The 55,889-nt window shown below is 67.1% G+C and carries 53 protein-coding genes (2 of these 53 only partly in view); 37 read left to right on the top strand and 16 right to left on the bottom strand.

Going from position 1 to position 55,889, the window contains the following annotated elements; all coding sequences use genetic code 11:
• On the top strand, window positions 1–1,157 hold the 3' portion of the coding sequence (locus BOQ54_RS03610) for a Na/Pi cotransporter family protein (protein ID WP_071923288.1). The gene continues 505 nt to the left of window position 1, outside the view; 1,157 of the gene's 1,662 nt are visible here — the last part of the coding sequence; its start codon lies beyond the left edge, outside the window; it ends in the stop codon at window positions 1,155–1,157.
• A 113-nt stretch (window positions 1,158–1,270) separates the two neighbouring features.
• Here the strand turns inward: BOQ54_RS03610 and BOQ54_RS03605 are convergent, their stop codons facing one another.
• From BOQ54_RS03605 to BOQ54_RS03575, 7 genes are all read right to left on the bottom strand, one after another.
• Window positions 1,271–2,035 carry an SDR family NAD(P)-dependent oxidoreductase gene (locus BOQ54_RS03605; RefSeq protein WP_055460318.1) on the bottom strand — a complete coding sequence of 255 codons (765 nt, stop codon included), beginning with the start codon at window positions 2,033–2,035 and terminating at the stop codon, window positions 1,271–1,273.
• A gap of 119 nt (window positions 2,036–2,154) precedes the next feature.
• Window positions 2,155–3,213, bottom strand: coding sequence for a tagatose 1,6-diphosphate aldolase (locus BOQ54_RS03600; protein ID WP_055460317.1), 1,059 nt, complete (start codon window positions 3,211–3,213; stop codon window positions 2,155–2,157).
• Window positions 3,213–4,118, bottom strand: a complete 906-nt coding sequence (locus BOQ54_RS03595) for a PfkB family carbohydrate kinase (protein WP_055460316.1) — start codon at window positions 4,116–4,118, stop codon at window positions 3,213–3,215. The genes BOQ54_RS03600 and BOQ54_RS03595 overlap by 1 nt, the downstream gene beginning before the upstream one ends.
• A complete protein-coding gene (locus BOQ54_RS03590; protein ID WP_055460315.1) occupies window positions 4,115–5,638 on the bottom strand; it encodes a tripartite tricarboxylate transporter permease in 1,524 nt (507 codons plus the stop codon). Before BOQ54_RS03590 ends, BOQ54_RS03595 begins: the two co-directional genes overlap by 4 nt.
• 6 nt (window positions 5,639–5,644) lie before the next feature.
• Window positions 5,645–6,124, bottom strand: coding sequence for a tripartite tricarboxylate transporter TctB family protein (locus tag BOQ54_RS03585; protein ID WP_055460314.1), 480 nt, complete (start codon window positions 6,122–6,124; stop codon window positions 5,645–5,647).
• A 16-nt stretch (window positions 6,125–6,140) separates the two neighbouring features.
• The gene (locus BOQ54_RS03580; RefSeq protein WP_055460313.1) at window positions 6,141–7,133 is read right to left on the bottom strand and encodes a Bug family tripartite tricarboxylate transporter substrate binding protein; all 993 of its coding nucleotides are present in this window, start codon (window positions 7,131–7,133) and stop codon (window positions 6,141–6,143) included.
• 53 nt (window positions 7,134–7,186) lie between these two features.
• Window positions 7,187–8,089 (bottom strand): dihydrodipicolinate synthase family protein, encoded by a 903-nt coding sequence (locus BOQ54_RS03575; protein WP_055460312.1) that lies wholly within the window; start codon window positions 8,087–8,089, stop codon window positions 7,187–7,189.
• Window positions 8,090–8,273: 184 nt separating this feature from the next.
• Here BOQ54_RS03575 and BOQ54_RS03570 point away from each other — a divergent pair, with 184 nt between their 5' ends.
• The 8 genes from BOQ54_RS03570 (at window position 8,274) to BOQ54_RS03535 (ending at window position 15,841) form a co-directional block, all read left to right on the top strand.
• Window positions 8,274–9,095 (top strand): IclR family transcriptional regulator, encoded by an 822-nt coding sequence (locus tag BOQ54_RS03570; RefSeq protein WP_063187381.1) that lies wholly within the window; start codon window positions 8,274–8,276, stop codon window positions 9,093–9,095.
• Between the two features lie 114 nt (window positions 9,096–9,209).
• Window positions 9,210–9,842 carry a GntR family transcriptional regulator gene (locus BOQ54_RS03565; protein WP_055460310.1) on the top strand — a complete coding sequence of 211 codons (633 nt, stop codon included), beginning with the start codon at window positions 9,210–9,212 and terminating at the stop codon, window positions 9,840–9,842.
• Entirely contained in the window at window positions 9,839–10,783 is a 945-nt protein-coding gene (locus tag BOQ54_RS03560) for an alpha/beta hydrolase fold domain-containing protein (protein WP_071923287.1), read from the top strand. Before BOQ54_RS03565 ends, BOQ54_RS03560 begins: the two co-directional genes overlap by 4 nt.
• 82 nt (window positions 10,784–10,865) lie before the next feature.
• The gene (locus tag BOQ54_RS03555) at window positions 10,866–12,128 is read left to right on the top strand and encodes an ABC transporter substrate-binding protein (protein ID WP_055460308.1); all 1,263 of its coding nucleotides are present in this window, start codon (window positions 10,866–10,868) and stop codon (window positions 12,126–12,128) included.
• A 91-nt stretch (window positions 12,129–12,219) separates the two neighbouring features.
• A complete protein-coding gene (locus BOQ54_RS03550; RefSeq protein WP_055460307.1) occupies window positions 12,220–13,122 on the top strand; it encodes a carbohydrate ABC transporter permease in 903 nt (300 codons plus the stop codon).
• A complete protein-coding gene (locus BOQ54_RS03545) occupies window positions 13,119–13,955 on the top strand; it encodes a carbohydrate ABC transporter permease (protein WP_055460306.1) in 837 nt (278 codons plus the stop codon). Before BOQ54_RS03550 ends, BOQ54_RS03545 begins: the two co-directional genes overlap by 4 nt.
• A complete protein-coding gene (locus tag BOQ54_RS03540) occupies window positions 13,952–14,842 on the top strand; it encodes a sugar phosphate isomerase/epimerase family protein (protein WP_082464871.1) in 891 nt (296 codons plus the stop codon). The genes BOQ54_RS03545 and BOQ54_RS03540 overlap by 4 nt, the downstream gene beginning before the upstream one ends.
• 3 nt (window positions 14,843–14,845) lie before the next feature.
• On the top strand, window positions 14,846–15,841 hold the full coding sequence (locus BOQ54_RS03535) for a Gfo/Idh/MocA family oxidoreductase (RefSeq protein ID WP_063187369.1): 996 nt from the start codon (window positions 14,846–14,848) through the stop codon (window positions 15,839–15,841).
• Window positions 15,842–15,964: 123 nt separating this feature from the next.
• On the opposite strand, the gene ilvD is transcribed toward BOQ54_RS03535, so the two are convergent.
• Complete coding sequence (ilvD, locus tag BOQ54_RS03530; RefSeq protein ID WP_063187367.1) at window positions 15,965–17,818, bottom strand: dihydroxy-acid dehydratase; 1,854 nt, start codon at window positions 17,816–17,818, stop codon at window positions 15,965–15,967.
• A 113-nt stretch (window positions 17,819–17,931) separates the two neighbouring features.
• On the opposite strand from ilvD, the gene BOQ54_RS03525 reads away from it, so the two are divergent.
• The gene (locus tag BOQ54_RS03525; protein ID WP_083585893.1) at window positions 17,932–18,816 is read left to right on the top strand and encodes a TrmH family RNA methyltransferase; all 885 of its coding nucleotides are present in this window, start codon (window positions 17,932–17,934) and stop codon (window positions 18,814–18,816) included.
• Between the two features lie 227 nt (window positions 18,817–19,043).
• Here the strand turns inward: BOQ54_RS03525 and BOQ54_RS03520 are convergent, their stop codons facing one another.
• Entirely contained in the window at window positions 19,044–19,196 is a 153-nt protein-coding gene (locus BOQ54_RS03520) for a DUF3309 family protein (RefSeq protein WP_071923285.1), read from the bottom strand.
• 119 nt (window positions 19,197–19,315) lie between these two features.
• Between BOQ54_RS03520 and BOQ54_RS03515 the strand changes: the two genes are divergently transcribed.
• The gene (locus BOQ54_RS03515; RefSeq protein WP_055460302.1) at window positions 19,316–19,624 is read left to right on the top strand and encodes a hypothetical protein; all 309 of its coding nucleotides are present in this window, start codon (window positions 19,316–19,318) and stop codon (window positions 19,622–19,624) included.
• Here BOQ54_RS03515 and BOQ54_RS03510 read toward each other — a convergent pair.
• From BOQ54_RS03510 to BOQ54_RS03495, 4 genes are read right to left on the bottom strand one after another with little or no spacing between them, the layout of a single operon-like run.
• Entirely contained in the window at window positions 19,585–20,577 is a 993-nt protein-coding gene (locus BOQ54_RS03510; RefSeq protein ID WP_071923284.1) for a metal ABC transporter permease, read from the bottom strand. The genes BOQ54_RS03515 and BOQ54_RS03510 overlap by 40 nt on opposite strands.
• On the bottom strand, window positions 20,577–21,788 hold the full coding sequence (locus tag BOQ54_RS03505; RefSeq protein ID WP_071923283.1) for a metal ABC transporter permease: 1,212 nt from the start codon (window positions 21,786–21,788) through the stop codon (window positions 20,577–20,579). Before BOQ54_RS03505 ends, BOQ54_RS03510 begins: the two co-directional genes overlap by 1 nt.
• Window positions 21,785–22,609, bottom strand: a complete 825-nt coding sequence (locus BOQ54_RS03500; protein WP_055460299.1) for a metal ABC transporter ATP-binding protein — start codon at window positions 22,607–22,609, stop codon at window positions 21,785–21,787. The genes BOQ54_RS03505 and BOQ54_RS03500 overlap by 4 nt, the downstream gene beginning before the upstream one ends.
• Before the next feature lie 14 nt (window positions 22,610–22,623).
• A complete protein-coding gene (locus BOQ54_RS03495) occupies window positions 22,624–23,610 on the bottom strand; it encodes a metal ABC transporter solute-binding protein, Zn/Mn family (RefSeq protein WP_055460298.1) in 987 nt (328 codons plus the stop codon).
• 308 nt (window positions 23,611–23,918) lie between these two features.
• Between BOQ54_RS03495 and ccoN the strand changes: the two genes are divergently transcribed.
• From ccoN to BOQ54_RS03450, 9 genes are all read left to right on the top strand, one after another.
• Window positions 23,919–25,571 carry a cytochrome-c oxidase, cbb3-type subunit I gene (gene ccoN / locus BOQ54_RS03490; protein ID WP_055460297.1) on the top strand — a complete coding sequence of 551 codons (1,653 nt, stop codon included), beginning with the start codon at window positions 23,919–23,921 and terminating at the stop codon, window positions 25,569–25,571.
• A 5-nt stretch (window positions 25,572–25,576) separates the two neighbouring features.
• Window positions 25,577–26,317 (top strand): cytochrome-c oxidase, cbb3-type subunit II, encoded by a 741-nt coding sequence (gene ccoO, locus BOQ54_RS03485; RefSeq protein ID WP_019403445.1) that lies wholly within the window; start codon window positions 25,577–25,579, stop codon window positions 26,315–26,317.
• Window positions 26,314–26,481, top strand: coding sequence for a cbb3-type cytochrome oxidase subunit 3 (locus BOQ54_RS03480; RefSeq protein WP_055460296.1), 168 nt, complete (start codon window positions 26,314–26,316; stop codon window positions 26,479–26,481). The genes ccoO and BOQ54_RS03480 overlap by 4 nt, the downstream gene beginning before the upstream one ends.
• Window positions 26,472–27,347 (top strand): cytochrome-c oxidase, cbb3-type subunit III, encoded by an 876-nt coding sequence (gene ccoP / locus BOQ54_RS03475; protein ID WP_063187357.1) that lies wholly within the window; start codon window positions 26,472–26,474, stop codon window positions 27,345–27,347. Before BOQ54_RS03480 ends, ccoP begins: the two co-directional genes overlap by 10 nt.
• Before the next feature lie 3 nt (window positions 27,348–27,350).
• A complete protein-coding gene (locus BOQ54_RS03470) occupies window positions 27,351–27,569 on the top strand; it encodes a hypothetical protein (protein WP_055460294.1) in 219 nt (72 codons plus the stop codon).
• Window positions 27,570–27,593: 24 nt separating this feature from the next.
• The gene (locus BOQ54_RS03465) at window positions 27,594–28,388 is read left to right on the top strand and encodes a DUF2189 domain-containing protein (protein ID WP_055460293.1); all 795 of its coding nucleotides are present in this window, start codon (window positions 27,594–27,596) and stop codon (window positions 28,386–28,388) included.
• A 4-nt stretch (window positions 28,389–28,392) separates the two neighbouring features.
• A complete protein-coding gene (locus BOQ54_RS03460; RefSeq protein ID WP_055460292.1) occupies window positions 28,393–30,654 on the top strand; it encodes a heavy metal translocating P-type ATPase in 2,262 nt (753 codons plus the stop codon).
• The gene (gene ccoS, locus BOQ54_RS03455; protein WP_055460291.1) at window positions 30,651–30,833 is read left to right on the top strand and encodes a cbb3-type cytochrome oxidase assembly protein CcoS; all 183 of its coding nucleotides are present in this window, start codon (window positions 30,651–30,653) and stop codon (window positions 30,831–30,833) included. The genes BOQ54_RS03460 and ccoS overlap by 4 nt, the downstream gene beginning before the upstream one ends.
• Window positions 30,834–31,513: 680 nt before the next feature.
• Window positions 31,514–31,870 carry an SPW repeat protein gene (locus BOQ54_RS03450; protein WP_055460289.1) on the top strand — a complete coding sequence of 119 codons (357 nt, stop codon included), beginning with the start codon at window positions 31,514–31,516 and terminating at the stop codon, window positions 31,868–31,870.
• 440 nt (window positions 31,871–32,310) lie between these two features.
• Here the strand turns inward: BOQ54_RS03450 and BOQ54_RS03445 are convergent, their stop codons facing one another.
• Complete coding sequence (locus tag BOQ54_RS03445; protein ID WP_083585892.1) at window positions 32,311–33,876, bottom strand: MFS transporter; 1,566 nt, start codon at window positions 33,874–33,876, stop codon at window positions 32,311–32,313.
• On the opposite strand from BOQ54_RS03445, the gene BOQ54_RS03440 reads away from it, so the two are divergent.
• Together BOQ54_RS03440 and BOQ54_RS03435 are read left to right on the top strand one after the other, a co-directional pair.
• Window positions 33,875–34,777, top strand: a complete 903-nt coding sequence (locus BOQ54_RS03440; RefSeq protein ID WP_245316281.1) for a helix-turn-helix transcriptional regulator — start codon at window positions 33,875–33,877, stop codon at window positions 34,775–34,777. The genes BOQ54_RS03445 and BOQ54_RS03440 overlap by 2 nt on opposite strands.
• Before the next feature lie 162 nt (window positions 34,778–34,939).
• Window positions 34,940–36,409: an NAD-dependent succinate-semialdehyde dehydrogenase gene (locus BOQ54_RS03435; RefSeq protein ID WP_071923282.1), complete on the top strand. Its 1,470-nt coding sequence runs from the start codon at window positions 34,940–34,942 to the stop codon at window positions 36,407–36,409.
• Window positions 36,410–36,585: 176 nt separating this feature from the next.
• Here the strand turns inward: BOQ54_RS03435 and BOQ54_RS03430 are convergent, their stop codons facing one another.
• Window positions 36,586–37,770 carry a hypothetical protein gene (locus BOQ54_RS03430; protein WP_145979720.1) on the bottom strand — a complete coding sequence of 395 codons (1,185 nt, stop codon included), beginning with the start codon at window positions 37,768–37,770 and terminating at the stop codon, window positions 36,586–36,588.
• Between the two features lie 799 nt (window positions 37,771–38,569).
• Between BOQ54_RS03430 and BOQ54_RS03425 the strand changes: the two genes are divergently transcribed.
• The 3 genes from BOQ54_RS03425 (at window position 38,570) to BOQ54_RS03415 (ending at window position 42,453) form a co-directional block, all read left to right on the top strand.
• A complete protein-coding gene (locus BOQ54_RS03425) occupies window positions 38,570–40,057 on the top strand; it encodes a SulP family inorganic anion transporter (RefSeq protein WP_063187339.1) in 1,488 nt (495 codons plus the stop codon).
• An 11-nt stretch (window positions 40,058–40,068) separates the two neighbouring features.
• The gene (locus BOQ54_RS03420) at window positions 40,069–40,920 is read left to right on the top strand and encodes a universal stress protein (protein WP_063187337.1); all 852 of its coding nucleotides are present in this window, start codon (window positions 40,069–40,071) and stop codon (window positions 40,918–40,920) included.
• 246 nt (window positions 40,921–41,166) lie between these two features.
• On the top strand, window positions 41,167–42,453 hold the full coding sequence (locus BOQ54_RS03415) for an MFS transporter (protein WP_083585891.1): 1,287 nt from the start codon (window positions 41,167–41,169) through the stop codon (window positions 42,451–42,453).
• Window positions 42,454–42,476: 23 nt separating this feature from the next.
• On the opposite strand, the gene BOQ54_RS03410 is transcribed toward BOQ54_RS03415, so the two are convergent.
• Window positions 42,477–43,316, bottom strand: coding sequence for a class I SAM-dependent methyltransferase (locus tag BOQ54_RS03410; RefSeq protein WP_063187335.1), 840 nt, complete (start codon window positions 43,314–43,316; stop codon window positions 42,477–42,479).
• A gap of 478 nt (window positions 43,317–43,794) precedes the next feature.
• On the opposite strand from BOQ54_RS03410, the gene BOQ54_RS03405 reads away from it, so the two are divergent.
• The 12 genes from BOQ54_RS03405 to BOQ54_RS19645 all read left to right on the top strand — a co-directional run.
• Window positions 43,795–44,115, top strand: coding sequence for a TraR/DksA family transcriptional regulator (locus tag BOQ54_RS03405; RefSeq protein WP_055460281.1), 321 nt, complete (start codon window positions 43,795–43,797; stop codon window positions 44,113–44,115).
• A gap of 300 nt (window positions 44,116–44,415) precedes the next feature.
• Window positions 44,416–45,297 (top strand): PhnD/SsuA/transferrin family substrate-binding protein, encoded by an 882-nt coding sequence (locus BOQ54_RS03400; RefSeq protein WP_072249525.1) that lies wholly within the window; start codon window positions 44,416–44,418, stop codon window positions 45,295–45,297.
• 3 nt (window positions 45,298–45,300) lie between these two features.
• Entirely contained in the window at window positions 45,301–46,758 is a 1,458-nt protein-coding gene (locus BOQ54_RS03395; RefSeq protein ID WP_071923280.1) for an ATP-binding protein, read from the top strand.
• Window positions 46,748–48,067, top strand: coding sequence for a sigma-54-dependent transcriptional regulator (locus BOQ54_RS03390; protein WP_055460279.1), 1,320 nt, complete (start codon window positions 46,748–46,750; stop codon window positions 48,065–48,067). The genes BOQ54_RS03395 and BOQ54_RS03390 overlap by 11 nt, the downstream gene beginning before the upstream one ends.
• Window positions 48,068–48,249: 182 nt before the next feature.
• Entirely contained in the window at window positions 48,250–48,771 is a 522-nt protein-coding gene (locus tag BOQ54_RS03385; protein ID WP_071923279.1) for an arsenate reductase (azurin) small subunit, read from the top strand.
• 11 nt (window positions 48,772–48,782) lie between these two features.
• Window positions 48,783–51,254 carry an arsenate reductase (azurin) large subunit gene (locus BOQ54_RS03380; protein ID WP_055460277.1) on the top strand — a complete coding sequence of 824 codons (2,472 nt, stop codon included), beginning with the start codon at window positions 48,783–48,785 and terminating at the stop codon, window positions 51,252–51,254.
• A 108-nt stretch (window positions 51,255–51,362) separates the two neighbouring features.
• The gene (locus BOQ54_RS03375) at window positions 51,363–51,752 is read left to right on the top strand and encodes a c-type cytochrome (RefSeq protein WP_055460276.1); all 390 of its coding nucleotides are present in this window, start codon (window positions 51,363–51,365) and stop codon (window positions 51,750–51,752) included.
• A gap of 117 nt (window positions 51,753–51,869) precedes the next feature.
• Complete coding sequence (locus BOQ54_RS03370; RefSeq protein WP_055460275.1) at window positions 51,870–52,187, top strand: ArsR/SmtB family transcription factor; 318 nt, start codon at window positions 51,870–51,872, stop codon at window positions 52,185–52,187.
• Window positions 52,188–52,235: 48 nt separating this feature from the next.
• Window positions 52,236–53,651: an NAD(P)-binding protein gene (locus BOQ54_RS03365; RefSeq protein WP_071923278.1), complete on the top strand. Its 1,416-nt coding sequence runs from the start codon at window positions 52,236–52,238 to the stop codon at window positions 53,649–53,651.
• Window positions 53,644–54,969, top strand: a complete 1,326-nt coding sequence (gene arsK, locus BOQ54_RS03360) for an arsenite efflux MFS transporter ArsK (protein WP_071923277.1) — start codon at window positions 53,644–53,646, stop codon at window positions 54,967–54,969. Before BOQ54_RS03365 ends, arsK begins: the two co-directional genes overlap by 8 nt.
• Window positions 54,966–55,733: an arsenical resistance protein ArsH gene (gene arsH / locus BOQ54_RS03355; RefSeq protein ID WP_071923276.1), complete on the top strand. Its 768-nt coding sequence runs from the start codon at window positions 54,966–54,968 to the stop codon at window positions 55,731–55,733. The genes arsK and arsH overlap by 4 nt, the downstream gene beginning before the upstream one ends.
• A protein-coding gene (locus BOQ54_RS19645) for a hypothetical protein (RefSeq protein WP_145979719.1) crosses the window boundary here: on the top strand, window positions 55,730–55,889 show its beginning. The gene runs 221 nt beyond the window's last position; the window shows 160 of its 381 coding nt (coding positions 1–160); it begins with the start codon at window positions 55,730–55,732; its stop codon lies off the right edge, out of view. Before arsH ends, BOQ54_RS19645 begins: the two co-directional genes overlap by 4 nt.

Below are 55,889 nucleotides of genomic sequence, written 5' to 3'. Positions count from 1 at the left end.
CTCTTGGCGCCGCGCCCGTCATCGGCCTTCTCGTGGCGGCGGTGCTCGCCTTCGTCGCCTCGTCGAGCCTCGCCATCGTGCTGCTCGTCGCCTCGCTGGCCGCCTCGAGCAACATGGATGCGGGGCTCGTCGTCGCGCTCGTCCTCGGCGCCAATCTCGGCGGGGCGGTGCCGCCCGCGCTGGCCACGGCGGGCTATGGCCCGCTCGCGCGGCGCGTCACCCTCGGCAATCTCGCGGTGCGCGGCGCCGGCTGCCTGCTCGCCCTGCCGCTCATCGGCCCCATCGACGGCTATCTCGCCCGGGCCGCGGCGCTGACCGGCAATTTCTCCGTCGACGTGCATCTTGCCTTCAACATTCTGCTCGCTCTCCTCTTCCTGCCGCTCGTCGGTCTCATCGCGCGCCTCGCAGAGCGGCTGATGCCACCCCAGCCGATCGACCGGCTGGGGCCGCGCTATCTCGACGATTCCTCCCTCGATACGCCGGTCGTGGCGCTGAGCTGCGCTGCCCGCGAGACGCTGCGCATCGGCGACGTGGTGGAGGTGATGCTGGTCAAGAGTCTTGAGGCGCTGCGCAACAACGATGCCAAGCTCAAGAACGAAATCGCCAAGATGGACGACGAGGTCGATGCGCTGCAGCAGGCCGTCAAGCTCTATCTCTCGCGCCTCGGGCACGAGGGCCTCGACGACGAGGATGCACGCAAGGCGACCGAGATCATCTCCTACGCCATCAACCTCGAGCACATCGGCGACATCATCGACAAGAGCCTGCTCGACATGATCGCCAAGAAGATCAAGTACGGCCTGCGCTTCTCGCGCGAGTGCATGGGAGAGATCGAGGAACTGCACGCGCGCACGCTGGAGAACCTGCGCATCGCGCAGAGCATCTTCATCAGCCGCGACATCGACCTCGCCCGCAAGCTGGTGGAGGTGAAGGTGGACGTGCGCCACATGGAACGCCTGTCGGCCGAGCGGCACCTGGAGCGCCTGCGCGAAGGACGCATCGAGAGCATCCAGTCGAGCACCCTGCACCTCGACGTCCTGCGCGACCTCAAGCAGATCAACGCCCATATCACGTCGGTCGCCTACCCCATCCTCGACGAGGCCGGTGCGCTGCGTGAAAGCCGCCTGCGCGGCGACGGCAAGGCGGTTGTCGCGTGAGCTTTTGAGCGACCGTCCCCTGCCCGAAGAAAAGCGGCCCGATCCTGCAGGACCGGACCGCTTCGTGGCTACCTTATGCTCGCCGGGAAAGCCTGCCCTGTTCCCCTGGCACATCAGGGCATCAGCTGGCCGCCGTTGACCTCGATGACCTGGCCGGTGATGTAGCCGCTCATGGCGGGCGAGGCGAGGAAGACATAGGCGCCGACGCAGTCCTGCGGCTCGCCGATACGCCCCATGACGATGGTCTTGCGCATGGCCTCAAGCATCTCGGCCGTCGAGAAGCGCTGGTGGAACGGGGTCATGATGACGCCTGGGGCGACCGCGTTCACGCGGATGTTGTCGCTGGCATATTCCTTGGCCATGTTGCGCGTCAGGTTCGACACGAAGGCCTTGGAACTTGCGTAGAGTGCCGCGCCCGGCCCGCCGCCGTTGCGCGCGGCGATGGAGCTGGTGTTGATGACGGTGCCGCCACCCGCCTTCTTGAGGTGCGGCACGGCCGCCTTCGAGGCCATCACCACCGAGCGCACGTTGAGGTCGAGCACCCGGTCGTAGAAATCGTCCGTGATCTCGGTCAGGGACATGCGCTGCACGAGGGCCCCGGCATTGTTGATGAGCACGTCGAGCCCGCCGAGGACACCGGCCGCCTCGTCGACGACGCGGATCGCCTCAGCCGAGGTGCTCACGTCGCCCTTGAGCATATCGGCCTTGCCGCCCGCCTTGCGGATGGCCTCGACGACGGCCTTGGCGTCGTCCTCGCTCGAATTGTAGTGAACGACGACATGGCTGCCGAGCCGGCCGAACGCCACGGCCGTCGCCGCGCCGATGCCAGTGCTCGCGCCCGTGATGAGGACGCGCTTGCCCTTGAGATCATTCAACATATCGGTCTCATCTCCCTAGCCTGGACCGCCGGCGCGGCTCACCCACAGCTCTCCGGCGATCGTTTTCCATCGGTTCGGCGCGAACCGCCACGCAGGCGGCGCGCCTCCGGCCCCGCACCTCAGGCAGCCTGCGAACCGAAGCCCGCGTAGCGCCCGGGGAAATCATGTCCCGCGTCGGCCAGCCCCGGCGCGCCTCCAAACGCAGCGGCCGTTTGCCACGGCCGGGCGGAATCGTCTGTTAATCGATTTATATCTTTCATATAGCCGATGCCGTCCGACGCCAACTCTCGTTCCATTGCCTGAAGGTCGGGGTAATGGCGGAAGGCCGGCCACCAGATAGCGCGGCCGGCAAGATAGCCATTGGCGCCGGCCCGGTAGGCATAGCTGAGGACGCGGCGGAACTCCTCCATCCCGGCGCCGGCGCTCAGCATCACCCACGGCTTGTCGATGAGCCCGGCCATGCGCGCAAAGAGCTGCTCCGTCTCAGCCACCGCGGCATCGCTGCCTGCGGGATCCGGCAGAGCGCCGGCCGGCACCGGGCTTTCGAGCTTGTAGATGTCGACGCCATAGGCCGGGTCCGCAAAGTCCGTGAGGCTCTGCAGCACGAGATCGGGGCGCTTCTCACGATCCTCGATGTAATCCGTCGTGTGATTGCTGGCGCCCTTAAAGGGATAGACGAGGAGCTCCAGCAGGAAGGCGATGTCGTAGCGCGCACAGGCCTCGCCCACCTGCCGCACCAGCGCCTGCTGGTGGGCGACGACCTCGCGCGCCGCGTCGGGGCGATACCAGAGCAGCAGCTTGACGCCGTCTGCACCCATGCGCTTGATCTTGCCGACGTCCCAGCCGGGATAGAGCCGCGTTCGGCGGCCGCGCTCGTCTTCCTCGAAGCGGAAATCCTCGAGCGTGATCAGCAGGCCGCGCCGGGCAGGGATGTGGTCGACGGCGCGGCTGTAGCCGTAGTCGGGATCGATCAGCACGGCCGAGCCCAGCGGCGTCAGCACGCGGGCGAGCAGCGCCTTGACGGCGCTGACCTCGTCGTAGCCCGGCTGGCGCGGCGCCAGCTTCTCACCGAGCACCTTCAGGATGGGCGGGCGCTGGTCGACGGCGACCATCTTGAAGCGCCCGCTGTCGTCGGCGAGCCTCTTCAACCCGCGCAACTTGCCTGCGGAAACAGTCATCATACCTCCTCGGACAAAGACATGAGGGCCTCAACTTCGGCCCGATCCGGAATGCCGGCACGGCCACCACGCCGGGTGCATTTGAGAGCGGAGGCGGCATTGGCGAAGCGCGCCGCGGCGCGCATGTCGCGCCCCTCCGCGATGGCGAGGGCGAAGGCGCCGTGGAAGACGTCGCCCGCGCCGAGGGTGTCGACCGTCTCGACGGTGAAGCCCGGCTCGCGGGCCAGGCTCTCCCCCTCCAGCCAGGCGAAGCCCTCGCCGCCAAGAGTGACGCCGACACGGCCGGGGCAGACCTGCGCCGCCGCCCGGAGCCCCTCGGCGATATCGTCCGTCCCGGCAAAGCGCGTGAGCGCCGGGCGCGAGAAGACGGCATAGTCCGAGCGCGCGACGAGCCGGTGGGCGACGTCGTCCGACGCAAGATCCGCGTCGAGCACCGCCGGCACGCCGGCCGCCCGGGCCGCATCGAGCACGATCTCGCTCGCGCGCGGCCAGCGCATGTCGGCGAGGACGGCATTCGCCGCCGCGACCTCGGCAAGGGGCAGCCACGCGGGATCAGTGTCGAGCCCGGGATCGGCGAAGGCGATGATCAGGCGCTCGCCCTCCTTGTCGACGAGCACGCCCGAGACGCCGGAGCGGGCGCCGGGGAGGAGGCGGATTGCGGGCCTGACGCCCCATTCGCCCAGTTCCTCGATGATGCGCCGGCCCACGGGATCATCGCCGACGCGCGCCCACAGCACGGCCTCGCCGCCGAGGCGCGCCACCGTCACCGCGCCGGTGGCGGCCGGTCCGCCGCCGATCTCGCTGTAGCCGGTGGCGAAGACCTTGATGGGCTCGTCCGGAATGGCGGACACGGAGAAGATCTTGTCCATCACCGCGATGCCCACCGCGATCACGCGTTTCGTCATGAGTTGTTCTCCGCGGGCTTTGCGGCGCGCGTGCCGCCGCGCAGGAGGCGCAGGCCGGCGAGGCCGAGCGGCACCGCCCAGATGAGGATGGCGGCCACGCCGAGCGCGGCGGCGACCGGGCGCTCGAAGAAGCCGGTGATGTCGCCGCCCGCAATCACCATCGAGGTCAGGAAGTTCTGCTCGAGCAGCGGCCCGAGCACGATGCCGAGGATGATGGGCGCCACGGGGAAGCCGGCGAGGTTGAGCAGGAAGGCGAGGATGCCGAAGCCGAGCATCAGGCCGATGTCGAAGACGGTGTTGTTGATGGCGAAGGAGCCGACGACGCAGAAGAGCAGGATGATCGCCATCAGCTGCGGGCGCGGCACGGTCAGGATGCGGCTCGCGAGCCGGATCGCCGCCCAGCCGAAGGGCAGGAGCAACAGGTTGGCGATGAGGAAGATGATGAAGACGGCATAGAGCATCTCCGCCTGCGCCTCGAACAGCCGCGGACCGGGGTTGAGCCCCTTCATGAAGAGCACGCCGACGGCGATCGCCGTCACAGCATCGCCCGGGATGCCGAAGACGAGCGCCGGCACCCACGCGCCTGAGAGACCGCCGTTGTTGGCCGCACCTGCCTCGATGACGCCTTCGGGATGGCCGGTGCCGAACTTCTCGGGCGTCTTCGAAAAGCGCTTGGCGGTGGCGTAGGAGATCCAGGCGGCAATGTCGCCGCCGGCGCCCGGCAGGACCCCGATCAGCGTGCCCGTGACCGAGCCGCGCGCCACGTTGCGCCAGTAGTGACGGATGAGGCCGAGGATGCCGCGGAAGATGCCGGTAACCTTCTGCGTCGCGGCAAAGCGCTCACGCGCCGTGCCGCGGACGAGGCTGTTCAGGATCTCGGAGACGGCGAACATGCCGATCATGGCGGGAATGAAGCTGATGCCGCCCAGGAGCTCCGTGACGCCGAGCGTGAAGCGCGGCGTGCCGCTGACGCCGTCCATGCCGACGCTGGCGATGAAGAGGCCGATGAGCAGGGAGACGAAGCCGCGCAAGGCGTCGTCCGAGCTCACGAAGGCGGCGCAGGACAGGCCGATGAGCGCGAGCCAGAAATATTCGAAGCTCGAGAACTGCAGGGCGATGCGCGCCAGCGCCGGCGCGGCGAGGATGAGGACGACGGTGCCGACGATGCCACCGATGACCGAGGAAACGAGGCTCGCGCCGAGCGCCTGCGCGCCGAGGCCGCGTTTCGTCATGGCAAAAGTCTCGTCCGTGTAGGCGGCCGAGGCTGGCGTGCCGGGAATGCGCAGCAGACAGCCCGGAATGTCACCGGCGGTGATAGCCATCGCCGTGCAGGCCACAATGGCGGCAACGGCCGACAGGGGATCCATGAAGAACGTGATCGGCACGAGCAGCGCCGTCGCCATGGTCGCCGTCAGGCCGGGGACGGCGCCGACGAACAGGCCGAACAGCGAGGCGAGCACCACCGTGAGAAGCACCTGCGGATCGAGCACCAGCCCAAGCGCCTGAATGACCGAATGCATGAGCGCTTACCCGAGAAGGGGTTGCAGCAGCCCGGCCGGCAGCGGCACCAGCAGCAGGCGGACGAACAGGAAATAGACGCCGAGGGTCAGGAGAAACCCGAGAACGACCGCCTGCACTGGCCGCACACCGAGCAGCAGCATGAAGCCGGCGAGATAGATGCCAAGGAGCGGCACGAAGCCGATGGCTTCGAAAGCCCGGATGATGACGACAAGCCCAGCGACCAGCCAGGCGAGCGCTCCCCAGTAGGGCCGCGTCGCAGTCGGTGCGGGCCGCCCCGCCCCCTCCACCACCGCTTCCGGCGCGGTGAAGAGGCCGCGCAGGGCGATGATGAGCCCGGCGACGACGAGCCCGCCGCCGACGAGCGAGGGGAAGAAGCCAGGCCCGTAGGCCTGCCCGATCATCGGAGGAATGGACGCCGCCTCAACGACGACGCCCGCTCCGAAGGCCGCGAAGAGCAAGCCCGCGGCGACATCCACCTTGCGCATGGAAGGAGTCCCGGCCCTATTGCTTGGCGAGGCCGGCGGCCTTCATGGCCTCGCCGAAGCGTTCATCCATCCGCTTGAGGTAATTCGCGAAATCCGGTCCGCCAGCATATTCGATGCCGAACTTGCGGGCATCCATGAACTTAACGAACTCTGGGTCCTTCACGACCTTGGCCATGGCCTTCGAGAGCGTCTCGACGACCTCCTCCGGCATGCCCTTGGGGCCGGCGACGCCGCGCCAGGCGCCGAGGCTCCAGTCGACGCCGAGCGTTTCCTTGACGGTCGGCACGTCGGGGAAGGCGGGATCGCGCTCGGGACGCATCAGGGCGAGCGTCTTCACCTCGCCGGCATCGACCATGGTCTGCGCCTCGGGCATCGTCGTCGTGACGATATCGATGGCTTTCGAGGTGAGGAGTTGCAGCGAAGGCGCCGAACCGTCCGTCGGCACCCACGGCGCGTCCTGGGCCTTGAGGCCGATGGCGTTGAGCAGGCCAACGAAGGACAGATGCGCCGCGCCGCCCTGGTTGGCGCCAGAGGCCTTGTGCTTGCCGGGGGCCGCCTTGATCGCCTCGACGAGGTCCTTGATCGTGGCCGGCCCGTCCTTGCGCACGTGCACGCCCTGCGGATCGGTGTTGTAGAGGGCGATGAGGCTGTAGCTGTCGTAGTTCAGCGCCGAGGTGCCGAGCCAGTGATACATCGACAGCTCGGTCGTCACGACGCCGATGGTGTAGCCGTCCGCCTTGGCATTGGCGATCTCGGTGTGGCCGACGATGCCGCCGCCGCCGGTGCGGTTGACGACCGACACGGGCTTGCCGAGTTCCTTCTCGAGCAGGCTCGCGACGATGCGCGCCGTCGCGTCGGTGCCGCCGCCGGCGCTCCACGGCACGATCATGGTGACGGGCCGCTCCGGCCAGGCGGCGAGCGCCGGCCCGGCGACGGCGAGCGAGACCGCCGCGGCCATGGCGACCCGGCGCGTCAGGGATATGCGCGAGAACGATTTGCGCGAGAACATGGACGTTTCCTCCAACCCGATATGCTTTTGCTTTTTTGAACAGGAGACGGCCTTCAGGCCGCCTTTGCCTTGACGGCAACGCCGAGGCCCGCCAGCGCCGCGCGGATCGCCTCGCGCTGGGCGGGCGAGGCCGGCGGCATCGGCGCGCGCGGTTCCATCGCGTTCACGCCCTGCAGGCTCTGGGCATATTTCGTGCAGGCCGGCAGGTTGTCCGAGACCATGGCGTTCCACAGCGCCAGCAGCTTGACGTGGAGATCGAGCGCGCGCGGGTGATCGCCGGCCTTCACCGCGTCCCACAGATCGACCGACGCCTTGGGCGCCGCGGCGAGGATCGCGGCGATCGAGCCGTGGGCGCCGAGCGTGTAGGAGGGATACATCAGCGCATCGACGGCGCTGAAGATCAGCTTGTCGGCAAGGTTCTCGGCCATCAGGTCGGCGAAGAGCTTGAGATCGCCGGCGCTCTGCTTGACGCCGACCACCATCGGCACCTCGCGCATGATGCGGGCGAGCAACTTCGGCGACAGATAGGTCCAGGGCACCACGTTGTAGATGATGATCGGCAGGCCGGTCTCGTCGGCGAGCGCCCGGAAGTGGCGCACCATCGCCTCGTCGTCCGGCTTGAAGAGATAGTGCACCGGCGTGACCTGCAGGGCGGCGACGCCCATGTCGCGCACCAGCTTGCCGCGGCGGATCGCGTCGCGCGTGCTGTCGACGATGATGCCGGCGATCACCGGCACCCGCCCGGCGGTGGCGGCGACCGCCGCGCTGATGAGATCGCGGAACTCCTCCGGGTCGAGCGTATGGCCCTCGCCGGTCGAGCCGCCGGCTGCCAGGCCGTGCGCTCCGGCCGCGACAAGAAAGTCCACCTGCCCGGCAACGGCCTCCAGCGCCATCGTCCCATCGGTCCGAAACGGCGTCGTCATTGGCGGAATGACACCTGCGAGTTTCCTGTGCATTTCAGCTCCCTGGTCCGAATATCGGATTTTTATTCCGTATATCAGACTTTATCGAGCCTCCAAGTCGATCGTCAACACAGAATCGGACTCCGCGCTCGCCCATCTGGACGCACGGCTCAAAAGCGCTTGACGCTCGAAGAACTTCCTCGATATGTTCCGCATGACGGAATGAACGAGGCAAAGCGTGACGCGGACCCAGCGCAAGGATCTGGTCAACTCGCTTGGCAAGATGGCGAGCATCCTGCAGTGCTTCACCAAGCACGACCGGACATTGACGCTCGGCATGATCCAGGCGCGGACGGGCTATCCCAAGGCCACCGCCCACCGGCTGCTCGCGACGATGAAGGAGATCGGCTTCATCGAGCAGGACCGAGACCGGGAGCGCTACCGCCTCGGGCTCAAGCTGTTCGAACTCGGCAGCCTCTATCTCGCCAACCTCGACCTGCACCGCGAGGCGCAGCCGCATGTCGACCGCCTCGCCAAGCTGAGCGGCGAGGTGGTCCACCTCTGCATCTTCGACGGCCTGCACGCCGTCTTCGTCGACCGCAAGGAGATGGACAGCGGCCCAAGCTCGCTCGTCATGACCATTGAGGGCGCACCGGTCTATTGTACGGGTGTCGGCAAGGCCATCCTCGCCTTCCAGGACGAGGCGACGCTGGAGCGCGTCATCGCCGCCGGGCTCAAGGCCTTTACGGAAAACACCATCGTCGACCCGCAGCGGCTGCGCGAGGAGATGGCGGCGACGCGCAAGCGAGGCCACTCCATCGACTGGTCCGAACACCAGCGCAACCTCAACTGCGTCGCCGCCCCGATCCGTAACGCCTCGGGCAGCGTCTTCGCCTCGATCAGCGTCTCCGGCCCGGCCGAGCGCATCTCGCCGGCGCGTATCCCCGTGCTCGGCGAACTCGTCATCGAGACGGCCGATACGATCTCGCGGGCACTCGGCTGGACAGCGCCCGCGAAGCAGGCGGAAAGCCGGTCCCCCCCACGCGCCGCCGCGTCCTGAGGCCATCGCCACCTCGATCATTGCGGCCGCCCTGGCGGGCGCCGTCTTGTCAGGTTAAGCCGTTTGAATTATCAATATCAATATCGATAATAAGAAAGCAGGGAGGATTAGGACTTGCGCCCGCGCGAGGCAGCCTATTCGGCGGTCAAACGCCGCATCATCCTCAACGACCTGCAGCCTGGCATCGCCCTGACGGAACTCGGCCTCGCGCGCGAGCTTGGCTGCAGCCAGGGCACGGTGCGGGAGGCGCTGCTACGCCTGCAGGAGGACGGGCTCGTCATCCGCAGCGGCCATCGCGGCACCACCGTCACGCCTCTCGACCCGGAAGAGGCCGACGAGATCATCGCGCTCCGGCGCCGCATCGAGATGCGTGGAGCCGTGCGGGCTGCGGCGGCGGTAACGGATGGCGCGCTGCATGATTTGCAGGCCCTCCAGGACGAGATGGAGCGAGTGGCGAGCGCGGGCAACCAGTACCGGCTCATCGAGCTCGACACCGATTTCCACCTCGCCATCTTCCGCCTCGCGGGCCTGCAGGCGCTGGAGCAGATCCTCGTGCGCTGCATCCTGCATTCGCACCGGCAGAAGTTGTGGGAGCCGCGCCATCGCCGGCCGCTGCTCGAGACGGCGCGCCGGCACCAACCCATCTACGAGCGCCTCGCCGCGCGCGACGGCGCCGGCCTTGCCGAGGCGCTCGGCCATCACATCGACACCATCGTCGACGTTTCCTCGGAGCGTCAGTCAGCATGACTCTGCCCCTCGACCCAGATTTCCGGCCCATCTACGAGCGCATGCGCGCTGCGCCCGCCGTCGACTACCGCACCATGGCGATGGGTGAGGCCCGACAGACCTTCGAAGAGCTGGCGAAGCCCTGGAACGCTGGCGCGCCGGAGCTGGCGGCGGTGCGTGAGCTCACCGTCCCCACGGCTGCCGGCGGCCTGCGGGCCCGTCTCTACGAACCGCAGGCGGACGCGCTGACGAACGGCCTCGTCGTCTTCGTGCACGGCGGAGGCTGGACCTTCGGCTCCATCGACACGCACGACGGCACCGTGCGCAACCTGGCCAAGGCCTCGGGCTGCGCCGTCCTCAGCATGGATTATCGCCTCGCTCCGGAACATCCCTTCCCGGCACCGCTCAACGATGTCCTCGCCACCCTCGCCTTCGCGGCCGATGGCGGCCTCGGCCAGCCCGTCGACATGGCGCGCATCGCGCTCGCCGGCGATTCGGCCGGGGCGAACCTCGCGCTCGCCGCGCTTCTCGCCCGGCGCGACAAGGGACAGGCGCTGCCCGCAACGGCCGCCCTGTTCTACGGCTGCTACGCGCCGATCTTCGACACGGCAAGCCACGAGCGCCTTGGCGACGGCAGCCTCTTTCTCGGAACCGCGATCATGCAGTGGTACTGGGGCAACTTCCTCGGCACCCTGCCGGCGGACACCACCGAGCTCGCCGTCCCGCTGCGCGCCGAACTCGACGGCCTGCCGCCGCTCTATCTCAATGCCGCGGGGCTCGATCCGTTGCTCGACGACACGCTGCTGCTGGCCGACAAACTCGCCCACACCGGCATTGCCTTCCGCCTCGACGTGACGCCCGGCGTCGTCCACGGCTTTCTGCGCATGACGCGCGAGCTGCCGGCGGCAAGGGCGGCCATCGCGGCCGGCGCGGCGCATATCAGGGAGGTTCTCGGCCGATAGGAGACGGCAATTTCCCCCTTGCAGCGAAAGGGGACCAGGGCGGTACCCCAGAAACAACACGCAAAGAACCGGAGGAGAGGACATGACCAAGGACAACATGACCCGCAAAAAGGGCATCGGGAGGCGCAGATTCCTGCAACTCGCCGGCGCGGGCGCGCTTGCCGCGCCCTTCGCGGGCAGCTTTCCCGCCCCGGCCGTCGCGCAGGGCGTGACGGTGCGCTGGTGGTACCATTTCGACAATCCGCAGCACTCGCCAGCCGAGCTCGTCGCGAAGTTCGAGAAGGAAAATCCCGGCATCAAGGTCGTCGCCGAAAGCATTCCGTGGGGCGGCGGCAACGACTACTACACGCGCCTTTTCGCCGCGCTCGTCGCGGGCAATGCGCCCGACTGCGCCATGGTGAAGCTCAACAACCAGGCCCGCCTCGTGGAGATGGGAGCGCTCGAGCCGCTCGACGACATGCTCAAGGGCTGGAACGCGCGTACCGACATCACCGAGGACATCTGGCAGCTCAACAGGGCCAGCGATGGCAAGCAATATTACCTGCCGCTACAATACGTAGTGCTCTATCTCTACTACCGACCGGATCTGTTCGAAAAGGCCGGCGTCGCAGCCCCGCACACCTTCGACGACTTCCTCAAGGCGGCGAAGGCACTGACCAGGGATGGCGTCTTCGGGTTCGGCATGCGCGGCGGAGCGGGTGGCCACGACCATTGGGGGCCATTCGTTCTCGGCGGCGGCGCCAATTTCCGCAAGGGCGGCATGGTCAGCGACAAGGCGCTCGCCGCCAACCGCTGGTTCGTCGATCTCGGTACCAAGGAGAAGGTCTTCCCGCCGTCAGCACCGACCGACGGCTTCCGCCAGATCATCGACGGCTTCAAGGCGGGCCGCACGGCCATGACCATCCACCACGTCGGCTCGTCCAACGAGATGGTTGAGGCGCTCGGCGACAAGGTCTCCGCTGTGCCGGTGCCGCGCGCGCCCGACGGCAACGGCTGGACCTCCTTTGGCGACGAATCGAACGCGGTCTTCGCGGCAAGCGCCAACAAGGAGGCCGCCTTCAAGTGGATCACCTTCCTGTCCACCGCCGAGAACAACGTCACCTTCAACGGCTTCACCGGCCAGCTCACCGTGACCACCTCGGGCATGGCGAACTGGAAGCTGCATCCCAAGCGCTTCGTCGAGGCCAGCGAGCAGTCGCTCGCCATGGCCGGTGTGCTGCCAGATAGCCCCAAGACAGCGGATTTCGTGCGCACCGTTTGGCCGACCAACATGCAGCGCGCGCTGCTCGGACAGATCAGCCCCGACGACATGATGCAGGCCATCGAGAAGCACTTCCACGGTTGATGGGTGGCGGGGGGCCCCCCCTGGCCCCTGCCGACCCGGGTGGAGCGCGGCGCAATACCGCCTCCACCCACCTTTTCCGGAGTTTCGGCCCGTGACGAGCCTCGTGACGGCGGGAGCGCGCTCGCGCGCGCTTATGACGCCTTATGCCTTTCTGCTGCCCGCCCTCGTGGTCACGGCGGCGGTCATCCTCGTTCCCGTCCTGCAGACGGCGTGGATGAGCCTGCACGATTTCGTGCTCTTCCGCCCCAAGGACGTGCCCTTCATCGGCTTCGGCAATTTCCAACGCATGTGGAACGACGAGGTCTTCTGGATCTCGCTCGGCCACTCCTTCCTATGGATCGCGCTCGTCGTCGGCTTCCAGTTCCTGCTGGGGCTCGGCGCCGCGCTCCTCCTCAACGAGAGCTTCTGGTGGCGGGGCATCGCCCGCTCGCTGATCATCGTGCCCTGGGCCCTGCCGAGCGTCATCATCGGCCTGATGTGGACCTGGATGTACGACTTCAATGTCGGCGTCATCAACGACGGGCTCCTGCGGCTCGGCCTCATCTCCGAACCGGTCGCCTGGCTCGCCCATCCCGATACGGCCTTCTACGCCGTCATCCTCGCCCTCATCTGGCAGGGATTTCCCTTCTTCGCGGTCGTCGTGCTCGCCGGCCTGCAGACGATCCCCGCCGAGCTCTACGAGGCGGCCGAGATCGACGGGGCGAGCCGCTTCCAGAAGCTCGTCTACGTCACGCTGCCGTCGATCTCCGAGGTGATCGCGACCGCGCTCCTGCTGCGCACCATCTGGGTGGCGAACTCGCTCGACGTGATCCTCGTCATGACCGGCGGCGGGCCGGGCTACGCCACCCACACCTTGCCGCTCTACGCCTTCCTCAAAGCCTACAGCGGCATGGAATTCGGCTATGGCGCGGCGCTCGCGCTGGTGCTCACAGCGCTTCTGCTCGTCGTCGTCTTCATCTATGTGCGCCGCGTGGCGCGGGAGCTCAGCCGATGATCGAACGCCGCTCCCGTCTCGCCCGCGTCGTCCAGGTGGAGATCCCGGTCCTCGCCATCGTGCTCTTCGCGCTCGCGCCCTATGCCTGGATGGTGATCACCTCCTTCAAGCCCAACGAGGAGATCGCCCAATGGCCGGTTGCGTACTGGCCGAGCGAGGGCACGCTGCAGCATTATCGGGACCTCCTCGCCCGCACGACCTTCGCCGGCAACCTCCTCAACAGCTTCATCGTCGCCGTCGGCGCGGTCACGGTCGGGCTCCTCGTCAGCGTGCCGGCGGCCTATGCCTTCTCGCGCTTCCGCTTCCGCGGGCGGCGCTTCCTGATGGTGCAGTTCCTCGTCGTGAACATGTTCCCGATCGTGCTCATCATCATCCCGCTCTTCGTGCTGATGCGCGCCCTCGGGCTGCTCGACACCTTCCTCGGCGTCATCGCCGGGCATTCCACCTTCGCGATCCCATTCTCGATCTGGATGATGACGAGCTACATGAATGCGATCCCGCCCGAACTCGACGAGGCAGCGATCATGGACGGGGCCAGCCGTCTGCAAACCATCCGCCTCGTCATCCTGCCGATCGTCATGCCCGGCATCGTGACGACGGGCATCTACATCTTCGTCACTTCCTGGAACGAATACCTCTTCGCCATGATGCTGTCGGGCCAGAACGTGCGCACCGTCACGGTTGCCCTGCAGCTCTTCATCGGCGAGTTCACGGTGCAATGGGGCCTGCTCACGGCGGGCGGAACGCTCGTCGCCATCCCCGTCACCATCCTCTTCCTCCTCGTGCAACGGCGGCTCGTGGGCGGTCTCACGGCCGGTGCGGTGAAGTCATGACCAAGCAAATGAACCCGATCGGCGTCATCTCGATGTTCTATGCCCGGCCGTTCGGCCGCGAACATTTCGCAACCTTCACCCGAGCGAAGAAGGCCGGCTGCGACTTCGTCGAACTGCTGGTGCCCGAGCCCGGCGAGCTCAATCTCGCCGAGACCAGGACCGCACTCGCCGACAGCGGCCTCGGCGTGGTGCTGGCCGCCCGCGTCAGCCTTGCCCGCGACATTTCGAGTGCTGACGAGGGCGCCCGACAGGCGGGCATCCGTTATCTCGGCACCTGCGTCGAGACCGCGACGGCGCTCGGCGCAACCATCGTCGGCGGGCCGCTTTACGGGGCGCCGATGGTCTTCGCCGGGCGCCCGCCGGCACCGGTCGCTGAGGAGGAGCGCAAGCGGCGCATCGATCGCGTCGTCAGCGGCTTGAGGGAGGCGAGCCTGCGCGCCGAGAATGCCGGCGTGACCTTCGGGCTCGAGCCGCTCAACCGCTTCGAGACCGACATCGCCAACACCACGCGCCACGGCCTCGCCATCGCGGAGGCGGTCTCCTCGCCGGCGCTCGGCGTGATGCTCGACACCTTCCACATGAACATGGAGGATCCCTCCATCCCCGACGCCATCCGACTGGCGGGCAAGCGGCTCGTACATTTCCAGGCCAACGAGAACAACCGCGGCTTCGTCGGTTCCGGCCATATCGACTGGCCGGCGGTGGCGCGTGCCCTCGTCGACGTCGGCTACGCTGGGCCGATCACCCTCGAGCCCTTCCGCCGCGACGACGAGCGGCCGGGGGTGCCGCTCGCCCAATGGCGTGCACCGCAGCGCAACGAAGACGGAGAACTCGCCCACAGTGTGGCCTATCTCAAGGCCGCGCTCGCCTTCGCCGGGAGGGCATGAGCCATGACCATTCGCATCGGCTGGATCGGCTGCGGCACGCATGCCAACGAGATGCTGCTGCCGCAGCTCATCCGCCACGATGTCACCATCGCCGCGCTCTGCGACACCGACGAAGCGCGGCTCGCTCAGACCGCGAGACGCTACGGCATCCCGGTGCAGAACACGATGCGCGATTGGCAGGCGCTGCTGGCGCGCCAGGACATCGATGCCATCGGCATTGCTGCAGGCCCTGCCGTACATTTCGCTGTCGGCATGGCGGCGATGGCACGCAAGCTGCCCGTCTTCGTCGAGAAGCCGCCGGCAGCGACGGCGCGCGAGGCCGAGGAACTTGCCAAGGCTTCGCAGGCCGCGGGCGTACCCGTCGTGCTCGGCTTCATGAAACGCTATTCAACGGCAAACCGGATCGCCGCCAATGTCGTCGCCAAGCCGGAATTCGGCACGCCGGCAAGTTTCCTCGGCGAGTACATGACGGCGCCGACATACTTCGAAAAGGACCCGGACTACACCGGCTTCTACCTGCATCATTGCGTGCACTATCTCGACCTCGTTCCGTGGCTGATGGGCGAGGTCGCCCAAGTCGGCGCGCGCCGGCACGAACTCGCCCCCGGAAAGCTGCTGCTGCACGTCGATTTCCGCTTCGCGAGCGGCGGCCTCGGCACGCTCGTCATGGGCACGCACCAGTCGCGCGGCACGCCGATGGAATGGTGGCAGGTGATGGCCGACCACCAGCGCGTGGAGGTGCGCAACGTGCACGAGGTCCGCTACTACCGCGCCCCGCCCTTCAAGGTGAGCCGCACGGACGCGAGCCTCGTCGACGGCGAGGATACGCTCGTCTGGGAGCCGAACCTGACGGTCGCCGCCAACGAGGACCACAAGGGCTACTACGCCCTGATCGGTGACTTCCTCGCGGTGGTACGAGGTGAGCAGCGCGACGTGCCCGACGCCGCCGCCGGGGCGCGGGCGATGCGGCTTCTGGAGGCCGTCGTCACGCAGGCGTAGCGACGCAACGGCCCGAGCGCCCGGCGCTGGCGATGCCATGGCGGGCGGCGTCTTGGCGCCCCCTCCCTCATGTAATGGGGAGGGGGCAGCGGCGCTCCAGCCCTGCGACCCGCCGAAACGTTTTCAGCGCTTGAGGCCGCTCACGTCGCGCACGGCGCCGCGGGCGGCGCTGGTCGTCAGGGCCGCGTAGGCCTTCAGGGCGGCCGAGACGGCGCGCTTGCGCGGGGCGGCCGGCTGCCAAGCGGCGTCGCCCTTCGCCTCCATGGCGGCGCGGCGGCGGGCGATCTCCTCCTCCCCCACGGCGAGATGGATGCGCCGGTTCGGGATGTCGATCTCAATGATGTCCCCCTCCTCGACGAGGCCGATGGTGCCGCCCTCGGCCGCTTCCGGCGAGACGTGGCCGATGGACAGGCCCGAGGAGCCGCCGGAGAAGCGCCCGTCGGTGACGAGAGCGCAGAGCTTGCCGAGCCCTTTCGACTTCAGGTAGCTCGTCGGATAGAGCATTTCCTGCATACCCGGGCCGCCGCGCGGCCCCTCGTAACGGATGAGGACGATCTCGCCGGCCTTGACCTTGTTGCCGAGGATGCCCTCGACCGCCGCATCCTGGCTCTCGAAGATGCGGGCGGGGCCGGAGAATTTCAGGATCGATTCATCGACGCCGGCCGTCTTCACGATGCAGCCGTCCTCGGCGAGGTTGCCGTAGAGCACGGCGAGGCCGCCGTCCTTCGAATAGGCATGCTCCGCGGCGCGGATGACACCCTTTTCACGGTCGAGGTCGAGGTCGTCCCAGCGCCGGTCCTGGCTGAAAGCGACCTGCGTCGGCACGCCGCCGGGCGCGGCCCTGTAGAACGTGCGCACGCTCTCGCTGTCGGTGCGTGCGATGTCCCAGCGCTCCAGCGCCTCAGCCATCGTCGTGCTGTGCACGGTCGGCAAGCTGGTGTCGATGAGGCCGACGCGATCGAGCTCGCCCAGGATCGCCATGATGCCACCGGCGCGGTGCACATCCTCCATGTGCACGTGGCCGACCGCCGGCGCCACCTTGCACAGGACGGGCACGCGGCGCGACAGGCGGTCGATGTCGCTCATCGTGAACGGCACCTCGCCCTCATTCGCCGCGGCGAGGAGATGGAGAACCGTGTTTGTTGAGCCGCCCATGGCGATGTCGAGCGTCATCGCATTCTCGAAGGCCTTGAAGCTCGCGATGGCACGCGGCAGCACCGAGGCGTCGTCCTGCTCGTAATAACGGCGGGCGAGATCGACGATGAGGTGGCCGGCCTCGACGAAGAGGCGCTTGCGGTCGGCGTGGGTGGCGAGAGTGGAGCCATTGCCGGGCAAAGCGAGGCCCAACGCTTCGGTGAGGCAGTTCATCGAATTGGCCGTGAACATGCCCGAGCACGAGCCGCAGGTCGGGCAGGCGGAACGCTCGATGACCTTCACATCTTCGTCCGAGACGGTGTCGTCGGCGGCCGCGACCATGGCGTCGACGAGATCGAGCGCCTTTTCCTTGCCGTTCAGGACGACCTTGCCAGCCTCCATCGGTCCGCCGGAGACAAAGACGGCCGGGATGTTGAGGCGCATGGCCGCCATCAGCATACCGGGCGTGATCTTATCGCAGTTGGAGATGCAGACCATGGCGTCGGCGCAATGCGCATTGACCATGTATTCGACGCTGTCGGCGATGATCTCGCGCGAGGGCAGGCTGTAGAGCATGCCGTCGTGGCCCATGGCGATGCCGTCGTCGACCGCGATGGTGTTGAATTCCTTGGCGACGCCGCCCGCCGCCTCGATCTCGCGCGCCACGAGCTGGCCGAGGTCCTTCAGGTGCACATGGCCAGGCACGAACTGGGTGAAGGAATTGACGACGGCGATGATCGGCTTGCCGAAGTCGCCATCCTTCATGCCGGTGGCGCGCCAGAGGCCGCGGGCACCGGCCATGTTGCGGCCGTGGGTGGAGGTTCGCGAGCGATAGCTGGGCATCGGGTCTTCCATATCCTGGCGCCCTGCGGCGCCGTCCTTGAGCGTGAGCGAGCTTTTTCTTATGGCTGTTCCAATGAGGCAAGGGACAATGCCAGCGAACGACAGGAAAAGCCATGCGTGCGAGCGCATGGCTGGCGACTGCGGCGCACAAGGCCGTGCGGGAGCCGCCCTTGGCTGAAATCATCGACATCGATGATCCGGGTGACGCCCGCATCGCCGCCTATCGCGACGTGCGCGAGCGCGATCTCGTCGGCCGGCAGGGCCACTTCGTCGCCGAGGGCGAGGTGGTGCTGCGCGTGCTCTTGACGCGCGCCGTCCACCGGACGTGCTCGTTGCTGGTGACAGCCAAGCGCTTCGACAATCTCGGCCACCTGTTGGCGCTGGTGCCGGCGGCGGTGCCCGTCTACCGCGCCTCATCGGCGGTGATGGATGCCATCGTCGGCTTCCATATTCATCGCGGCATCCTGGCGCTCGGCGAGCGGGCGCCGATGCCGGGAGCGGCCGAGCTCCTCGACCAACTGCCTGAGGAGGCGCTCGTCGTCGTCGGGCTTGGCATCGCCAACCATGACAATGTCGGCGGCATCTTCCGCAATGCAGCCGCCTTCGGCGCTGCGGGCGTGCTGCTCGACGGGGCGAGCTGCGATCCGCTCTACCGCAAGGCGATCCGCGTCTCCGTCGGCGCGAGCCTTATCGTGCCCTCGGCTCGCATCGGCGCGAGCGAGGACGTCGTGGCCCTCTTGGAGCGGCACGGCTTCCTTCCCTTCGCGCTGAGCCCGTCGGGCGCAACGCCACTTGCGCAGCTCGCGCGTCCGGCCCGGGCCGCCATCCTGCTCGGCACGGAAGGTCCGGGCCTGCCGGCCGGCGTCATGGCGCGCGCCCGCACGGTGACCATCCCCATGGCACAGGGCTTCGATTCCCTCAACGTGGCGACGACGAGCGGAATCGCGCTTTACCATCTCTCACAGGCGGCAACACGCATTCGCCGCGCGGGCGATTGACCCCCCTGCCCTCGGCAGTGCCGTAAAAATCGATCGGGAGCGGGCTCGTTCAGCTTGCCCCTTCGAGAGCGCAGATCGTCACGAAGACGATCATGGAACCGAGCACACCAAGAAGCTGGATCGTCAACTCCATGTTCTCTCTCCCTGTGACCCTGAATGTCACGCCGCCGCCGGCGCGGAGAACGTGCGCCGGCGGCCGACCCGAAAACGCCTGATCCTGTCGGGCGCTACAAGCGCCCCATCAGTGCGAGAATGAGGATGACGATGAGGATGAGGCCCAGGAGGCCGCTCGGGTAATAGCCCCAGCCTGCACTGTAGGGCCAGCTCGGCAGAGCGCCGATGAGCAACAATATCAGTATGACGATGAGTATCGTGGACATGGCGTTCCACCCCTTGACTTAAGCGAGTGCCATGGAAACGCGCGAAGGGGCCATTCTGTTTCAGGCGAGCTATAATTTGTTGTTCGTCCGGCGCCCGGCGCCCATGTGGAGGCGAGACGATGAAAGCCAGCACCCTCACCCTTGCCCTGTTGATGGCCGCGTCCGTCGCTGCTCCGGCCACCCAGGCCTTCGCACAGTCGCGCCCCTATGCGCCCGCGCTCACGTGCCGCGCCCTTGCCGGCATCGTCGCCTCGCGCGGCGCCGTCGTCGTCTCGACCAGCCGGACGACCTACGACCGCTATGTCGCCAACGGCAGCTTCTGCTTCCCGACACAGGTCACCCGCCCCGCCTGGGTGCGCGCCGCGGACACGCCAAGCTGCTTCATTGGCTATACCTGCAAGGAATTCGAGATCGACGACTGGTGGTGAGATGCCCGCCCTGGGGGCGGTCGCCGCCGACGGGCGGCCGTGCGCGTGCCGAAGCGCCGCGGCCCGGCCAGGCAGGCGAGCGCGAGGATCAGCCCTGCGACAGTCGCGATCATCCCTGCGGCACTGACACTGTAGGCGGCACCCAGCCAGAGCGGGCCGTAGCCGGCCAGAACATAGCCGGCGATGGCCGAGACCACGGCGAGTACGACGCTCCAGGCCAGCTGCGGCACGAGCCGGTCGGTCATTAGCCGCGCGCTGGCCGGCGGGCAGATGAACATGGCGATGACGATGATCGAGCCTACGGCATCGAAGGCCGCCACCGCCGCCACAGCCACCATGACGATGAGGGCGAAGCTCACGGGCCCGGGCCGTGCGCCGACGCTTTCCGCGAATGTCGCATCGAAGGTGCCGACGACGAGTTCTTTCCAGAAAACGAGCAGGAACAAGACGACGGCGAACGTGACGAGTGCCAGGCGCGGCAGTTGCGGCGGCAGCGCCGCGAGCGCGGCAGGATCGAGGAGCGCCGCCCAGCCTGCGCTGCCCGCGAGCCAGATGAGGCTCTCGAGATTACCGTAGAGCGCGTGCTCCACGTCGAGATGCACGGAGCTCGTGTCCGATTGCTCGAGCAGCAGCACGCCCGCGGCGAAGAACGTGGTGAAGACGACGCCCATGGCCGCGCCGGGCTCGACACGACCGACCCGGCGCACGATCTCGATGAGGAGGACCGCGAGGACGGCGGCGATGCCGGCGCCCAGCAGCATGGCGCCGGCCGCGACGGTGCCGGTGACGATGAAGGCGCCGACGATCCCCGGCAGCACTACGTGGCTCACCGCATCGCCGATGAGGCTCTGGCGACGCAACACGAGGAAATTGCCGAGCAGCGCACAGGAAACGCAGACGAGGATGCCGATTGCGAGCGGCACCAGGCTGAGGACAACGAAATCGGTACCCATCAGCGTACTCCGGTATCGGCCGGCTCGAGGCGCACGGCAAGATCGGCCACAACGTCGGGCGGCAAGGCCGTCGCGATGGGCGCAAGCCCCTGGTGATCAAGGGCCCCCGCCTCATCGGGATGAAGCCGGCGGTAGAGACCCCACAAGGCCTCCTCGCGCACGGCGGCCGCAGCGGCGGCGCGGCCTTCGAGCGTCGCGACGCCATCGGCGCGGATATGTCCGGCCCGGCGCAGAACCTTGATGGTCAGGGGATCGTAGATGGCCTCGCCACGGGCGAGCGCGAGCAGGCCCTGACGCTCGTGCACGCGCCGCTGGAAACGCAGGCGCGTGGCAAGGCCGGACATCAGCCCGCGGACGGGCGACAGGACGAGCGAGACGGCGAAGAAAGCGGCGGCGGTGAGCACGATGACCGCCCCGGTCGGCAGGCCCCGGTCCGAGGCGGAGATGGCGGCGCCGACATAGCCTGCGGCGGCGCCGAAGGCGGCGGCGATGAGCACCATGCGTTCCGGCCGGTCGGTCCAGAACCGCGCCGTCACCGGCGGGATGATGGTGAGCGCGACGATGAGCACGAGGCCGGCCACCTTGAGGCCGATGACCGTGACGGCGAGCAGCACGCCCATCATGGCAAGGTCGGTGAGGCGCACGTCGATGCCGCGCGTCGCGGCATAGCCCTCGTCGAAGCACACCAGCGTGAAGGGCCGACGCAGGACGAAGATGGCAGCCCCCGTGGCAAGCGCGGCGACGGCGATGGTCTCCGCCTCCGAGCGCAGCATGCCGGCGGTCGAGCCCAAGAGATAGCCGGCGATGCCGGCCTGCCCGCCGGTCTGCAGCGACTGGATGACGGTGAGCAGCACGATGCCGAAGCCGAAGAAGACGGACAGGACCGCACCGATGGCCGCATCCTCGGTGAGACGCGTGCGGCGGGTGATCCACTCGACGCAGAAGAGGCCGAGGGCGGCGCTGAACGCTGCGCCCACCATGAGCGCGACGATGTTGCGTCCGTCGCCGGTCAGGAGCGCCATCAGGATGAAGGCGAGCGCGAGGCCCGGCAGCGTGCCGTGGCTGACGGCATCGCTGACGAGCGAGCGCTTGCGCAGGAGCACGAAGGTGCCGATGGCCCCGGCGCCGCCGCCGAGGATGGCAGCACCGATGGTGACGAGGGCGGTGTTGTAGCCCGCGCCGAGGGCGAGCGCCGTGAGGAAGGCCATCATCGCCCCTCCCCCGCCGCTTCCCGCCCGACCGCGACCTCCTCCACATGGGCGGCCGCGAGACGACCGCCGTAGGTCGCCTGCAGGTTGTGCGAGGTGAAGGTGGTGGCGACCGGCCCATCAGCAATCTTACGCACATTGACGAGCAGGACATGGTCGAAATAGTCGGGCACGGTAGCGAGGTCGTGGTGCACACAGACGATGGTCTTGCCGGCGCCGTTGAGCTCCTTGAGCACGGCGATGATGGCGCGCTCGGTGGCCGCATCGACGCCGGCGAAGGGCTCGTCCATCACATAGAGGTCCGCCTCCTGGGCGAGCGCGCGGGCGAGGAAGACGCGCTGCTGCTGGCCGCCGGAGAGCTGTCCGATCTGCCGGTCGGCGAAGGCCGCCATGCCGACGCGCTCGAGGCAGGCGAGGGCCCTTTCGCGATGGCGGCGGCCGGCGAAGCGCAGGAAACCGATCTCGCGGTAGAGCCCCATCAGCACGACGTCGCGCACGGTCGCCGGGAAGTCCCAGTCGACGCTGGCACGCTGCGGCACGTAGGCGATGCGGTGGCGCGCCTTTTCATAAGGAGCGCCGAAAACCGTGACCTCGCCGGCGATGCGCGGCACGATGCCGAGCGCCGCCTTGATGAGCGTCGACTTGCCGGCGCCGTTGGGGCCGACGATGGCAACCATCGCCCCCTTCGGTACGACGAAGTCAATCGAGAACAGCACGGGCTTCTCGCCGTAGCTGACCGTCAGCCCGTTGACGGCGAGCGGACTGTCAGGATGGCTCTCGCCGAGCGTGCGGCCGTTGTCGGCGATCAGGGTCGGGGTACTCATGGCGTCATGCCTCTTCAATCGACCGGGTCGAGCTTGCCCTGAAAGCCCCTGGCCGGCGCGTCGCCGCCGAGCGCCCGGGCGATCGTCGTGAGATTGTGGTCGATCATACCGACGTAGGTGCCTTCGTAGGTGCCCGGCCGACCCATGGCATCGGAATAGAGCTCGCCGCCGATGACCACCTTGTGGCCGCGCGCCGCCGCCCCTTCGATGAGGGCCCTGACGTTGCGGTCCGGCACCGAGGTCTCGACGAAGATGGCGCCGATCCTGCGCTCGACCAACGTGCCGACAAGATCCTCGATGTGCTTGAGCCCCGCCTCGCTCTCGGTCGAGATGCCCTGGATGCCGAGCACCTCAAAGCCATAGGCGCGGCCGAAGTAGCGGAAGGCATCGTGCGCGGTCACGAGGACGCGAGCCTCCGCCGGTACGCTGGCCATGGCCTTCTCGCCATAGGCGGCGAGCGCATCGATCTCGCCTAGATGTACATCGGCATTGCGGCGAAAGGTCGCCTCGCCGGCCGGGTCGAGCGCAATCAGCGCATCGCGCGCGGCAAGAACGACCCCCTTCCAGATGCGCGGCGCCATCCAGACGTGCGGATCGTAGCGGCCCTCGTAGTCCTCGTGCGCCAGCAATTCAGCCTTCGGCAGAGTTTCGCCAAGAGCGAAAACCCTTTTGTGCTTCGCAAGGTCGACGAAAAAGGCCTCGAGCTGGGCCTCGAGGTAGAGCCCGTGCCACATCACGGCGTCAGCCTGCGTCATGGCGACAATATCGGAACGGGTCTGGCGATAGGTGTGCGGATCGACACCCGGACCCATCAGGGCCTTTATCTCGGCCCGGTCCCCTGCCACCTGGCGCACGGCGTCGGCGATCATGCCGGTCGTGGCAACGATGACGAGCTTGCGAGCCGGCGGCGTTTGCGCCGCGGCCGGGCCGGCTGCGACCATGAAACCAAGCAGGGCAGCAGCCACCATAGCCATGAGGCCGCGTCGCGTCGCATCGGGCATGAAACGCCTCTCCTTATTGCGAATGAATTGCAATTGCAGATATAGGCGACGCGCAGCCGCGGCGCAAGTGCAAACGAGTTGCATTACGAATCGGTGCCCCGCCCCGCGACCATGTATCTAGCGGCGTTGCGGGCCGGGCCTCTGGCCGCGTGGGGGAACCGGGCCAAGACAGGCGCCCGGCACAGCCGAATCCGGCGTTCTTTGATCCGCATCAAACAATCGGCCGCCGGCTCGTCCTATGGCCTGTGAGACGGGCGGATTTCCGCACCCGTCGCAGGGACCAGGAGCGGAGCGGGAGCAACGCCACCATGATATCGGAACTGACGAGGGGCGAGAGGCGGCTGGCTCTTGCCGTGCTGACGGCCGTGGCGACATTCGGCCTTGCCCTGGCCATCGCCGGCCGGGGGGACATTCTTGCCGTGCACGGCGGGCTCATCATGGCCTCGGCCGTCATCCTGATGTTCTTCGTCATCGCCGGCTTCTATGCGCCAGAGCCGGGCGAGGAGCGCCTCGCCCAGTATTACGACACGCCGACGAAGGCCGGCGTCGTGCTCGCCATGATCTGGGGCGTCATCGGCATGGGCGTCGGCGACTGGGTCGCCTGGCTGCTCGTCTATCCGGACATGACCTTCGACGCCGCCTGGGCGAGCTTCGGCCGCCTCAGGCCGGTGCACACCTCCGGCGTCATCTTCGGCTTCGGCGGCAACGCGCTCATCGCCACCTCCTTCCACGTCCTGCAGCGCACGTCCCGCGCCCGCCTGCCCGACCAGTTCAGCCCGTGGTTCGTGCTCGTCGGCTACAACCTCTTCTGCCTCATCGCGGCGAGCGGCTATCTCCTCGGCATCACCCAGTCGAAGGAATATGCCGAGCCCGAGTGGTACGCCGACCTGTGGCTCGTCGTCGTGTGGGTCGTCTATTTCTCGATCTACCTGCGCACGCTGATGCGCCGGCAGGAGCCGCATATCTACGTGGCCAACTGGTACTACATGGCCTTCATCCTGGTCGTGGCCATCCTGCACATCGTCAACAACCTCGCCGTGCCGATCTCCTTCGGCAGCGCCAAGAGCTACTCGGCCTTCTCGGGCGTGCAGGATGCGATGACGCAGTGGTGGTACGGCCACAACGCGGTCGCCTTCTTCCTCACCGCCGGCTTCCTCGGGATGATGTACTACTACCTGCCCAAGCGCGCGGGCCGGCCGGTGTTCTCCTACCGCATGTCGATCCTCGGCTTCTGGGGCATCACCTTCATGTACATGTGGGCGGGCTCGCACCACCTGCACTACACGGCCCTGCCGCAATGGGTGCAGACGCTCGGCATGACCTTCTCGATCATGCTGATCGTGCCCTCGTGGATGGCGGCGGCGAACGCTCTGCTCACCCTCAACGGCGCCTGGCACAAGGTGCGTGATGACGCCACGCTGCGCTTCATGATGCTGGCGGCAGTGTTCTACGGCCTCTCGACCTTCGAGGGCTCGTTCATGTCGATCCGCGCCGTCAACTCGCTCTCGCACTACACGGACTGGACGGTCGGCCACGTGCATGCCGGCGCGCTCGGCTGGGTAGCGCTCATCACCTTCGGCTCGATCTATGCCGTCGTGCCGTGGGTCTGGAAGCGGCCGGCCATGTATTCCAACAAGCTCGTCGAGGTGCACTTCTGGCTCTCGCTGGCCGGCACGCTCGTCTACGTCTTCGCAATGTGGAACTCGGGCATCATCCAGGGCCTGATGTGGCGTACCTACAACGAAGGCGGCACGCTCGCCTATTCCTTCATCGACTCGCTCGTGGCGATGCGGCCCTACTACATCGCCCGTGCCATCGGCGGCCTCCTCTTCGTCATCGGCGCAGTCGTCGGCCTCTACAACGTGTGGATGACCATCCGCGAGGCGTCGGCCGAACGGGCCGACGCGCCCGACGCGCCCGTCGTTCCCGCCCTCGCCCGGTCGCTCCAAGCGGGAGAATGATTGAGATGTTCGGCATCCATCAAAAGCTCGAACGCAACGCCATCGGCTTCGTCGTCGCCATCATCGTGGTGTCGAGCATCGGCGGCTTCATGGAGATCGCCCCGCTCTTCACCATCGACGAGACGGTCGAGGAGGCGCCCGATATGCGCGTCTACACGCCGCTCGAACTCGCGGGGCGCAACATCTACATCCGTGAGGGCTGCTATGCCTGCCACTCGCAGATGATCCGCACCCTGCGCGACGAGGTGGAGCGCTACGGACCCTATTCGCTGGCGGTCGAGTCGAAATACGACCACCCGATGCTCTGGGGCTCCAAGCGCACGGGGCCGGACCTCGCCCGCATCGGCGGCAAGTATTCCGATGCCTGGCACGTTGCGCATCTCATCAACCCGCGCGACGTGGTGCCGGAATCGATCATGCCGGCCTACCGCTGGCTCGCCGAGACGCCGCTCAAGGTGAACGACCTCTCCGACCATCTCGCCGCCCAGCGCGTGGTCGGCGTGCCCTATACGGACGAGATGATCGCCAACGCCACCGCCGACGCCTATGGCCAGGCGATGCCGGACGGCCCCTTCGCGGCCGGCGTCACCGCCCGCTACGGCGAGGCTACCAACGTGCGCGCCTTCGATGGCAAGCCCGAGCGGGTGAGCGAGATGGATGCGCTCGTCGCCTACCTGCAGGTGCTCGGCCGCCTCACGGACGCCGCCCACCAGCAGACCGCATCGACCGAAGGGGCGAAGCCATGATCGACCACGACACGCTCGTCGCGTTCTCCAAATCCTACGGCCTCTTCTACCTCATGGCGATGGCCATCACCGTCGTCGCCTACACCTTCTGGCCCTCCAACAAGGAGCGGTTCGAGGAAGCTGCCAAGAGCATCATCGACGACGAGGACACGCCATGTCGGTAGGCGAGCACGATCCCTACACCGGTCAGCGGATGACCGGGCACGAGTGGAACGGCATCAAGGAACTGAACACCCCCGTGCCGAAAGCGGTGTGGTTCTTCCTCTCCGTCACAGCCCTCTTCGCCTTCGTTTACTGGGTGCTGATGCCGGCCTGGCCGCTCGGCGTGACCTATACGAAGGGCCTGCTCGGTATCGACCAGCGCGAGATCGTGCGCGAGAGCGTCGCCGAGGCCGCGCGCCAGCGCAGCTGGGCGCAGCGCATCGCGCAGGACGATTATGCCACCATCCAGGCGGATGCAGGCCTGATGCAGAAGGTGCGCGAGAGCGGCCGCGCCCTCTTCGGCGACAATTGCGCGGTCTGCCACGGCACCGCCGGCAAGGGCGGGCCCGGCTATCCTAACCTCACGGCAGGTGCATGGCTGTGGGGCGGCACGCCCGAGGCGATCGCCGAGACGATCCGTGTCGGCATCAACAGCGGCCATCCCGAGGGCCGCATCGCACAGATGCTCGCCTTCGGCCGCGACCAGATGCTCGACAGGGCGGCCGTGCTCAACGTCGTCACCTATGTGCAGTCGCTGAGCGATCCGACCCTCGCGAGCGGGCCGGAAAAAGAAGTGATTGTCGCGGGCAAGGAGGTCTATGACGCCAACTGCGCCTCGTGCCACGGGCCGGAGGGCAAGGGCAGCACCGACGTGGGGGCTCCTGACCTGACGGACGGCTTCTGGATCTACGGCGGGGACCGCCAGTCGATCTTCAATACCGTCTACGGTGGTCGCCAGGGCCACATGCCGGCGTGGGAGACGCGGCTCTCGGAGCTCGACCGCAAGATCCTCACGCTCTACGTGCTCGACCTCGGCGGAGGCAAGTGACCCATGACGGCGAGGACACGACATCGGGATCCGGCCCGCAAGCCTTTGTCGCGGGGGCGCCTCACGGCCTTCCTCATCGTCGCGGTGGCGGCCGCGGTGATCATCGGAGCGAACGCGCATCTCGTCGCGGTGGCGCTGTCCTCGCAGCCGGACTGCGTCGCCCATCTGAAGGCGCCGGGCGGGGGCGAAGGCGCCTTCCGCGCGGCCAAGTCATCGTGCTGAGCGGACGGAGCGAGGGAAAAGGACATGAGCACAGTCGCGCACGAAGCGCCGGTCAAGCCCGCCCGCGTCGATCTCGATCGCGGACTGCCTGCGTCGGAGGCCCTCACTTGGCTCCGGAAGGGCTGGCGGGACTTCACGGTGCAGCCAGGGGCGAGCCTCGCCTACGGCGTTCTCGTCTTCGCCGTCTCAGTCATCACGATCTGGGGGTTGTTCGCCTTCGGATTCGACTACATCCTCTTCCCAGCCTTGGCTGGGTTCATGGTGGTCGGACCGGTGCTCGCCATCGGCCTCTACGAAAAGAGCCGGCGCCTTGCCGAGGGGCGAAGGGCGAGCCTTGCCGGTATGATCTTCGTCAAGGCGGCCTCGACGGGGCAGATCCTCTTCACCGGCGCGCTCCTGATGATGCTGATGCTGGTATGGATGCGTGCAGCCGTCATCATCTACGCGCTGTTTTTCGGCTGGCAGCCCTTCGTACCCGGCCTCGGGCCGATCACGGCGATGCTGTTCGGCACACCGCTCGGCCTTGCCATGCTCGTCGTCGGCAGCCTCGTCGGGGCACTGTTCGCTGCCTTCTCCTTTGCCATCAGCGCCTTCTCAATCCCGATGCTGCTCGACCGGCGCGTGGATGCCTTCACGGCCATGGGCAAGAGCATGGCGCTGGTGTGGAACAATCTGCCCGTGATGCTCGCCTGGGGCGCCATCGTGCTCGCGCTCTTCCTAGCGAGCCTCGTCACGGGCCTCCTCGGGCTCATCATCACCTTCCCGGTGCTCGGCCACGGCACCTGGCACGCCTACAAGGCCATCGCGCAGGAGGAATGACCCCATGAGCTGCTGCGGGCCGGCCACGCTCGCCCTCGCCGCCGCGCCCGCGGCCGCTGAAGGAGGGCCCTCGCGGGAGGAGATCGTCCTCGCCAGCCATCGCATCGGCGAGGGCCTGTGGCAGACGGACCTGTCCGTTCCGGCCGTGCATTGCGGTGCCTGCATGCGCACGGTCGAGAACGCGCTCGGGCGCATCGACGGCGTCGAGGGCGCGCGCGTCAACCTCTCCACGCGCCGCGTCTCGGTGCGCTGGCGCGAGGCGGCGGACCCGAGCGCCTTCGTCCCGACGCTTGCGGCCATCGGCTATCCCGCCCATCTCGACGACCCGGCAGCCGACGAGCGCGACGAGACGCTCTCCAGCCTCGTGCGTGCGCTCGCGGTGGCGGGCTTCGGCGCGATGAACATCATGCTGATGTCAGTAGCGGTGTGGTCCGGCGCCGAGGCCGGCGCACGCGACCTCTTCCACCTCATCTCCGCCGCCATCGCCCTGCCGACCATCGCCTATTCCGGCCGCGTCTTCTTCAGCTCCGCCTGGAACGCACTCAGCCACGGGCGCACCAACATGGACGTGCCGATTTCCATCGGCATCCTCATCGCCTTCGGCATGAGCCTTTACGACACGGTGAACAGCGGTGCTCATGCCTATTTCGACGCAGCCGTATCGCTCATCTTCTTCCTGCTCATCGGCCGCACGCTCGATCATGTCATGCGCGAGCGGGCACGCACCGCCGTCAAGGGCCTCGCGCGTTTCGCCGCGCGCGGCGCCCATGTGGTCCGTGGCGACGGACGGCAGGAATACCTGCCGCTCTCCGAAATCGCTCCCGGCATGACGCTGATGGTGGCCGCGGGCGAACGCATCCCGGTTGACGGCGAGATCATCGCCGGGCAATCGGACATCGACTGCTCGCTCGTCAACGGCGAGAGCCTGCCGCGCGAGGCCGGCCCCGGCACCGCCGTGGAGGCCGGCACGCTCAACCTCACCGGGCCGGTGACGATGCGGGCACGGGCGGCGGCAAAGGATTCCTTCCTCGCCGAGATGTTGCGCCTCATGGAGGCGGCGGAAGGTGGACGCTCGCGCTACCGGCGGCTCGCCGACCGCGCGGCCTCTCTCTATGCGCCTTTCGTCCATGCGGCTGCGCTCGTCACCTTCCTCGGCTGGATGCTTGTCGGCGGCGGCTGGCACCAGTCGCTCACCGTCGCTGTCGCCGTGCTCATTATCACCTGCCCCTGCGCGCTGGCGCTCGCCGTGCCGATGGTGCAGGTGGTCGCCGCCCGCCGCCTTTTCGAGGCCGGCATTATGGTCAAGGACGGAGGCGCGCTGGAGCGCATCACCGAGATCGACACCGTCGTCTTCGACAAGACGGGGACGCTGACGCAGGGCATCCTCGCGCTTACGAATGCCGGCGACATTGCACCGGCCGAACTTGCGGTCGCCGCGGCCATCGCCGCCCATTCGCGCCACCCCCACGCGCGCGCCATCGCCGCCGCCGCGCAGGACCGGGTGCGGCTGGCGCCCGTCTTCGACAGCGTCGGCGAACATCCCGGCCTCGGGCTCGAGGCGACCGCGGGCGGCCATGTCTACCGCCTCGGCCGCGCGGCCTGGGCGCTCCGCGACGCCAGCGGCATCACCGGCACCGTCCTCTCGCGTAACGGCCGCCTCGTCGCCGGCTTTTCATTCGCCGACCGACTGCGGCCGGGCGCGCAGCAGGCGGTGCGGGCGCTCAAGGCCGAGGGGCTCAGGATCGTCCTCCTCTCCGGCGACCGCAGTGATGAGGTCCTGCGCCTTGCCGCCGAGCTCGGCATTACCGAATGCGCCGGTGACCTCGTGCCGGGCGACAAGGTGGCGATCCTCGCCGCGCTCGCCGCCGACGGCCGCAAGGTGCTGATGGTCGGCGACGGGCTCAACGACGCGCCGGCGCTCGCCGCCGCGCATGCGTCGATGGCACCGGCCACGGCCGCCGACATCGGCCGCAACGCAGCCGACTTCGTCTTCCTGCGCGACGGGCTCGAGGCCGTGCCGGCGGCCCTCGGCCTCTCCCGCGCGGCGCAAGCGCTGACCCGCCAGAACTTGGCCCTCGCGCTGATCTACAACGCCATCGCCCTGCCCTTCGCGGTGTTCGGCTTCGTGACACCGCTCTTCGCCGCCGTGGCCATGTCATCCTCTTCGGTGATCGTGGTTGCGAATGCGCTGCGCCTCGGCCGTGCCGACGGCGGCGCCCGAGAGGCGGGCCGGCGCGTCGGCCGGATGTCGGAGGCACGTGCATGAGCGACTTTTTCTACCTCATCCCGCTGTCGCTGGGCCTCGGTTTCGTCGGGCTCGCCGTCTTCCTCTGGTCGCTGCGCGGCGGCCAGTACGAGGATCTCGACGGCGCGGCCGAACGTGTACTCGATGACGAGGACGCGCCCATCCTGCCGCACGGAAAGTCCGCCTCCAGCCAATGCTGAACCATGCCATCGCGAGGACGCCGAGCCAGTGGAGGCATGCTCCAACCGCTTCAATAGCGCTGTTTCCAGATCGTTTTCGCCCTATCTGCGAATGCTCGGCGGCTATTCGGCTGCGACCGTAGGGCTCCTGATGGCGCCGCACGGGGTCGGCACCATGATCGCCATGCTCGTCGCCGGCCGGCTGTCTTCGCCCCGACCCGCGTCTCATTGATGCTCACGGGTATCATGATGCTCGCCCATTCGTTCTGGAACGAGAGCTACTGGACACAGGAGCCTCGGTCGCGACGCTGACCATGACGACCGTGCTGCTCCTGTCCGTGCTACGGCTCCTGATGATGCGCCGGCCGGACCTGCCGACCGCAAGGGCGAACCGGGCCATGCCGTGATGGACTGATCCCCATAACCCTTGAAAAGTAAGGCTTTCCCGGCTAAATGAAGAGCAAGCGGTCACCGTGACACGGGCCGCAGCCGGACCGGGGTCCGGAGATGTCGCCCATGCACGGTCCTCCACCGGAGGATGTGGCCATGAGGACGACGCAGTACGTGTCCCTCTCCTTCACCTTACATGTTCGCTGGCCGCGCCGGCGGCGCGGCTTTGCGGCCCTGCCACGGCGAAGGCCGGCTGCGCGCGTCACGGGCGACCGGTGTGTCAAGGAAGGAGCAGTGTCATGCCAGCGAGAATGATGAGGAAGACGGAGCATACGGCGCTCGACGTCGGCAATGCCCTCGTCGGCGTCTGCCTCGCACTCAGCCCTTGGGTGCTGGGCTTCACCATGGAGGCAGCGGCCTCCTGGAACGCTTGGCTCGTTGGGGCGGCGATCGCGCTCATCGCCATCGGCGCGCTCGTCTCCTTCGCGGAATGGGAGGAATGGGCGAACCTGGCGCTCGGCATCTGGGCGCTGATCTCGCCGTGGGTGCTCGGCTTCACCGGGATCGCTGCGGCGTTCTATCCGCACGTGATCGCGGGCGTGATCGTCGCCGTCCTCGCCGCGATCGAGCTGTGGTTCATCCACCGTCAGCCGGTAGGCGCCGCCTGACGGCAAGCTCATCCGGGCGGGCCCAGCCGTCCGTGGCAGGGCTCGCCCCTCATCATTGTCCCATGCTCCGGTCGCCGCGCCGGCCGCTGCTGCGTCAGCCCCTGTCCGGCAAACCAACGTGCAGCTTTTCGCGCAACGCCGCCAGCGCTCGACGACTCTCAGCGACTTCGCCCGGCGACATGCCGGTCATCTCCAAGATCCTCGCCGGCACGCAGGCCGCCTCGTGGGCGAGGTTGCAGCCCGCCGACGTCAGGCTGACTTCCGCGATGCGTATCCTTGTTTGCGGCCATGCAAGGCGTCCCTAGTCCTCCCGCTCGATATAATCGCGCGATTTGATCGCAATGCCCGCTTACCCCTGCCTGCCATTCGGGATGCCCCCGATACGGGTGCCTGAAACCCAATCGCTTGCAATCGGCCTGAGGCGCACCCCGTTCGGTCGCTCAATCGCCCGGGCGGCCGACATGCCTCAGCGCCACGGCGGCAAGCACCGCGAGAATGGCGACCGATACGGCGCTGACGACAGCGGCAGCGGTGAAGCCCGCCATGAAGGCGGCCCGCGCCTCGTCGATCAGCCCGGCCGGCAGCCTGCCGGCGATGGCGGAGGCCGCCCAGAGGCTGTCCGCAACCGCTTCACGCGCATCGCCGGCGAGCGTCTCCGTCCCCCGCCCCGCCATTGCGCCGCGATAGACGGCGGTGGCGAGGCTGCCGAGCGCGGCGACGCCGAGGGAGGCGCCGAGGTCCTGCACTGTCTCCGACAATGCAGATGCCGACCCCGCCTTCTCGGGGGGCGCCGAACCGACGACGAGATCCGTACCGAGCGCCGCGATCGCCCCGAGCCCAAGATAGGCCAACGAGAAGCCGGCGCCCAGCAGCCCCAGGTCCGAACCGCCGCCCTCGAGCTGCGTCAGCATGAGATAGCCGGCAACAGACACAGCAAGCGCGCCGGAGACCACATACCCCGGCCTGACGCGCCGCGCGACAAGCGGCGCGCCGATGCCGGCAACGACCATGGCCACGGCCGGCGGTCCCATCCAGAGACCGGCGACGAGCGGCGAAAGGCCGGCCACCAGCTGCAGGTACTGCGTGACGAGCAGCATGGTGCCCCCGACGGCGACAAGGCCGAAGAGCAGCACCACCAGCGCAATGCCGAACGCCTTTTCGGCGAACAGGCTCATGTCGACGAGCGGGTCCGCGAGACGCCGCTGCCGCCGCACGAAGATGAGCGCGACGAGCACCCCGAGCCCCACGGCGACGGCTGCCTCGGGCGTGGGCCCGTCCTTCGCGAACCGCTTGACGCCGTAAATGACCGGCAGCATGGCGGCGAGTGACAGGACGACGCTCGGAAGGTCGAGGCGGCCAGCGCGCGGGGCGCGGTATTCCGGCAACAGGACCGGGGCGAGGACGAGCAGCAGCGCAACGACGGGGACGGCCAAGAGAAATGCGGCGCCCCACCAGAAATGCGCCAACAGGGCGCCGCCCACGATCGGTCCCAGAGCCATGCCGGCCGCGAACATGGTGGCCCAGACACCGATCGCTAACGCCCGCTCGCGGGGGGCGACGAACATGTTGCTGATGAGCGCCAGGGTGGACGGCATCAGCGTCGCGCCTGCGATCCCGAGCGCCGCACGCGCCCCGATCAGCATCGGCGCGGAGGGCGAGAAGGCTGCGGCGACCGAAGCGACGGCAAAGGCGGCAGCGCCGATCATCAGGAGCCGGCGACGCCCGATGCGGTCACCCAGGGTGCCCATGGTGACGAGAAAGCCCGCGATCAGGAAACCGTAGGCATCCATGACCCAGAGCGCCTGCGTGCTCGTTGCCTGCAGGTCGGCGGCGAGCGCTGGCAGCGCCAGATGCAGCAGCGTCAGATCAAGCCCGAGCAAGATCGTCGGCAGGGAAAGAAGGGCAAGGCCCAGCCATTCCCGCAGCCGCGCCGAGGACGGGACCGTCGCGGCGTCGCCCAGGACCGCGTCTGGAAGAGAAATGTCGATGTCGCAGCGAGATGTCATGTTGCCTCCTTGTCGGAGGACTGTCGGCACGACATCATCCTGTTACAATATTGGAAGTTATCCTGTTACTTGGAGCAATCCCCTGACGAACCGAACCCTCGCCCGCACACGAAGCGACCTGTCGGACTTCCTGATACGCCACCGCCGCAGGCTGACGCCTGCCGACGTCGGCCTCGCCTCGACGGGTCGGCGACGCACGCCAGGTCTCCGGCGCGAGGAGGTTGCCGCCCTCGCTGGCGTCGGACTGACCTGGTACACGTGGTTCGAGCAGGGGCGCGACATTCAGGTCTCCGAGGATTTCCTTCTCAAGGTGTCGAAGGCCCTCAGGCTGGACGACGCGGAATGCTGCCACCTCTTCCTGCTGGCGCATCGGCGCCCACCGCCGCTCGAAGACTATCAGTGGCTCTCGGTCAGCCCGCTCATACAGCAGATGCTGGACGATCTCGCCGCGCGGCCGGCCTGTGTCGTCAACCTGCGCTGGGACGTGATCGCCTGGAATGCGGCTATCGACCGGCTGCTCGACCTCTCCGGCCGCGAGCAGGCGGACCGCAACATCATGCGCATGCTCTTCGCCGACCCCGACCTGCGCCGGCGGCTGCCGGCATGGCATCGGGATGCGCCAAGGTTGCTCGCCCAGTTCCGTTACGATGTCGCCGCCGCGCCGGAGAGCCCGATGCTCGCATCGCTGATCGGCGAGCTCAAGAGCCTGTCGGCGGATTTCCGGCGCTGGTTCGAGCAGCCGACCATGGACAGCTACAGCCGCGGCATCAGGGCCGTCATCGATCCGCACGGCAGGCATCGCACCTTTCGTCACGAGGTGCTGATGGTCGATGAACATCGCCATCTCAGGATGGTAGTCTATTTCGAGGATCCGTCGCCGGCTGAAAAACGGGGCCCGTAGCTCCCCGCCCACGCCGAGGGCGCAGGTCCCGATTGTCTTCATGGCCCTTGCCAGCGCCACATTGCCCTTCGAGGATGCTGGAAGCGCGCTGCCCTCACCTCCGCCCGCCAGTGCCGTCGAGATGCGCGCGCCGGCAAGCGAGCGCAGTTGGAGAGAACAACCATGCAGACAGAGCCCCGATTGAAGCGCCCCGAGCTTTTCCGCTCCACCAATCTCATCGGCGGCGAATGGGTCAAGGACAGCTCGGCCGGCGAGCCCATCGCGGTCACCGATCCGGCGACCGGCCGGCTCCTCGGCACAGTGCCCAACGCCGGAGCGGCCGAAACCACCCGAGCCATCGCGGCCGCCGATGCCGCCTTTCCGTCCTGGCGGGCAAAGACCGCGGCCGAGCGGGCCGATCACCTGCGCCGCCTCGCCCAACTCATCGCCGACAACAAGGAGGATCTCGCCCGCATCCTCACAGCCGAGCAGGGCAAGCCGCTCGCTGAGGCGCGCGGCGAGGTCGGCATGTCGGCTGCGTATGTGCTGTGGTTCGCCGAGGAGGGCCGGCGCATCTACGGCGACGTCATCCCCTCGCCGTGGCAGAACCGGCGCATCCTCGTCACGAAGGAGCCGGTGGGCGTCGTCGGCGCCATCACGCCGTGGAACTTCCCCTCCTCCATGATCGCGCGCAAGCTCGGGGCCGCGCTTGCCGCCGGCTGCACCATCGTCGTCAAACCGGCTTCACAGACGCCCTATTCAGCCCTCGCCTGGGGCGTGCTCAGCGAGGAGGCAGGCATTCCCCCCGGCGTCGTGAACATCCTCACCGGGGCGGCGCGGCAGATCGGCGGAGAGCTGACGTCGAACCCCCTCGTCAAGAAGATCACCTTCACCGGCTCGACCGAGGTGGGCAAGCAGCTCGCCGAACAGGCGGCACGCACCATGAAGAAGGTGTCGATGGAACTCGGCGGCAACGCGCCCTTCATCGTCTTCGACGACGCCGACCTCGACCGAGCCGTCGAGGGCGCCATGATTGCCAAGTACCGCAACGCCGGCCAGACCTGCGTCTGCACGAACCGCTTCCTCGTCCAGGACGGCATCTACGACGCCTTCGCCGAACGCCTCGCCAAAGCCTCGGCCGCCATGAAGATCGGCAACGGCTTCGAGGACGGCGTCGTGCAGGGCCCGCTCATCGACGAGAAGGCGGTCGCCAAGGTGGAGGAACATATCGCCGACGCCCTCGCCAAGGGCGGCCGCATGCTCACGGGCGGCCGGCGCCACCAGAGCCTCGGCGGCAATTTCTTCGAGCCGACGGTGATCGCGGATGCGACGCCGGCCATGGCCGTCGCCCGCGAGGAAACTTTCGGGCCGCTGGCCCCTCTCTTCCGCTTCGAGGATGAGGCACAGGCCGTGCAGCTTGCCAACGACACGCAATACGGCCTCGCCTGCTACTTTTACACGCGCGACCTCGGCCGTGCCTTCCGCGTTTCGGAGGCGCTCGAATACGGCCTCGTCGGCATCAACGAGGGGCTGATCACCACCGAGGTCGCGCCCTTCGGCGGGGTCAAGGAATCCGGCGTCGGGCGCGAGGGCTCCAGATATGGGATCGACGATTACCTGAACATCAAATACGTCTGCGTCGGCGGCCTGTGAGGCAACCGCAGCCCTCCCCAGCGGGTTTCCGCCACACCCCCGCGCCGGCTCCGGCGACCGGCTCGGGCATCGAGCAGCGGCTCCGTTCCCAACCTTGTCATCGCATGGACGATAGGGGGCTCGGCCTCGCCGCCTTTTTCCTATCGCCGGCGTCGCTGGCGCCTCCCTCGCGGCGATCAGCTGTTCGGCGGCGCGTTTCCCGTTTCCGGATCATAGCCCAATGCCCTCGATAGCGGGCCGACCATGTCAGCCTTGTTCTGATCGGTATAGTTCGTGTTCTGATGCTTCCGGACGAAGGGATACATGACCCCATCGTCATCGTCGTGCATCAGTTCATACTTATGGCCGAACTCATGCTTGAGGACACCATCATCGAGATGATTGAAGGCGATCATCATGTACGCCTTGCCAGGAGCGGCCTGACCGATGACGCCATGAGGGACATCAGAAACAAGTATGTACGTCGTTGCGGAGTCGATAACCATGGGGCGATTGTGGGGATTACTATTGTTCTCATAGATGTAGAGAGCCAGGTCATCCCTGAAGCGGCGCCCATCCCGGCGCGCCAGATCCTGCGCACCCGTCGGCGCGTGGCCGTTGAAGTCGAACCTGAAATCCCAACTCAGCGGAACGTTGGGCGCAAAGGTCTCAAAGTCGGTGGCAACCGGCTCGATCCCCTTCTTCTGAATGGCATCTATGATTCTGCTCTGGATCGAGGGATCGCCGATCTCGCCGCCGAGGGCCCTGGCAACATTCGGGTGGACGAGGAAGATGCTATCCTTTGAACCGACGGACTGCCGTGGCGGCGGATGGTCCAGTTCCCACTTGATCGTCTCGTAGAGCCTCCCGCCGCCCCGGCGAGGCTGACCGGTCTGGTTGCCGGCACCTTTCGGCTCGCCCGTCTCGAGACCCAGCTTCTTCAAAGTGCCGTCGGCGGTGCGCCAGCCGACCTGACGTGGTTGTCCATCCGCACCGATGCGAAAGACGGGATCGCCGTGCGTCGTGTCCCACGACGGCAGCCTGTCGGGAGTGTCGTCATTCTTGCGCGACACCTGATAGATCTTGCGATGGCGCGGGCGATGCTTGCGCGCCCCATCCACGGCCCTCTCCCGGCGCAGCTCCCCATCGCCAGCGACATCCGAACAGGCGCGGGTCACAGGAAACATCTGATTGATGAAGGTTGCGGCCTCTCGAATTTGTTCCTCGAGCCTGGCCCCCACCTCCGGAGCCGGAGGATGGAAGGCCGGCGAACCTACGTTGCCCGGCCCCACACCCGGCCTCTGCGGCAAGCACGGCGCCCGATGATCGGCTGTCATGGAAATACCGAAGGACAGGTTGTTGAAAACGGATGCTGGAATCATTCTCTCACTCGCAATTCGACATGCCGCTACAGACCAGGCGACAAACAGCGATGGGGAATGTTGTGTCCCATCCGGAACGCCGCTCCCGAATCGACCCGCCCGGACGTTCACAACCAAACGCAGAGAACTCAAGTTCGAAATATATAAAACTGTCGGGTCATCTCACGCGTGAAGAATAATGTATTCATGGCGCCCGTCAGCATATCAGAGACCCGAACGACTTTTATGGCAAGTGATATACGTTTGAACGACAACGCGGCGCAACAACACAACTTACAGGCAGCCGCCATGCTTGCTGCTGCCGCCGGCCTTCGTGTCGACCCTAGTCGGAGCGCGATCGTCGTCAGGCGGTAAGCCGCAGGATCGGCCCGCGGCATCAATGCCGATCGCCGGGCATGGGTGTGGGCGTCGTGAAGGGAAACCTTGAAACGTTCATCTGCAGCCGTGTCGGGAAGCCTGCGCCTGGCAATCCGCCGCTCCGGCGCAGCCACCGGGACTGGTCTGCCCTGGTCTTGCTGCCGACCGCCCGATCAACGGGCTTGCAATGACACGCCGCCCTGTCTATGCACGCACCATCGATGCTGCGCTGCAGCAGCCTTTGTTCCCAGAGACGAACGAGCCGATGTAAGCTACGCGCTCTCCTGCCTGTATCTGCGTTCCCCGCTCGGCCGCGCCGTGTCGGCGATCGCGTGCTCTCAGGCGGCCGCTGCGACATCCCGTTCTCTCCTGTTCCTTCACGACAAACTGACCTCTCTTGCCGCGCCGGACCAACGGCGCGCCTGCACGGAGCCCTGTTTCTATGTCCTCCTCCCTTTCGCGGCTCAGAACCGAATGGTTCGGCAACATCCGCGCCGACATTCTCGCCGGCCTCGTGGTCGCCCTGGCTCTCATCCCGGAGGCCATCGCCTTCTCCATCATCGCCGGCGTCGACCCTAAGGTCGGGCTCTATGCCTCCTTCTCGATTGCCGTCATCATCGCCTTCACGGGCGGGCGCCCCGGCATGATCTCGGCGGCAACGGCGGCAACGGCCGTACTGATGATCACGCTCGTCAAGGAACACGGGCTGCAATACCTGCTCGCCGCGACGGTGCTCGCCGGCGTCTTGCAGGTCGGCGCTGGCCTGCTGCGGCTCGGTTACGTCATGCGCTTCGTCTCGAAATCGGTCATGACCGGCTTCGTCAACGCCCTCGCGATTCTCATCTTCATGGCGCAGCTGCCGGAGCTCACCAATGTGCCGTGGCTCACCTATGTGATGGTGGCGGCGGGGCTTGCCATCATCTACCTACTGCCCCTCATCACGAAGACGATCCCCTCGCCGCTCGTCTGCATCGTCGTGCTCACCGCCGTCTCGATCGGCCTCGGACTCGATCTGAGAACCGTCGGCGACATGGGCGAACTGCCGTCCACACTGCCCGTCTTCCTCCTGCCGGACGTGCCGCTGAATCTCGACACGCTTCTTGTCATCCTGCCCTATTCGGCAGCGGTGGCCGCCGTCGGCCTGCTCGAATCCCTGATGACGGCCACCATCGTCGACGAACTGACCGACACGAGGAGCGACAAGAACCGCGAGTGCATCGGCCAGGGCATCGCCAATTTCGCCACCGGATTCATCGGCGGCATGGCGGGCTGTGCCATGATCGGCCAGTCCGTCATCAACGTGAAGTCGGGCGGCCGCGGGCGGCTGTCCACCTTCTGTGCTGGCGTCTTCCTGCTCGTCCTGTGCGTGGGCCTCGGCGACTGGGTGAAGCAGATTCCCATGGCCGCCCTCGTCGCCGTGATGATCATGGTCTCGATCGGCACTTTCAGTTGGGTGTCGCTGAAGAACCTCGCCACCCATCCGCGCTCGTCCTCCATCGTCATGGTGGCGACCGTCCTCGGCGTCATCGCCACGCACAACCTCGCCATCGGCGTTCTCATCGGCGTGCTGCTGTCCGGCATCTTCTTCGCCTGGAAGATCGCCCAGATCTTCCGCGTCACATCATATCTGTCGCCCGACGGAACCCACCGTACCTATGTCGTCGAGGGCCAGGTCTTCTTCGCCTCTGCGGATGCCTTCACCGATGCCTTCGATTTCAAGGAGGCGCTGGAGAAGGTCACAATCGATGTCTCGCGCGCCCACATCTGGGACATTTCCAGCGTTGCAGCGCTCGACATGGTAGTGCTCAAATTCCGGCGGGAGGGTGCCGAGGTCGAGATCCTCGGGCTCAACGAAGCGAGCGAGACCATCGTCGACCGGCTCGCCATCCATGACAAGCCCGGCGCCCTTGAGCGCCTCATGGGCCATTGAGGGGAAACGCCATGACGAAGCTTCTCGCCCTGATCGATGCCTCCGTCTATGCGCAAAGCGTCTGCGACCATGCCGCTTGGGCGGCCGCCCGCCTGGACGCCTCAGTCGAGGTGCTGCATGTCCTGGGCCGACGCGACACCTCCAGCATTCCCGCGGACTATACCGGCAGCCTCTCGGCGGATGCCCGCGACACCCTGCTCGCCGAACTCGCCGCCCTGGACGAGGAGAAGGCACGCCTTGCCCAGAAGCGCGGTCGTCTCGTCCTCGACGAAGCGAAGGCGCGCCTTGCCGCTGCCGGCATCGATGCCGTGACCAGCCTGCGCCTTGGCGATCTCACTGAAACGGTCGCCGAGCGCGAGGTGGACGCCGAACTCGTGGTCATCGGCAAGCGCGGCGAGGCAGCGGATTTCGCCAAGCTGCACCTCGGCTCCAACCTGGAACGTGTGGTGCGCGCCAGCCGCCGCCCGGTACTTGTCGCGGCGCGCGCCTTCAGGCCAATCGAACGCGTCCTCGTCGCCTTCGACGGCGGCGCCAGTGCTCTGAAGGCGGTGGACCACATTGCGCGCAGCCCGATGTTCGCCGGGCTTTCCTGCCGGCTGCTCATGGTGGGCGCTGAGACGTCCGACGCGCGGAAGAAGCTCGACGGCGCCGTGGCCCAGCTCGCCGCCGCGGGCTACGTGCCGAAAGCCGACCTCGTGCCCGGCCAGCCGGAACAGGTGATTGCCCAGAGCGTCGAACGCGAGGGCATCGACCTCCTTGTCATGGGCGCCTACGGCCACTCCCGCATCCGCAACCTCATTGTCGGTTCGACCACCGTCGAGATGGTCCGTTCCTGCAAGATCCCGATCATGATGTTCCGGTAGGGCATCAGGAAAGCGGAGGATGCGCTCCGGGTTGCAGGGGAGGCAGGGCAGACGTGCCTTGCCCGTACTGTCCTACCGGCGCGCCCCTGTCTAGGCTCACGGCCATGCCACCATTCGACAACGGCTGCCCAACTTGCAGCGTGCGCGCGGCACCGCTTCCTGTCCGGTGCGCTCCTGCGGGAGCCGGCGCCGGTCGTCATTGCGTCCCTTCCGGCACCGTGGCCCGTCAGGCGGTGGGCCTCGCCCATGGCTGATGTACCAGGCACCGCCGGGCCGCAGGCGGGCGCGGCCCGTCCCGCACCGGGTCTTCGGTCGGCTGGTCTTCAGCGCGCTCCGGCGCCGACCGAATTCGTCGTCGCCGCCATCGTGATGACCATGTCATCCGCCTTCGGGCAGACCTATTTCATCGCGGTCTTCGCGCCGTGGCTGAAAGCCGACCTCGCTCTCTCCGACGGCGGCTTCGGCACCCTGTACAGCCTGGGCACGATCGCCAGCGCCTGCGTTCTGATGTGGGGCGGGAAGATCGCCGACCGCTTCAGGATCCGCGGACTGGCGGTGCTCGCGCTTCTTGCCCTGGCCGCGATGTGCATGGGAATGTCACAAGTCCGTTCGCCATGGCTGCTGCTTCCGATCCTGTTCGGGCTGCGCCTGTTCGGCCAGGGCGCAATGGGACATCTGGCGCTCACCGGCGTCGGCCGGTGGTATATCAAGCGGCGCGGCCGCATGATGTCGCTCGCGGTGCTGGGATTTCCGGTGAGCGAAGCGTTCATGCCGGCGACCGCCGTCGCCCTCATGGCGGCGATAGGCTGGCGCCAGACGTGGCTCGTCGGCGCCTTCGTCCTCTGTGCCGTGTCCGTTCCGCTCACGCTCGCCCTGCTGCGTCGGGAGCCGCGGCACGATCACACCGAGACCGGCGGCGAGGCGGAAGGCACCGGCCAGAAACAGTGGACCCGCGGGGAGGTCCTGCGCCGTCCCGAATTCTTTGCCGCCCTGGTCGCGGTCGTGGCGCCCTCCTTCGTCATGACGGGGATATTCTTTCATCAGGCCTATCTCGTTGACGACAAGGGCTGGACGCTTTCCTGGTTCGCCGGCTGGTTCCCGGTCTATGCGAGCGTGAGCGTGGTCACGGCACTGTCCACCGGCTGGCTCATCGACCGTTTCGGCTCGATCCGGCTGTTGCCGTTCTTCCTTTTGCCGATGGCGGGCGCCGTCACCGTCCTCGCCCTGTCGGCTTCGCCATGGAGTGTGCCGGTCTTCATGGCCCTCGGTGCACTCACCAACGGGGGCGCCTCGACGCTGCTCGGCGCGCTATGGGCGGAGCTGTTCGGCACGCGCCATCTCGGCGCGATCCGATCCGTCGCCTTTGCGGCCCAGGTCATTGCCTCGGCACTCGCGCCGGGGCTCATGGGCGTTCTACTCGATCTGGGCGCGCCGCTTGCTCTGCAATATCTCGCCATGGTGGCCTATGCTCTTGCCGCCGCGGCATGCCTGGGAGTGCTCATGCCGCGACTGCGTCGGCTGGCGCGATTCTAGGACACAGCGAGAAGGGCCGACCGCTACGCGATGGGAGGCTTCACCAATGTCGCCCACATGTTGTCCGAGGTCGGCACAAGCGTCAGCAGATCGAACCGCACGTTGAAGCCGGCCGCACCGGCCATACGCCTGAGCGTTCCCGGCGTGAAGTAATTGACATGATCCGGAAGACGGATGCCACACCAGCGCTGCCCCATGATCAATCGGTTGATGCTCGCGAAATTGGGCACCTTGACCAGCGCGACACCGCCCGGCACGAGCACGCGGTTGAGCTCCTCCAGAATTGGCAACGGTCGGATGTCGTGCTCGAGGAACGAACGCAACAGAGCTCCCGAGAAGAAGCCATCATCGAACTCCCGCAATCCGTCGAGTGCCGAGGCCTGCACCGTGCGGCCACCGCGCGCGCGAAAGAGCCGGTCCGATATCTCCGCGAGCTCGCGCGAGATCTCCACGCCATAGGGTGTGTAGCCCTCCGGCAGGTCTTCCAGATGGCGTCCCGTGCCGCAGCCCAGATCGAGCACGGCGCCGCGCGCGGCGGAGCGCGCGATCCTTCCAGCAGGCGACGCTGCCCGGCCGAGTCTCAGCCTCCATCGTGTCGCATGATCCAGCGCCTGCCACAGCGGATTGCGCTTCCTGCGCCTGTCGCGCTCAACATGAAAGCTCTTCTCCCAGGCAAGCTCGCTTTCCAGTGCCTTGAGCGGCGGCGCGTGCGACAGATGCACGAAGTCGCAGATCGGGCACGCGACGACCGACCATCGCTCATCCGAATAGCGCTGCAGCTTCTTTCGTTTCCTCTCGTTTCCGCACAAAGGGCAGGCGCGTGCAATGCGTGCCGTTTGCGGCTGCGGGGCCGCATTCATCATCGTGATCTCCGGGCATAGGTGAGGACGCAGGCGGCGTTCAGCGCGCTACGGCGGAGTACTTGCCGGATTGGACGACGGTCGCATCTGGCAGGGGACGTCGGCCATGCGGACGAGATGCGAAACGAGCCGAAACAGCAGGCGCCACTGAGGCCCAACCGCAATCGAGGCATCGAACATGTCAACGCACGGATACAACAACAAGCAATCCATCCCAGTCCATCACGCGTCGAGCCGCATGAGGCTCACCGGTGAACACGCCCTTTCACACCCGGTCACTGTGTTATTCTGAACCACAAACCAATTTCTTGCTCAAACTTAGGCTAAAACAAACCGGACGACATGCCCTGCAGAATGCACAATTATGAGCAATAATCGATCTATTTTGGAAAGCGCGAGAAGTTCGGCATTACCCGCAGACGCGGACGGGACGGATGGCAAGGCAAGGGAGGATCCATTGAGAGAGGAATACGACAGGACAATGCGCGCACTGTTCGGTCCCCGGCTCGAACGGGCGCTGGAGGAAACGAATGCGGAGATCGAGGCCCAGGCCGCCAATGTGGCACCTGTCGAGCTCGACCAGCAGAGTGTCGGGCGGCTCAGCCGCATGGACGCCATGCAGGCGCAGGCCATGGCCCAGGCCTACGAGCGCCGGTTGAAGGCCCAGAAGGTCCGCATCGAGCACGCGCTGACGCGCCTCGCAGCCGGGGAATACGGCTATTGCACCGAATGCGGCGAGGAAATCGGCATGCGGCGGCTGGACATCGACCCCGCCGCACATCGGTGTGTCAGATGCGCCTGATCGGCCGCTGAGATGCCGGAGCCAGCTTCGCCCCGACGCGGCGCCAGCCGAGCCGATCCGCCAGGGCAAGGCAGCTTTGCCAGTCCTCAACGCTGTCGGTCGTGCCGAGACTCCGCAACGAGGCTGCGGACCACTTTGCATGACCTCGCCCGAGCCACTGGACGCGCTCGCCAGTCAGTCCCCGACGGCGGCCTCGAACCTGCGACGCAAGTGTTCTCGGTCGCGCACTGTCCGGGGTTCCCGTCTGGGATGGTCGGGGCTATCATTTTGTACAATTAACAAAGAACGAGGGGAGGCGACATGCGCGCGGAAGGTTCGGCCCCGCCGGATCGTCGCCGGGTTATTGCCGTTCTGGCCGCTGCCCTCGTGGCTTGCCGGGCCGGCGCGAGCGAGGCCGCGCCCATCGGGGAGATCCGCTTCGGCCTGACGCCGGTCTTCCTCAACAACGATCTCGAGCTGCTCGCCCGGCTTCAGAGCTATCTCGAACGTGCCACCGGCCATCCGGTCAGGCTCATCACGCGGCGGACTTATCAGGAAATCACGGCGCTCCTGACCACGCGCCAGATCGACGCGGCGTGGATCTGCGGCTACCCGTTCGTCACGCACCGCAGCGAACTGCAGCTGGTCGCCGTGCCGCTGTGGCGCTCGCGCCCTTTGTATCAATCCTATGTCATCGTCGGCAATGACAGCGAGGCACGTAGCGTCGCCGATCTCGCCGGCGGCATCCACGCCTTCTCCGATCCCGATTCCAATTCCGGCTTCCTGGTCACGCGCGCCCTGCTGGCGGAGATGGGCGTGCGGCCCGAAGGCTTCTTCGCCCGAGCATTCTTCACCTACGGCCATCGCAACGTCATCCGCGCTGTGGCGAGCGGCCTCGCGGGATCGGGCTCGGTCGACGGCTATGTCTATGAGGTCATGGTCCAGATCGAGCCCGAGCTGACGGGGCGCACGCGCGTTCTGCGGCGATCGGAATGGCTTGCCTTTCCGCCCGTTGCGGCGCCGCGCACACCACTCGACGAGACCCGGCTCGCGAAGCTCGCCGGGGCGCTCCTTGCGATGCCGGCGGATCCGGACGGCCACGCGGTCCTCGCCATGCTGCGTCTTGATGGCTTCGCCCGCGAACCAGCGAGCCTGTTCGATGCGATTGCCGCCAAGGTCGACCTTCTGGCGCGGGCGGGCTGAACGATGCTCGGCCGCCTCGATCCGCGCTCCTGGCCCATTACAGCGAAGGTGCCGCTGGCCGTCGCCGGCCTGATGGTGCTCGTCGGCCTCATCCTCTCCGAACGCGTCCTCGCCCGGCTTGCCGACACGCAGGAGCGGCACCTGCGCGATCTCGCCCAGAGCTATCTCGACGGCCTGTCTTCGGCTGTCGCGCCCTCCATGCTGCGCGACGATACCTGGGAGGTGTTCGATGCGATCGAACGCGCACGGGACCTGCACAGGAGCCTGCGCCCGCTCGAGACGGTCGTCAGCCATGCCGACGGCCGGGTGATCGCCGCCTCCGATCCGCGTCGGTATCCTGTGGGATCATTGAACGAGGAGCGCCAGCGCGTGCAGGTGGCCGGTGCCGACAGCTTCAGCTTCGAAGCAGGGGCTGACACGGCGACGGCCGTGCGCAAGCTGTCCTATCCGGGGCAGACGGTCGGCTTCATCGAGGCGGTCTTCGACACGCGGCATCTCGCCGCCGAGCGGCGCAGCGTCATGTTCGCACTTGTTGCGACAAACGGGCTGCTCACGCTCGTCCTGGCAACCGCTGGTTGGTTCCTCATGGCGCGCATGATGCGACCGGTCACCATCCTCACCAACCATCTGGGGCTTGCTCGCAGCGTTTCCGCAGTGCCCATCGCCGAGGATGTCGTCATGCGCCAGCGTGGCGAATTCGGCCGTCTCTTCCGCGCCTACAACGCTTTGGCGGCATCCATGGATGAGCGCGAGACGCTCGTGAAGAAGCTCGCCGAAGAGGAGCGCCTTGGCAGCCTCGGGCGCCTCGCCTCGGCCCTTGCGCACGAGATCAACAACCCGCTCGGCGGTCTTTTGAACGCCCTTGCGACGCTCAGAACCCACGGCCATCTCGCACATGTCCGCGCCAATGCCATCGGCTTGCTCGACCGTGGTCTTCTCGGCATCCGAGACGTGGTGCGCACCACGCTGGCCGCCTACCGCGAGGAGAAGCGTGCGCGCGACCTCGCCGCGTCGGATCTCGCCGATCTTCAACTTCTGATTGCACCGGAGGCGCGGCGCAAGGCTGTCGGCGTGTTGCTCGACAACGGCCTCGACGGCACGGTGCCGCTGCCGAGTACGCCCGTGCGGCAAGCCATCCTCAACCTGTTGCTGAACGCCGTGGCGGCCTCACCCGAAGGGGCAAGCGTCGTCCTGTCAGCGGAGGTGAGCGGCCACCTTTTCGTTGCCTCGGTGCGTGATCGAGGTCCCGGCCTGCCGGAGGCGGCCGCGCAGGTTCTTACGGGGCCGGCAGCAGCGACGCCGCTGCGCGACGGCGGGCTCGGGCTCGGCCTCTGGACGACCCGGCGCCTCGTGAGCGAGCTTGGCGGCCGTATCGAGGTTGACCGCCCTGGGGAAGGCGGCACGGTGCTGCGGCTCATTATCCCGCTGCGATCCGGCGAGGAACTGTCCGATGTCGCTTGAGCCCGTCACCATCGCGCTCGTCGAGGACGACCCCATCATGGGCGAGAGCCTCGTGCAGCGCCTCTCGCTCGAAGGTCTCACCGTCCGCTGGTGGCAGCGCGGGCGCGAGGCCGTCTCGGCCCTGAGGGAAGCCCGTGTTCGGGCTGTCGTCTGCGACATACGGCTGCCGGATATCGACGGCGAGACCCTCTTTCGCGAGATCGCCCGACGGCCGGATGCTCCGCCGTTCCTGTTTATCACCGGTTTCGGCGATATCGACCAGGCCGTGCGGCTGATGCGTGCCGGTGCCGCCAACTACGTGACGAAACCCTTCGACCTCGAGGATTTCCTCGTGCGGCTGGCGGAACTCGTCCGCCCCACCCCAGGCGACGATACGCCTGTCCTCGGCGTATCGCAGGCCATGGGCGAGGTCGAGCGGCTGCTGTCCCGCCTCGCCCGCGTGGCGGCGCCCGTCCTCATCTGCGGCGAAACCGGAACGGGCAAGGATGTCGCCGCCCGCTTCCTGCATGCCCGCTCGGAGGCTGCCGCGAAGCCCTTCGTCGCCGTCAACTGCGCCGCCATCCCGGCCGACCTGATGGAGAGCGAGCTCTTCGGCCATGAGAAGGGCGCCTTCACGGGCGCCATTCAGCGCCACGTCGGCTATGCGGAGCGAACAGCCGGCGGTGTCCTCTTCCTCGACGAGATCGGCGAATTACGTCCGGAGCTGCAGGCCAAGCTGCTGCGTCTCATCGAGGAGCGCAGCTTCCACCGGGTGGGCGGCGAGCGGCCGGTCGCCTTCGACGGCCGTATCCTCGCGGCGACCAATGCGGACCTGCCGGCTCTCGTCGAAGCCGGGCGCTTCCGGCAGGATCTCTACTATCGCATCAATGTGGTCACCGTCCGCATGCCCGCGCTCCGGGACCGGCCCGACGACATTCCGTGGCTGATGAACCGCTTCTTCACGGAATTCGCCGAACGTCACGAGACATCGGTGAAGGGGATCAGCGCCCTGACGGAGGAAGCGGCACGGGCCCATGCCTGGCCCGGCAACATCCGCGAGCTGCGCAACCGGATGGAGCGGGCGATGGCCCTGGCGCTCGGTGCCTGGCTCATGCCGGGCGATCTCTTTCCCGACCTGGCGGAATACGGCGGGCCGGGGCTGTCCGGCTTCGGCTCCCTCGAGGATGCGAGGCTCGAGGCGGAACGTCGCCATATCGTGCGGGCCCTTGCCGCGACCGGGGGCGAGATCGCTGCGGCTGCCCGGCTCCTCGGCATCGGCCGCACGACGCTGTGGGAAAAGATGCGCCGCCTCAGCATCGCGGTGCAGTAGCAGGCAGCATGTTCGGCATCCCGAACCTTCGGCACCGCACCATGTTCGGAAACCCGGACACAAGACCGGGCGCCACCTGCGCCCTCGCCGCCCATCCGACTGATACGTAAATCGTTTTCGCGCTGGCCCACATCCTGCAGAAGCCTCCCCGACCATGATCGTCCATGCCGAAGGGGACAGCGATGAAACGATGCGACAGGTTGATCGACGTGGGCCGGCGGCGCTTCCTGACCGGGGCGGGCGCCATGACGGCGGGGGCTGCGGCAGCGTCGGTGCTGGCGCCGGAGGCAAAGGCAGCACCCGGCGCCGCCCTCGTCAGCTATCCACCGAACCGGCTCGCCAATGTGAGCGACCTTAAGGTGAACGAACCCCTCGACGTCGCCTATCCGGATGACGAAGCGCCGGGCGTGCTGATCAAGCTCGGCACGCGTGTGCCGGCGGGCGTCGGTCCCGACGGCGACATTGTCGGCTTCACCATCCTGTGCCCGCACAAAGGATTCCCCATGGCCTACGACGCCGCGGACAAGACGCTCAACTGCCCCGGCCATTATTCGCGCTTCGACTGCGAGCGCGGCGGGCAGCAGATCTGGGGTCACGCGACCCAGAACCTGCCGCAATACGCGCTGCGCGTCGACGAGAAGGGCGACATCTACGCCGAGGGCGTCGACGAGCTCATCTACGGCCGCCTGTCGAACGTGCTGTGAGGGAGGGGAGAATGGCCTACAAGCGTCAGATCGGCCGGCTGCCCATCGTCCCGGCCGACGCAAAGGAACACAACGTCGTCTGCCACTATTGCATCGTCGGCTGCGGCTACAAGGCCTACACCTGGGATGCGCGCTACGAAGGCGGCACGGCTCCATCCGAGAACAAATTCGGCACCGACCTCACCGCGCAGCAGGAGGCGGAGACCGCCGCCTGGTACGCGCCGTCGATGTACAACATCGTCCGGCAGGACGGGCGGGACGTCCATCTCGTCATCAAGCCGGACAAGGAGTGCGTCGTCAATTCCGGCCTCGGCTCCGTGCGCGGGGCGCGCATGGCGGAGATGAGCTATTCGCGCCAGCGCAACACGCAGTTGCACCGGCTCACCGATCCGCTCGTCTGGCGCTACGGGCAACTGCAGCCGACAAGTTGGGACGATGCGCTCGACCTCGTGGCGCGCGTAACCGCCGCGGTCATCGACGAGCAGGGCGAGGACGGGCTCTTCGTCTCGGCCTTCGACCACGGCGGCGCGGGGGGCGGTTACGAGAACACCTGGGGCACCGGCAAGCTCTATTTCGGCGCTATGAAGGTGAAGAACATCCGCATTCACAACCGGCCGGCCTACAATTCGGAGGTCCACGCCAGCCGCGACATGGGCGTCGGCGAACTCAACAACTGTTACGAGGATGCCGAACTCGCCGACACGATCGTCGCCGTCGGCACCAATGCGCTCGAGACGCAGACCAACTATTTCCTCAACCACTGGGTGCCGAACCTGCGCGGCACGTCGCTCGCCAAAAAGCAGGCCGAGTTCGGCAGCGAGCCGGTGGACCGCGCCCGGATCATCATCGTCGATCCCCGCCGCACGGTCACGGTCAATGCCTGCGAGGTGGAGGCGGGCAAGGACAACGTCCTGCACCTTGCCATCAATTCAGGCACCGACCTCGCGCTGTTCAACGCGCTGCTCACCCACATCGCTGACAAGGGATGGACGGACAAGGCTTTCATCGACGCCTCGACGAGTGGCTTCGAAAAGGCACTGACGGCGAACAGGATGACCGTCGAGGAGGCGGCGCGGATCACGGGCCTCGCCGCAGGGGACATCGTCAAGGCCGCCGAATGGATCGCCCGGCCCAAAGCGGGTGGCGTCCGCCGGCGTACGATGTTCGCCTATGAGAAGGGGCTGATCTGGGGCAACGACAACTACCGCACCAATGGCGCACTGGTGAACCTTGCCCTCGCCACCGGCAACATCGGGCGGCCGGGCGGCGGCTGCGTGCGCATGGGCGGCCACCAGGAGGGCTATTCACGCCCGTCGGATGCCCATGTCGGCCGGCCGGCGGCCTATGTCGACAAGCTCCTCATCGAAGGCAAGGGCGGCGTCCATCACGTCTGGGCCTGCGACCACTACAAGACGACGCTCAACGCCATGGAGTTCAAGCGCGTCTACAAGAAGCGCACCGACCTCGTGAAAGACGCTATCAATTCCGTCCCTTATGGTGATCGAGAGGCGATGGTCGCCGCGATCATGGGCGCCATCCGGCAGGGTGGACTGTTCAGCGTCGACGTCGACATCGTGCCGACGAAAATCGGCGAGGCGGCCCACGTCATCCTGCCGGCGGCCACCTCCGGCGAGATGAACCTCACCTCCATGAACGGCGAGCGGCGCATGCGGCTCACCGAGCGCTACATGGATCCGCCGGGCCAGGCGTTGCCCGACTGCCTGATCGCAGCGCGGCTCGCCAACCATCTCGAACGCGTCTTCCGCGCTGCGGGCAAGACGGACACCGCCGACAAGTTCAAGGGCTTCGACTGGAAGAGCGAGGAAGACGCCTTCATGGACGGCTACCACGCCCATGAGAAAGGCGGCGCGTTCGTCACCTACGAGCGGCTGCGGGCGATGGGCACCAACGGCTTCCAGGAGCCGGCGGTGGCCGTCGAGAATGGCCGGATCGTCGGCACCAAGCGGCTCTATGCCGACGGCAAGTTCAACCGGCCCGACGGCAGGGCGCAGTTCATGGAGACCGCATGGCGCGGCCTCCAGGCGGCCGGAAAGGAGGCCGAGAAGGAGAAGTTCGCCTTTCTCATCAACAACGGCCGCACCAACGACGTGTGGCAGAGCGCCTATCTCGACGTCGAGAACGAGTTCGTCATGGACCGCTGGCCCTACCCCTTCATCGAGATGAACCCGCAGGACATGGCGGAGCTAACGTTGAAGGAAGGCGACCTCGTCGAGGTCTACAATGACAACGGCTCGACCCAGGCGATGGTCTATCCGACCCCCACGGCACGGCGCAAACAGGTGTTCATGCTCTTTGCCTATCCCGCCGGCGTGCAGGGCAATGTCGTCTCGGCCGGCGTGAACGAGTTCATCATCCCCAACTACAAGCAGACCTGGGGCAATATCCGCAAGATCGCGGATGCACCGGACGGTGTTCGGCATCTGTCGTTCAAGTCGCCGGAATATCCGGCGAGCCCAGCTTGATCCTCCCGCAACTTCGCGGCCCACGGGCGCTTCGGCACCCGTGGGCTTCGTGCCCGTCGCTCAGGCGGGCATATCGCGCCTTCCGGTCCCTTGAAGCACAGGCTCCCGATGACAAGACTGCTCACGCTCGCGTTCGCCGCCATGTTTCTCCTGGACCCCCGCCTCGCCGTCGCGCAGGATGCGCAGGCGGGAAAACGCGTCTTCAACAAATGCAGCGCATGCCACGCGGTCGGGCCGAACGCGCCCAACAAGATAGGCCCGCAGCTCAACGGGCTGTTCGGCCGCACCGCAGGCTCCGTCGAAGGCTACACATACTCGCCGGCCAACAAGCAATCCGGGATCACGTGGACCGAAGAGACGTTCGCGAACTACATCAAGGACCCGCGCGGCGCGATCAAGGGAACGAAGATGGTCTTCGCCGGCATCAGGAACGAGCAGGAGGTCAGGGATCTTACGGCCTATCTGCGGTCCTTCGCAGCGGACGGCGAACCCCAGTAGCCATTGCAGCGGATAAGGGCTCGAGGCGCCTGGCGGGGCGCGCGGCGACTGCATAAAAATTCGACTTATATCGAAATAACTATTGACGCGGCTCAGCCGGAAGCATAGCTTATTTCCATGAAGATCGAAGAAGCAGCCCAGCAACTCGAGGCGCTGGGCAATCCGACCAGGCTCGAGGTTTATCGAACGCTTGTGCGCGCGGGCGGCGTGGGATTACCGGTCGGCCGCCTGCAGGAGAGGCTCGGGATTGCAGCCTCCACCCTGTCGCACCATCTGCACCGGCTCATTGCAACGGGGCTCATGACGCAGGAGCGCCAGGGAACGACGCTCATCTGCCGGGCGCATTATCCGGCCATGGATAGCCTCATCAGCTTCCTTACGGAGGAATGCTGCATCGAGTCGGCCTGCACCAGGGAAGAGGGAAAGGCGGCCTGAGGCTGTCTTTTTACATCCGCTAATTCGATATTTTTGGGAGGATCGAATATGTCCATCGAGACCCTGCCCGTTGCCATCATCGGCGGTGGTCCGGTCGGCCTTGCCGCGGCGGCCCATCTCATCGCCCGCGCCGTGCCGGTGAAACTCTATGAGGCCGGGCCCACCGTTGGCGCCAGCATGCGCGAGTGGGGTCATGTGCGGGTTTTCACACCCTGGCGGTACTGCGTCGACGAGACGGCAGCCGCTCTCCTCGCCAGGCATGGCTGGCACCGGCCGCCGGCGGAGGCTTTCCCGACCGGCGGCGAGATCGTCGCCCACTATCTCGAGCCGCTGGCCGCGGTGCCGGCGCTTGCACGCGTCATCGAGACCGATGCCCGCGTCACGGCTGTGTCGCGGCAAGGTCTCGACAAGGTCGTCAGCCGCGGCCGGGCGGAGCGTCCGTTCGTCATGACGGTCGAAACACCCGGCGGCCGCCGACAGGACCTTGCCCGGGCGATCATCGACGCCTCCGGCACCTGGAGAACGCCGAATCCGCTCGGAGCCAGCGGCATCGCGGTGGAGGGCGAGGCGGCCTTCGCCGGGCGTATCGCCTACGGCATCCCGGATGTAACCGGACGGGAACGTGACCTCTTCGCCGGAGCGACCACATTGGTGGTCGGCGCCGGCCATTCCGCGGCCAATGTGCTGCTCGATCTTGCCCGTCTCGCCGAGGCCGAGCCATCGACATCGATCCTGTGGGCGACGCGCGGCCGTGATCTCTCCCGCGTCTACGGTGGCGGCAGCGCCGATCAGCTACCGGCGCGCGGCGAACTCGGCGCCGAGATGCGCCGGCTCGTCGCAAGCGGCCGTGTTGCCCTCGCCACCGGCTTTGCCATCACCGGGCTGCACGAGGAGGCCGGCCGCCTCGTCGTGACCGGCGAGACAGCCGACGGTCAGCGCCGTCTCGGGCCCGTCGACCGGATCGTCGCCGCCACGGGCCAGCGGCCGGACCTGTCGCTGACGCACGAACTGCGTCTCGATCTCGATCCGTGGCTGGAAAGCGCCCGGGCGCTCGGTCCGCTCATCGACCCGAACGTGCATTCCTGCGGATCCGTGCCGCCGCATGGTCACCGCGAGCTCTCCCACCCCGAGCCAGGCTTCTACACGGTGGGCATCAAGAGCTACGGGCGCGCCCCCACCTTCCTGCTGCTGACTGGCTACGAGCAGGTCCGCTCCGTGGCCGCCGCGCTTGCCGGCGACATGGCCGCGGCGGATGACGTGCATCTCGTGCTGCCGGAGACGGGCGTGTGCACGACGCAGGTTGTCGGGGCCACGCAAACGGCCGCCGGCTGCTGCGGCGGTCCGGCGCCGGAGGACGTCGAGGCCTGCTGCGTCGCCGATGCCAAGGCCAAACGGTCGGGGCGTGCGGGTTGCGGATGCGGGGCGCAGGGTTCTGCGGCCCGATCGGCGGTGCTCGATGCGTGATCGCGCATTTCCCGTCTGGGCTATCTGGGCTCTGGGCCTGACCCAGATCATCGGCTACGGCACGCTCTACTACAGCTTTCCCGTCCTGGCGCCGGCGATCGCGCGGGAGTTCACTCTTTCGGAACAATGGATCTTCGCGGCGCTGTCGGCGTCCCTCCTTGCCGGCAGCCTGCTTGCCCCGACGGCAGGGCGCTGGATAGACCGCGTCGGCGCTGCATGGCTCATGACCATCGGTTCGGCTGCCGCGGCGCTGGCGCTTGTCCTATGTGCCCTGGCGCCCGGGCGCGTGACCTTCGTGACCGCTCTTCTCGCCATGGAGCTCACCTCCTGCTTCGTGCTCTATGGCGCGGCCTTCGCTGCCATCGTGCAGGCGGGCTCGCCACAGGCTCAGCGCAGCATCACGCATTTGACGCTGATCGCCGGCTTTGCCTCGACATTGTTCTGGCCCCTGACATCGGCCCTTCACGCTCACTTGAGCTGGCGGGAGGTTTATGGCGTGTTCGCCGCCCTCAATCTTGGCCTGTGCATGCCGATCCACTGGGCTCTCCTGCGCATCGCGCGCCGTGGGTCCCGACTGGCGCCCTCTCCTCCCGAGGTGGCCCCCGTTGCGGGACCGGCGGCAAACGAAGGCAGCACGCTCGACGCGCGCTCGCGGCGGACGGCTTTCCTTCTCATGCTTGCCGGCTTCGCCATCGAAGGCTTCGTCCTCTCGGCGCTCCTGATGCACATGGTGCCCCTCATGGCGACGCTCGGACTTGGCGCGGCAGGGCTCTTCATCGCGACGCTGTTCGGACCGGCGCAGGTCGCCAGCCGTCTCGTCAACATGCTGTTCGGCGGCCGGCTGGCTCAGACGCATCTCGCCACCATCGCCGCCGTGCTTCTTGCGCTCGGCGTCGCCATTCTCGCCGCGACGGCCCCATGGCTGGCCGGTGCCGTCCTCTTCGCGGTCCTCTTCGGGCTCGGCTCGGGTCTCATCAGCATCGTGAGCGGCACGCTGCCGCTGGAGCTGTTCGGCCGCGACGGCTATGGCGCCAGGCTCGGATGGGTTTCCGCCGCGCGCCAGTTCACCTCGGCTCTGGGCCCGTTTGCCTTTGCCCTCCTGATGTCGCGAACGGCCGTCGAAACCTCGTTGTGGAGCGTGGCCGTGGCGGGCCTCCTCGGCCTTTCCGCCTTCGTGCTCATCGACATGGTCAAGCAGCGTGGCCGGCGGGGACGTCATCCGGTTCTGGGCAACATCATTGGCACGATCCGGAGCGATCAAGGGCCGCGAAGGCACCAGGCGCCTTCGAGTGGCCCCCACGACATGGAAAAGATATGAGAACGCGCACGCTTCCCGATCCTGACACGCTTCCCGCCTTGGACCGGCGTTACGCTCCGGGTCATCCGGCGCTCGACCTGCCGAACGGCGGGCCGGGCCATCCGCCGCGCATCCTGCTGCTGTACGGTTCGCTCCGCGAACGCTCCTATTCACGTCTTGTGGTCGAAGAGGCAGCGAGACTGCTACGGCATTTCGGCGCCGAGCCGCGCATCTTCGATCCGTCTGACCTGCCGCTGCCGGATCAGGTCAAAGGCGATGATCATCCCGCCGTGCGCGAACTGCGCGAACTCGCCATGTGGTCGGAGGGACAGGTGTGGTGTAGCCCCGAGCGGCACGGGCAGATTACGGGCGTGATGAAGACGCAGATCGACCACCTGCCGCTCAGCATCGGCGGCCTGCGCCCGACTCAGGGACGAACCCTGGCCGTCATGCAGGTCTCGGGCGGCTCGCAATCCTTCAACGCAGTCAACACGCTGCGCCTTCTCGGCCGCTGGATGCGGATGTTCACCATCCCGAACCAGTCGAGCATCGCCAAGGCGTTCCAGGAATTCGACGAGAACGGACGCATGCGGCCATCGAGCTACTACGAGCGGATCGTCGACGTCGTCGAGGAACTCGTGCGCTTCACGGTGCTCCTGCGCCCCCATGTCCGGACGCTGACCGACCGCTACTCCGAGCGCAAGGCCGCGGGCGCGCCGATCGACATGGCAAAGGATCTCTCTGCCATCGCCATCGCACGGCAGACGAAAGGCGCTGGAAGGTGACGAAGCTGTTCTGGCTCACCGATCTTCGGCGGTTTTCCTTCGGCACGCACGACGGCCGGCGATTGAATGTCGAAACCCTCGCGTTGCACAAGCCCGATCCGGAACATTCCGCCTTGGCGTCGGGCGGCAGTCGTCCCGTGCCCGTCGCCATCGGCG

Source organism: Chelatococcus daeguensis, from assembly GCF_001887265.1.
Classification (GTDB): domain Bacteria; phylum Pseudomonadota; class Alphaproteobacteria; order Rhizobiales; family Beijerinckiaceae; genus Chelatococcus_A; species Chelatococcus_A sambhunathii.
The sequence above is the reverse complement of the archived record's forward strand: the minus strand, read 5'-3'. Positions and strand labels throughout refer to the sequence as shown.

Excerpts from the sequence above, each read along its gene's own strand:
- BOQ54_RS03435 (WP_071923282.1), top strand. The coding sequence starts at position 34,940 with ATGCAGACAGAGCCCCGATTGAAGCGCCCCGAGCTTTTCCGCTCCACC.
- BOQ54_RS03415 (WP_083585891.1), top strand. The coding sequence starts at position 41,167 with ATGGCTGATGTACCAGGCACCGCCGGGCCGCAGGCGGGCGCGGCCCGT.
- BOQ54_RS03420 (WP_063187337.1), top strand. The coding sequence starts at position 40,069 with ATGACGAAGCTTCTCGCCCTGATCGATGCCTCCGTCTATGCGCAAAGC.
- BOQ54_RS03515 (WP_055460302.1), top strand. The coding sequence starts at position 19,316 with ATGAAAGCCAGCACCCTCACCCTTGCCCTGTTGATGGCCGCGTCCGTC.
- BOQ54_RS03430 (WP_145979720.1), bottom strand. The coding sequence starts at position 37,770 with ATGATTCCAGCATCCGTTTTCAACAACCTGTCCTTCGGTATTTCCATG.
- BOQ54_RS03385 (WP_071923279.1), top strand. The coding sequence starts at position 48,250 with ATGAAACGATGCGACAGGTTGATCGACGTGGGCCGGCGGCGCTTCCTG.
- ccoO (WP_019403445.1), top strand. The coding sequence starts at position 25,577 with ATGTTCGGCATCCATCAAAAGCTCGAACGCAACGCCATCGGCTTCGTC.
- BOQ54_RS03520 (WP_071923285.1), bottom strand. The coding sequence starts at position 19,196 with ATGTCCACGATACTCATCGTCATACTGATATTGTTGCTCATCGGCGCT.
- BOQ54_RS03605 (WP_055460318.1), bottom strand. The coding sequence starts at position 2,035 with ATGTTGAATGATCTCAAGGGCAAGCGCGTCCTCATCACGGGCGCGAGC.
- BOQ54_RS03405 (WP_055460281.1), top strand. The coding sequence starts at position 43,795 with ATGCGCGCACTGTTCGGTCCCCGGCTCGAACGGGCGCTGGAGGAAACG.
- BOQ54_RS03390 (WP_055460279.1), top strand. The coding sequence starts at position 46,748 with ATGTCGCTTGAGCCCGTCACCATCGCGCTCGTCGAGGACGACCCCATC.
- BOQ54_RS03465 (WP_055460293.1), top strand. The coding sequence starts at position 27,594 with ATGAGCACAGTCGCGCACGAAGCGCCGGTCAAGCCCGCCCGCGTCGAT.
- BOQ54_RS03425 (WP_063187339.1), top strand. The coding sequence starts at position 38,570 with ATGTCCTCCTCCCTTTCGCGGCTCAGAACCGAATGGTTCGGCAACATC.
- BOQ54_RS03580 (WP_055460313.1), bottom strand. The coding sequence starts at position 7,133 with ATGTTCTCGCGCAAATCGTTCTCGCGCATATCCCTGACGCGCCGGGTC.
- BOQ54_RS03460 (WP_055460292.1), top strand. The coding sequence starts at position 28,393 with ATGAGCTGCTGCGGGCCGGCCACGCTCGCCCTCGCCGCCGCGCCCGCG.
- ccoS (WP_055460291.1), top strand. The coding sequence starts at position 30,651 with ATGAGCGACTTTTTCTACCTCATCCCGCTGTCGCTGGGCCTCGGTTTC.
- BOQ54_RS03450 (WP_055460289.1), top strand. The coding sequence starts at position 31,514 with ATGATGAGGAAGACGGAGCATACGGCGCTCGACGTCGGCAATGCCCTC.
- BOQ54_RS03595 (WP_055460316.1), bottom strand. The coding sequence starts at position 4,118 with ATGACGAAACGCGTGATCGCGGTGGGCATCGCGGTGATGGACAAGATC.
- BOQ54_RS03480 (WP_055460296.1), top strand. The coding sequence starts at position 26,314 with ATGATCGACCACGACACGCTCGTCGCGTTCTCCAAATCCTACGGCCTC.
- BOQ54_RS03510 (WP_071923284.1), bottom strand. The coding sequence starts at position 20,577 with ATGGGTACCGATTTCGTTGTCCTCAGCCTGGTGCCGCTCGCAATCGGC.
- BOQ54_RS03500 (WP_055460299.1), bottom strand. The coding sequence starts at position 22,609 with ATGAGTACCCCGACCCTGATCGCCGACAACGGCCGCACGCTCGGCGAG.
- BOQ54_RS03540 (WP_082464871.1), top strand. The coding sequence starts at position 13,952 with ATGACCAAGCAAATGAACCCGATCGGCGTCATCTCGATGTTCTATGCC.
- BOQ54_RS03365 (WP_071923278.1), top strand. The coding sequence starts at position 52,236 with ATGTCCATCGAGACCCTGCCCGTTGCCATCATCGGCGGTGGTCCGGTC.
- BOQ54_RS03380 (WP_055460277.1), top strand. The coding sequence starts at position 48,783 with ATGGCCTACAAGCGTCAGATCGGCCGGCTGCCCATCGTCCCGGCCGAC.
- BOQ54_RS03585 (WP_055460314.1), bottom strand. The coding sequence starts at position 6,124 with ATGCGCAAGGTGGATGTCGCCGCGGGCTTGCTCTTCGCGGCCTTCGGA.
- ilvD (WP_063187367.1), bottom strand. The coding sequence starts at position 17,818 with ATGCCCAGCTATCGCTCGCGAACCTCCACCCACGGCCGCAACATGGCC.
- ccoN (WP_055460297.1), top strand. The coding sequence starts at position 23,919 with ATGATATCGGAACTGACGAGGGGCGAGAGGCGGCTGGCTCTTGCCGTG.
- BOQ54_RS03560 (WP_071923287.1), top strand. The coding sequence starts at position 9,839 with ATGACTCTGCCCCTCGACCCAGATTTCCGGCCCATCTACGAGCGCATG.
- arsH (WP_071923276.1), top strand. The coding sequence starts at position 54,966 with ATGAGAACGCGCACGCTTCCCGATCCTGACACGCTTCCCGCCTTGGAC.
- BOQ54_RS03470 (WP_055460294.1), top strand. The coding sequence starts at position 27,351 with ATGACGGCGAGGACACGACATCGGGATCCGGCCCGCAAGCCTTTGTCG.
- BOQ54_RS03400 (WP_072249525.1), top strand. The coding sequence starts at position 44,416 with ATGCGCGCGGAAGGTTCGGCCCCGCCGGATCGTCGCCGGGTTATTGCC.
- BOQ54_RS03370 (WP_055460275.1), top strand. The coding sequence starts at position 51,870 with ATGAAGATCGAAGAAGCAGCCCAGCAACTCGAGGCGCTGGGCAATCCG.
- BOQ54_RS03410 (WP_063187335.1), bottom strand. The coding sequence starts at position 43,316 with ATGATGAATGCGGCCCCGCAGCCGCAAACGGCACGCATTGCACGCGCC.
- arsK (WP_071923277.1), top strand. The coding sequence starts at position 53,644 with ATGCGTGATCGCGCATTTCCCGTCTGGGCTATCTGGGCTCTGGGCCTG.
- BOQ54_RS03545 (WP_055460306.1), top strand. The coding sequence starts at position 13,119 with ATGATCGAACGCCGCTCCCGTCTCGCCCGCGTCGTCCAGGTGGAGATC.
- BOQ54_RS03495 (WP_055460298.1), bottom strand. The coding sequence starts at position 23,610 with ATGCCCGATGCGACGCGACGCGGCCTCATGGCTATGGTGGCTGCTGCC.
- BOQ54_RS03525 (WP_083585893.1), top strand. The coding sequence starts at position 17,932 with ATGCGTGCGAGCGCATGGCTGGCGACTGCGGCGCACAAGGCCGTGCGG.
- BOQ54_RS03440 (WP_245316281.1), top strand. The coding sequence starts at position 33,875 with ATGTTGCCTCCTTGTCGGAGGACTGTCGGCACGACATCATCCTGTTAC.
- BOQ54_RS03590 (WP_055460315.1), bottom strand. The coding sequence starts at position 5,638 with ATGCATTCGGTCATTCAGGCGCTTGGGCTGGTGCTCGATCCGCAGGTG.
- BOQ54_RS03445 (WP_083585892.1), bottom strand. The coding sequence starts at position 33,876 with ATGACATCTCGCTGCGACATCGACATTTCTCTTCCAGACGCGGTCCTG.
- BOQ54_RS03505 (WP_071923283.1), bottom strand. The coding sequence starts at position 21,788 with ATGATGGCCTTCCTCACGGCGCTCGCCCTCGGCGCGGGCTACAACACC.
- BOQ54_RS03555 (WP_055460308.1), top strand. The coding sequence starts at position 10,866 with ATGACCAAGGACAACATGACCCGCAAAAAGGGCATCGGGAGGCGCAGA.
- ccoP (WP_063187357.1), top strand. The coding sequence starts at position 26,472 with ATGTCGGTAGGCGAGCACGATCCCTACACCGGTCAGCGGATGACCGGG.
- BOQ54_RS03535 (WP_063187369.1), top strand. The coding sequence starts at position 14,846 with ATGACCATTCGCATCGGCTGGATCGGCTGCGGCACGCATGCCAACGAG.
- BOQ54_RS03600 (WP_055460317.1), bottom strand. The coding sequence starts at position 3,213 with ATGACTGTTTCCGCAGGCAAGTTGCGCGGGTTGAAGAGGCTCGCCGAC.
- BOQ54_RS03575 (WP_055460312.1), bottom strand. The coding sequence starts at position 8,089 with ATGCACAGGAAACTCGCAGGTGTCATTCCGCCAATGACGACGCCGTTT.
- BOQ54_RS03375 (WP_055460276.1), top strand. The coding sequence starts at position 51,363 with ATGACAAGACTGCTCACGCTCGCGTTCGCCGCCATGTTTCTCCTGGAC.
- BOQ54_RS03395 (WP_071923280.1), top strand. The coding sequence starts at position 45,301 with ATGCTCGGCCGCCTCGATCCGCGCTCCTGGCCCATTACAGCGAAGGTG.